The 57,671-nt window shown below is 69.6% G+C and carries 42 protein-coding genes, 1 tRNA gene and 1 riboswitch (1 of these 44 running past the window's edge); of the genes, 27 read left to right on the top strand and 16 right to left on the bottom strand.

Annotation, left to right across the window (positions count from 1 at the left end):
• The 5 genes from AB7F93_RS09930 to AB7F93_RS09910 all read right to left on the bottom strand — a co-directional run.
• Positions 1-1,107, bottom strand: partial view of a hypothetical protein gene (locus tag AB7F93_RS09930; protein WP_428302749.1) — the 5' portion only. It extends 774 nt beyond the left edge of the window; only the first 1,107 of its 1,881 coding nucleotides appear in the window; it begins with the start codon at positions 1,105-1,107; its stop codon lies off the left edge, out of view.
• Between the two features lie 79 nt (positions 1,108-1,186).
• On the bottom strand, positions 1,187-2,194 hold the full coding sequence (locus AB7F93_RS09925; RefSeq protein ID WP_428302748.1) for a peptidylprolyl isomerase: 1,008 nt from the start codon (positions 2,192-2,194) through the stop codon (positions 1,187-1,189).
• A gap of 12 nt (positions 2,195-2,206) precedes the next feature.
• Positions 2,207-3,190 (bottom strand): cytochrome c3 family protein, encoded by a 984-nt coding sequence (locus tag AB7F93_RS09920; protein ID WP_428302747.1) that lies wholly within the window; start codon positions 3,188-3,190, stop codon positions 2,207-2,209.
• 79 nt (positions 3,191-3,269) lie between these two features.
• Positions 3,270-4,361, bottom strand: a complete 1,092-nt coding sequence (locus AB7F93_RS09915) for a 6-bladed beta-propeller (protein ID WP_428302746.1) — start codon at positions 4,359-4,361, stop codon at positions 3,270-3,272.
• A 13-nt stretch (positions 4,362-4,374) separates the two neighbouring features.
• Positions 4,375-4,686, bottom strand: a complete 312-nt coding sequence (locus AB7F93_RS09910; protein ID WP_428302745.1) for a c-type cytochrome — start codon at positions 4,684-4,686, stop codon at positions 4,375-4,377.
• Between the two features lie 18 nt (positions 4,687-4,704).
• Between AB7F93_RS09910 and AB7F93_RS09905 the strand changes: the two genes are divergently transcribed.
• Together AB7F93_RS09905 and AB7F93_RS09900 are read left to right on the top strand one after the other, a co-directional pair.
• A complete protein-coding gene (locus AB7F93_RS09905) occupies positions 4,705-5,553 on the top strand; it encodes a c-type cytochrome (protein WP_428302744.1) in 849 nt (282 codons plus the stop codon).
• Positions 5,550-6,506, top strand: a complete 957-nt coding sequence (locus tag AB7F93_RS09900; RefSeq protein ID WP_428302743.1) for a c-type cytochrome — start codon at positions 5,550-5,552, stop codon at positions 6,504-6,506. Before AB7F93_RS09905 ends, AB7F93_RS09900 begins: the two co-directional genes overlap by 4 nt.
• A gap of 24 nt (positions 6,507-6,530) precedes the next feature.
• Here AB7F93_RS09900 and AB7F93_RS09895 read toward each other — a convergent pair whose 3' ends face one another.
• Positions 6,531-7,109 carry a TMEM165/GDT1 family protein gene (locus AB7F93_RS09895; RefSeq protein ID WP_428302742.1) on the bottom strand — a complete coding sequence of 193 codons (579 nt, stop codon included), beginning with the start codon at positions 7,107-7,109 and terminating at the stop codon, positions 6,531-6,533.
• Between the two features lie 2 nt (positions 7,110-7,111).
• A riboswitch (yybP-ykoY riboswitch) is annotated at positions 7,112-7,286 on the bottom strand.
• A gap of 584 nt (positions 7,287-7,870) precedes the next feature.
• Complete coding sequence (locus AB7F93_RS09890) at positions 7,871-8,866, bottom strand: hypothetical protein (protein WP_428302741.1); 996 nt, start codon at positions 8,864-8,866, stop codon at positions 7,871-7,873.
• A 107-nt stretch (positions 8,867-8,973) separates the two neighbouring features.
• Here AB7F93_RS09890 and AB7F93_RS09885 point away from each other — a divergent pair, with 107 nt between their 5' ends.
• The 18 genes from AB7F93_RS09885 to AB7F93_RS09800 all read left to right on the top strand — a co-directional run bounded on the left by AB7F93_RS09885 (position 8,974) and on the right by AB7F93_RS09800 (position 36,823).
• Positions 8,974-9,498, top strand: a complete 525-nt coding sequence (locus tag AB7F93_RS09885) for a winged helix-turn-helix domain-containing protein (RefSeq protein ID WP_428302740.1) — start codon at positions 8,974-8,976, stop codon at positions 9,496-9,498.
• Entirely contained in the window at positions 9,398-10,039 is a 642-nt protein-coding gene (locus AB7F93_RS09880; protein ID WP_428302739.1) for an IS630 family transposase, read from the top strand. Before AB7F93_RS09885 ends, AB7F93_RS09880 begins: the two co-directional genes overlap by 101 nt.
• A gap of 163 nt (positions 10,040-10,202) precedes the next feature.
• Positions 10,203-10,709: a hypothetical protein gene (locus AB7F93_RS09875; protein WP_428302738.1), complete on the top strand. Its 507-nt coding sequence runs from the start codon at positions 10,203-10,205 to the stop codon at positions 10,707-10,709.
• A 34-nt stretch (positions 10,710-10,743) separates the two neighbouring features.
• The gene (locus AB7F93_RS09870) at positions 10,744-11,241 is read left to right on the top strand and encodes a hypothetical protein (protein ID WP_428302737.1); all 498 of its coding nucleotides are present in this window, start codon (positions 10,744-10,746) and stop codon (positions 11,239-11,241) included.
• A complete protein-coding gene (locus AB7F93_RS09865; protein WP_428302736.1) occupies positions 11,238-11,903 on the top strand; it encodes a hypothetical protein in 666 nt (221 codons plus the stop codon). Before AB7F93_RS09870 ends, AB7F93_RS09865 begins: the two co-directional genes overlap by 4 nt.
• Before the next feature lie 49 nt (positions 11,904-11,952).
• Complete coding sequence (locus AB7F93_RS09860) at positions 11,953-13,416, top strand: MotA/TolQ/ExbB proton channel family protein (protein ID WP_428302735.1); 1,464 nt, start codon at positions 11,953-11,955, stop codon at positions 13,414-13,416.
• Positions 13,413-14,756 carry a tetratricopeptide repeat protein gene (locus AB7F93_RS09855; protein ID WP_428302734.1) on the top strand — a complete coding sequence of 448 codons (1,344 nt, stop codon included), beginning with the start codon at positions 13,413-13,415 and terminating at the stop codon, positions 14,754-14,756. Before AB7F93_RS09860 ends, AB7F93_RS09855 begins: the two co-directional genes overlap by 4 nt.
• Before the next feature lie 12 nt (positions 14,757-14,768).
• Positions 14,769-17,939: a hypothetical protein gene (locus AB7F93_RS09850; protein WP_428302733.1), complete on the top strand. Its 3,171-nt coding sequence runs from the start codon at positions 14,769-14,771 to the stop codon at positions 17,937-17,939.
• Positions 17,940-18,065: 126 nt separating this feature from the next.
• Positions 18,066-21,479, top strand: coding sequence for a hypothetical protein (locus AB7F93_RS09845; RefSeq protein ID WP_428302732.1), 3,414 nt, complete (start codon positions 18,066-18,068; stop codon positions 21,477-21,479).
• A 25-nt stretch (positions 21,480-21,504) separates the two neighbouring features.
• Complete coding sequence (locus AB7F93_RS09840) at positions 21,505-23,502, top strand: AAA family ATPase (protein ID WP_428302731.1); 1,998 nt, start codon at positions 21,505-21,507, stop codon at positions 23,500-23,502.
• Positions 23,499-24,866: a protein kinase domain-containing protein gene (locus tag AB7F93_RS09835; RefSeq protein WP_428302730.1), complete on the top strand. Its 1,368-nt coding sequence runs from the start codon at positions 23,499-23,501 to the stop codon at positions 24,864-24,866. Before AB7F93_RS09840 ends, AB7F93_RS09835 begins: the two co-directional genes overlap by 4 nt.
• The gene (locus AB7F93_RS09830) at positions 24,863-27,355 is read left to right on the top strand and encodes a hypothetical protein (protein ID WP_428302729.1); all 2,493 of its coding nucleotides are present in this window, start codon (positions 24,863-24,865) and stop codon (positions 27,353-27,355) included. Before AB7F93_RS09835 ends, AB7F93_RS09830 begins: the two co-directional genes overlap by 4 nt.
• Positions 27,356-27,403: 48 nt before the next feature.
• Entirely contained in the window at positions 27,404-27,619 is a 216-nt protein-coding gene (locus AB7F93_RS09825) for a hypothetical protein (protein ID WP_428302728.1), read from the top strand.
• Positions 27,620-27,655: 36 nt separating this feature from the next.
• Entirely contained in the window at positions 27,656-28,132 is a 477-nt protein-coding gene (locus AB7F93_RS09820) for a hypothetical protein (protein ID WP_428302727.1), read from the top strand.
• 21 nt (positions 28,133-28,153) lie between these two features.
• The gene (locus AB7F93_RS09815) at positions 28,154-30,748 is read left to right on the top strand and encodes an Hsp70 family protein (RefSeq protein WP_428302726.1); all 2,595 of its coding nucleotides are present in this window, start codon (positions 28,154-28,156) and stop codon (positions 30,746-30,748) included.
• Positions 30,745-34,446 carry an ankyrin repeat domain-containing protein gene (locus tag AB7F93_RS09810; protein WP_428302725.1) on the top strand — a complete coding sequence of 1,234 codons (3,702 nt, stop codon included), beginning with the start codon at positions 30,745-30,747 and terminating at the stop codon, positions 34,444-34,446. Before AB7F93_RS09815 ends, AB7F93_RS09810 begins: the two co-directional genes overlap by 4 nt.
• Before the next feature lie 23 nt (positions 34,447-34,469).
• Positions 34,470-35,717, top strand: a complete 1,248-nt coding sequence (locus AB7F93_RS09805) for a hypothetical protein (protein ID WP_428302724.1) — start codon at positions 34,470-34,472, stop codon at positions 35,715-35,717.
• Positions 35,714-36,823, top strand: coding sequence for a hypothetical protein (locus AB7F93_RS09800; RefSeq protein ID WP_428302723.1), 1,110 nt, complete (start codon positions 35,714-35,716; stop codon positions 36,821-36,823). Before AB7F93_RS09805 ends, AB7F93_RS09800 begins: the two co-directional genes overlap by 4 nt.
• A gap of 8 nt (positions 36,824-36,831) precedes the next feature.
• Here AB7F93_RS09800 and AB7F93_RS09795 read toward each other — a convergent pair whose 3' ends face one another.
• From AB7F93_RS09795 to AB7F93_RS09765, 7 genes are all read right to left on the bottom strand, one after another.
• Positions 36,832-39,243 (bottom strand): CHAT domain-containing protein, encoded by a 2,412-nt coding sequence (locus AB7F93_RS09795; protein WP_428302722.1) that lies wholly within the window; start codon positions 39,241-39,243, stop codon positions 36,832-36,834.
• A gap of 573 nt (positions 39,244-39,816) precedes the next feature.
• Positions 39,817-40,242: a hypothetical protein gene (locus AB7F93_RS09790; protein WP_428302721.1), complete on the bottom strand. Its 426-nt coding sequence runs from the start codon at positions 40,240-40,242 to the stop codon at positions 39,817-39,819.
• Positions 40,217-41,272 (bottom strand): nuclease-related domain-containing protein, encoded by a 1,056-nt coding sequence (locus AB7F93_RS09785; RefSeq protein ID WP_428302720.1) that lies wholly within the window; start codon positions 41,270-41,272, stop codon positions 40,217-40,219. The genes AB7F93_RS09790 and AB7F93_RS09785 overlap by 26 nt, the downstream gene beginning before the upstream one ends.
• Positions 41,273-41,369: 97 nt before the next feature.
• On the bottom strand, positions 41,370-42,326 hold the full coding sequence (locus AB7F93_RS09780) for a tyrosine-type recombinase/integrase (protein WP_428302719.1): 957 nt from the start codon (positions 42,324-42,326) through the stop codon (positions 41,370-41,372).
• Positions 42,327-42,382: 56 nt separating this feature from the next.
• Positions 42,383-43,180 (bottom strand): hypothetical protein, encoded by a 798-nt coding sequence (locus tag AB7F93_RS09775; RefSeq protein WP_428302718.1) that lies wholly within the window; start codon positions 43,178-43,180, stop codon positions 42,383-42,385.
• 2 nt (positions 43,181-43,182) lie between these two features.
• A complete protein-coding gene (locus AB7F93_RS09770; protein WP_428302717.1) occupies positions 43,183-44,277 on the bottom strand; it encodes a hypothetical protein in 1,095 nt (364 codons plus the stop codon).
• A 33-nt stretch (positions 44,278-44,310) separates the two neighbouring features.
• On the bottom strand, positions 44,311-44,499 hold the full coding sequence (locus tag AB7F93_RS09765; protein ID WP_428302716.1) for a hypothetical protein: 189 nt from the start codon (positions 44,497-44,499) through the stop codon (positions 44,311-44,313).
• Between the two features lie 229 nt (positions 44,500-44,728).
• Between AB7F93_RS09765 and AB7F93_RS09760 the strand changes: the two genes are divergently transcribed.
• From AB7F93_RS09760 to AB7F93_RS09730, 7 genes are all read left to right on the top strand, one after another.
• Positions 44,729-44,941 carry a hypothetical protein gene (locus AB7F93_RS09760; RefSeq protein ID WP_428302715.1) on the top strand — a complete coding sequence of 71 codons (213 nt, stop codon included), beginning with the start codon at positions 44,729-44,731 and terminating at the stop codon, positions 44,939-44,941.
• A gap of 11 nt (positions 44,942-44,952) precedes the next feature.
• On the top strand, positions 44,953-47,724 hold the full coding sequence (locus AB7F93_RS09755; protein ID WP_428302714.1) for a type I restriction-modification enzyme R subunit C-terminal domain-containing protein: 2,772 nt from the start codon (positions 44,953-44,955) through the stop codon (positions 47,722-47,724).
• Positions 47,721-49,172, top strand: a complete 1,452-nt coding sequence (locus tag AB7F93_RS09750) for a hypothetical protein (RefSeq protein ID WP_428302713.1) — start codon at positions 47,721-47,723, stop codon at positions 49,170-49,172. Before AB7F93_RS09755 ends, AB7F93_RS09750 begins: the two co-directional genes overlap by 4 nt.
• Positions 49,169-50,683: an ATP-binding protein gene (locus AB7F93_RS09745; protein ID WP_428302712.1), complete on the top strand. Its 1,515-nt coding sequence runs from the start codon at positions 49,169-49,171 to the stop codon at positions 50,681-50,683. Before AB7F93_RS09750 ends, AB7F93_RS09745 begins: the two co-directional genes overlap by 4 nt.
• A 299-nt stretch (positions 50,684-50,982) precedes the next feature.
• The gene (locus tag AB7F93_RS09740; RefSeq protein WP_428302711.1) at positions 50,983-52,458 is read left to right on the top strand and encodes an N-6 DNA methylase; all 1,476 of its coding nucleotides are present in this window, start codon (positions 50,983-50,985) and stop codon (positions 52,456-52,458) included.
• A gap of 964 nt (positions 52,459-53,422) precedes the next feature.
• Positions 53,423-54,628 (top strand): phage integrase N-terminal domain-containing protein, encoded by a 1,206-nt coding sequence (locus AB7F93_RS09735; RefSeq protein ID WP_428302710.1) that lies wholly within the window; start codon positions 53,423-53,425, stop codon positions 54,626-54,628.
• Positions 54,629-54,881: 253 nt separating this feature from the next.
• A complete protein-coding gene (locus AB7F93_RS09730; RefSeq protein ID WP_428302709.1) occupies positions 54,882-56,075 on the top strand; it encodes a tyrosine-type recombinase/integrase in 1,194 nt (397 codons plus the stop codon).
• 38 nt (positions 56,076-56,113) lie between these two features.
• Here the strand turns inward: AB7F93_RS09730 and AB7F93_RS09725 are convergent.
• Both AB7F93_RS09725 and AB7F93_RS09720 read right to left on the bottom strand, forming a co-directional pair.
• Positions 56,114-56,190: transfer RNA gene (locus tag AB7F93_RS09725), tRNA-Arg, on the bottom strand.
• A gap of 40 nt (positions 56,191-56,230) precedes the next feature.
• A complete protein-coding gene (locus AB7F93_RS09720; protein ID WP_428302708.1) occupies positions 56,231-57,478 on the bottom strand; it encodes a heme biosynthesis HemY N-terminal domain-containing protein in 1,248 nt (415 codons plus the stop codon).
• Positions 57,479-57,671 lie beyond the last annotated feature (193 nt).

Below are 57,671 nucleotides of genomic sequence, written 5' to 3'. Positions count from 1 at the left end.
GCCCAGGTTGCCGGTGACGGCGCCGCTGCGCGGCGCAGAGTCGCTGTCGACCAGCGTGCCCGAACCGGCCGCGAAGACGCGCCAGGTGCGCGACAGTTCCTGCGTCAGGCCGAGCGACGCGTTCATCGAGCGCGCGCGCTGCGCGCCTTCTCCGCTGTCCACACCGGCATCGACCCAGCGTGCACTGCCCGTCACGTACAGCGGCGCGTCGGGCCGGTACAGCGGCTCGCCTTCGCGCGGGCGCCAGGTCGCGAAACTCGCGACCTGGCGGATGTCGGTGCCGAACTCGGGCAGCGTGCCGCTGCGTTGCTGCACGTCGTTCCAGCTCGCGAGCGTGTCGACGTGCAGCGTGCCGGCCGGCTGGAAGCTGTGGCGCAGGCTGAGCTGGCTGATGCGGCTGCGCTCGCCGGTGTCGCTGCGTTCATTGAGCGTCAGCGCCGCGCCGGCGTCGACGCTGTGCTCGCCGCGCTGCCACAGCGCGCTGGCGCGCAGCGCGGAGACACTGTCGTCGCTGCCATCCTCGGTGCTGAGCCGGCTGCGTTCGGCGACGAACTGGTAGCTCGAGTTGCCGTTCTCGGGCCGGTACGACTGCGTCAGGCTGAGCCGTTGCGAGCGGTAGTCGGTGCCCAGCGTATCGCCCTGCACGCGGCTGTCGCTGACGTCCGCCTGCAACTCGAAGGGGAAGCGGCTTTGCGGGAAGACCGCGAGACCGAAGCGGCCGGTGGTCGAGCCGCTGGTCGTGGTGACGCCCTCGCTGCCGGCACCGTCGCTGCGGTCGCGTGCGAGCAGCACGCCGACACCGGCGCGCACCTGCACGAACCACGGCTGCCACAGGTAGCTGGCGAACTCGACATCGCCGACCAGCGCGCCGTGGCGCGTGCGCAGGCCGTCCTCCAGGCGCAACCAGCGGCCGTCCAGCGCGACGCTGCCGCCGACATGCCAGGGCACGAACTCGAAGCGGAAGCCCCCGCCGTGGCGCAGCGGCTCGGCGGCCGCGACGGTGTCACCGGTCGGCGGGTCGGGTTCGACCGGGCCGGGCAGGAAGGCCGCCGCCTGCACGGCCCCGGCCCGCCACAGCAGCAGCGCGGCGGCCACCGGAGCCAGCACACGCGCGCGTCGGCGCCAGGGTTTCGGCGGGCCATGCACGCTGCAGGCTCCGGTGCACCGTGCGAGCCGCCACAGCGGCTCAGCCGGAGCGCGCCTTCTCGGCCGTGGTGCGCAGCGGCGCATAGTGGCTCTCGTCGATGCGGATCGTGGTGCCGCGGCGCAGTTCGGCGATCAGCGCCTTCCAGCGCGCCTCGCCCTCATCGCGCTGCTGCAGGTCGGCAGCACGGGCACGCACGTCCTCGAAGCGGCGCTGCAGCGCGGCCTTGCGCCCGTCCAGGCGCAGGATCGCGACGCCCTCGAGCAACTGCGCCGGCGCGGCCAGCTCGCCGGGTTTCAGCGCATCGACGATGCCGTGCACCGCCTCGGGCAGCATGCCGCGGTGCGTGTAGTCCATCTCGCCGCCGCGCGCAGCGGACTTGTCGCCCGAGTGCAGCTTCGCCAACGCGGCGAAGTCGGCGCCGGCGACGAGCTTCGCATGCAGCGACTTCGCCTCCGCCCATGCGCCGTTCCAGGCCGACTGCGGCGAACTCGGGTCGACGCGCAGCAGGATCACGCCGAGCTTCACCTGCTCGGGCTCGACGAACAGCTCCTTGTGCGTCTCGTAGTAGCCACGCGCCGCGGCCTCGCTCGGCGTGGCGACGCGCTTGACCGATTGCTGCAGCACATCGAGCAGGCTCTCGCTCTCGAGTTGCGGCACGACGGCGGCGAGCATCTTCTCGCGGTTCGCCGTCCAGTTCGCGCGGCCCTGGTACTGCCGGTCGTAGCCGGCCACCGTCGCAGCGATCTTCTCGCGGTCGGGCTGCAGGCCGCGGCGCTTCGCCTCGGCCAGCAGCAGCACGCGGTTGACCAGCTCGTCGCCGACCTCGCGCTGGAACAGCGCCAGCTCGGCTTCGGGCGGCTTCGCGTGGTAGTACTTCTTGCGCATCGCCACCGCCAGGGCGCGCTGGTAGTCGGCGGCGCTGAGCACCGTGTCGCCGACGGTGGCGAAGGGCCTGGCAGGCGGCGCCGGGTCGGCAGCCGGCGCCGCCAGCGCCGTGAAGGCCAGCGCTGCGGCGAACAGTCGGACAGCCACCGGCAGCGCCGTCATTGCCCGCTCCTGCTACTTCACGTGGCACGCGGTACAAACCGCGCTGGACGCGTTGGAGATGCGCAGGAAGGTCTCACCCGCGACGCGCCCCGTGCTCGTGGGTCCGGCCTGGCCGGTGGAGACGTGCGGATCGTGGCAGCTCGCGCATTCGACCATCGGCCCGAGGCCGCCAGCGGCGCGCACGTAGAGCGGCAAATCGGTGCGCTGCTTGCCGGCCCCGCCGGTGTCGACCCAGAAGACCTGGTTGCTGTTGATCGTCTGCGTCAGCGGCTGCACGAAGTCGCCGTCGTTGCAGGTGCCCGAGACGGCTGCGCCTGCGCCCGTCAGCCCGCCCCCGCAGTACTGGATGCCGATCGGGTGGTCGTTGGACAGATCGGTGCCGATCAGCGCGGCGCCGCTGGAGAGGCGCCCGGCGGCGTTGACGGTAGTCCCCGTCCAGGTGAAGGCCAGGCCGTCATTGCCGCCGCCATCGGTCAGCACGCCGCCCGAGCCCGGCGCATTGATGATGTTGTCCATCGCCTGCGTGCCGTCATGACACGAGAGGCAGGCCATCGAGATCGAACCGACCGCCGCCACGGTGCCGTCCAGCGAGGGTGTCTGCAGCGTGTCGTAGGTGGTGTAGGCGCCGCCGCCGGGGGGCGCGCCGGCCGTGCCGAGGCGCTTGTTCCACAAGGGCGCCGGCGCATTGACGTCACCGCCGTGCGGGGTATGGCAGAACACGCAGATCTCCGCGGTGTCGCTGGTCTGGTTGCGCCCCGCCGGGCCGGGCCCGGAGCCGAGGTTGTGCTTGGTGTCGGCGATGCCCGCCGACGCGCCGCCGCTGAAGCCGAGGACCAGTGCCGCGATCACCGCTGCGGACGCTGCCCCCCATCTCGGCCGACGCCATTGCCATGGCAATTTCATGTCGCCCCTCTCGATGGTTGGTTGAACAGAGGTCAAGCCCGACACTCCCCAATGCCCCGCATGACGATCCTGCTTCTGCAGCTTCTGTGCCATTCGTCACGGCCTTGATTTGCCGTGCTGGCGTGCCGATCGGCTCCAGCTTTCGGGAAGCGTCGTTCCCGGGATCGGGAACTCAAGGTGCGTCGGCGCGGCGCCCGAGATGGCCCGCCTGGGCGGCCAGCGCCGCGGGACGGAACACGTCGATGCGGCGGTACCACTGGTCGACGACGTACACGCGGCCATCCTCGTCGACCGCGATGCCCGAGGGCAGCATGTACTTGGCCGGACCGTCGCGCTCCGAACGGTCGCCGACGAACAGCAGCAGCTCGCCCTCGGGGTTGAAGACCTGGAAGTTGCCGAACGCAGTGTCGACCACGTAGACGTTGCCCTCCCGGTCGACCGCGATCTCCTTGGGCCGTGCGAACTGCCCGTACTGCTTGCCGACGCTGCCGAAGCTGTGCAGGTAGCGGCCCTCGTGGTCGAACACGACGACGCGGAAGTTGCCGCCGTCGACGACGTACAGCCGCCCGTCCTTGCCGATCGCCAGGTCGCGCGGCAGGTTGAACTCGCCCGGGCCGCTGCCGCGCTTGCCGATGTCCATCAGGTGCACGCCGCTCACCGCGTCGAACACGCGCACCTGGTGCCGCTCGGAACTCACGCCGCCGATGTCGACCGCATAGAGGCGCTGCCCGGTCGGATCGACGGTGACGCTCGAGAGGCGCGAGAACCACTGTTCTCCCCCGATGCGGCGCAGGAACTTGCGATCCGGTCCGTAGACGAACACCGCCTTCGAGCCGATGTCGGCCACGTAGAGCCGCCCGGCTGCGTCGACGTCCAGCCCGATCGGCTTGATCAGCTGACCCGCGCCTTCCTCGTCGCCGATGCGGTGCTGCTGGCCGCCCGGCACGTCGAACACGCGCACGAAGCGCGAGACGGTGTCGGAGACGAAGATGCGGCCCTGGAACACCGCCACCGCGTACGGCTTGGAGAGCAGTTCACCGGACACCTGCTCACCGGTGACGAGACGGCGCAACTCGCTCGCGGCCTCCGCCGGCAGTACGTCGGCACTGCCGCGGATGCTGCGCTCGAAGACGAAGCGCGGTTCGTCCGGCGCGCTCGGGAAGTAGAGGGTCTTCGGCGCCTGCGGCGTCGGCGGCGCCTGCGCGCAGGCGGCCAGCAACGCTGCCAGCAGCGCCGCCAGGACGCGGAGCGCGCGCGCGGCCATGGCCGACGTCAGCTCACTTGGCGGCCGATACCAGGTAGTCGATCGCGGCCTTGATGTCCTCGTCCTTCAGGTCGGCCGCGCCGGCCTTCGGCGGCATCACCCCCTTGCCCTTGATCACGCTCGCGAAGAGCGCGTCGCGGCCGGTGGCGATGCGCGGCGCCCAGGCCGCCTTGTCGCCGAGCTTCGGCGCGTTGGCCACGCCGCTGGCATGGCAGGCCACGCAGGTCTTGTCATAGACGGCCTTGCCGTCCGCGGCGCCGGCGGCCGGTGCGGCGGCAATGCCGAATATGAGAACGAGACTTCCCGCAATGGCGAATGCCTTCATGTCGATCTCCTCGTAGCGATGCTGCTGATCGGCGCCGTGCCGACCACTTCGACCGGGTTCGGCTGCAAACGATGTGCCACGTCGGATTCGCGTGGCAGAGAACTTGCAGAACAACGCATCGAGATGAGAGCGCTGTTTCTTGCACTGCTGTGTTGGCTCGCCGGCATCGCGCAGGCGGCCGACGAACGCGCGGCGCTGCTGTACCACAACTACTGTTCGGTCTGCCACGGCGACCGCGGCGATGGCCGCAGCCGCGCGACCGGTTCGCTCTCGACCGTGCCGCGCGACTTCACTTCCGTCGCGGCCAAGCAGGAGCTGACGCGCGAGCGCATCGTGCTGGCCATCACCCATGGCCGGCCGGGCACGGCGATGGTGGCCTGGAAGTCGCAGCTCGGCGAAGCCGATGTCGCGCGCCTCGCGGACTACCTGCTCGAACGCTTCGTGCACGCACCGGCTCCCGATCCGCACCGCCCCGTCGCGCCGGGCGCAGGAGTTTCCGGCTCGCGCGCCCACGGCGGCCGCGAGGCCGACGCCGCTTCCACTCCCGTGCCGGTCGACATGACGGCCGGCCTCCCCAACGGCCTGAAGGGAGACGCGCAGCGCGGGGGTGTTTTTTATCGGGCCAACTGCGCCACTTGCCACGGCGCGCGCGGCGACGGCAACGGTCCACGTGCCTACTTCATCCGCCCGCGGCCGCGCGACTTCACCGCAGCGGCCAGCCGCGCTCGCTTCAACCGCGTCGCGCTCTATGCCGCGGTCTCGGAGGGTCGCCTGGGCACCGAGATGCCCGCTTGGCGCCAGGTTGCGACGCCGCAGCAGATCGCCGACGTCAGCGAGTACGTGTTCCAGGCGTTCGTCGAGCGATGAAGCTGCTGCTCGCGCTGGCAGCTGCGCTGCTGCTGGCCGCCTGCGACCGGACACCGGCGCTGGACGAACACGAGCTCGGCCGGCGTGTCTACAACGCACGCTGCTACTTCTGCCACGGCTACTCGGGCGACGCGAAGACGCTGGCCGCGAGTTATCTGCTGCCACCGCCGCGCGACTTCACTGCCGCCCGCACATTGCGCGCTGCGCAGATCGTCGCCGCGCTGCGCGAAGGCCGGCCGGGCACCGCGATGAAGTCGTTCCGCAGCCTGCTCGACGAGCGCGAGATGCGTGCCGTGGCGGCCTTCGTCGAGCGCGAGTTCGTGCGCGAGGCGCGGCCGAACACGGCCTATCACACGGCCGCGAACGGCTGGCCAGACCACCAGCGCCATGCCGCGGCCTTCCCGTTCGCGCAGGGCCGCATCGCGCTGGACGCTGCGCCGGACTCGCTGGACGACGCGCAGCGCCGCGGCCGCAGCCTCTACCTCGCGGCGTGCATCTCCTGCCACGACCGCGGGCGCGTCGAGGACGCTGGCCCGGCGTGGAGCGCCCGGCCGCTGTCCTACCCGCGCATGGGCTTCGCCCCCGGTCAGGCGCCGGCGGTCGATGCGGTGTCCAGCGCCAGCGTCTATGCCAAGCACGATGTCGCGCCGCGCCTGGAAGGCCTGAGCGCAGCCGAACGCCGCGGCGAGGCGCTGTTCCAGGCCAACTGCGCCTTCTGCCACGGCGCCGACGGCACCGGCAAGAACTGGATCGGCCAGTTCATGGAGCCGAAGGCGCGGGACCTGACCGGGTTCGATGCGCAATCGATGCCACGCGAGCGCCTGCTGGACACAATCCGCGACGGCCTGCCCGGCACCTCGATGCCGGCGTGGAAGTCGGTGCTGTCGCGCGACGAGGTCGACGCGTTGGCAGCGTATGTCGTGCGGGCATTCTTTCGGCCCGAAAGCCGCTGATCGGTCGCTCGCAGCCGGCCCGTGTCAGAACCCGAATCCCGCGCCAGCACCGAGCAGCGTCGCCACGCCGAGCGCCGCGAAGATCGCCGAGGCCACCGCGTGCACCAGCCTCATGGGAATCCTGGTCGCCAGCTTGTCACCCGCATACACGGCCGGCACGTCGGCGATGAGCATGCCGAGCGTCGTGCCGATGACGACCAAGACGGGTGTCGAGTAGTGTGCGGCCATGGCCACGGTGGCCAGTTGTGTCTTGTCGCCCATCTCGGCGAGAAAGAAGGTGACCAGGGTTGCCCCGAAGACGCCGAAGCGCTGGGCGACCTTGGTCTCTTCCTCCTCGATCTCGTCGGGGATCATGGTCCAGATGGCCATGCCGATGAATGACAGGCCCAGTACCCAACGCAGGGCGCCCGGGCTGATGGTGGTCGTGATCCATGCTCCGAGCGCCCCTGCAAGGCCGTGGTTCACGACGGTGGCAGCAAGGATGCCGGCGACGATAGGCAAGGGCTTCTTGAAGCGTGCCGCGAGGATGAACGCGAGCAACTGGGTCTTGTCGCCGATTTCGGCGAGGGCGACCACGCCGGTTGAAACGAGAAGGGATTCCATCGAAGTTCCACGGCCGGACACCAGACGATTGACCACGACGCTTCCCCGGCCGATTCGGAGGCGACGTGGTCAAAGGTCTTGCCAAGCTTGGAACTGCTTACGCCATGACCTGCGGGTCAAGCGTGTTGACGTAAGCCTCTTCGGGGCGAAGAGCGACTACTCCCCAATGACCAGAGGATGATAGCCGAGGCATGCCCCCATCCTTGGCTGGCACGCCGTGCGCCGTCAGCCTACATCGGCTGTACTCTGAAACCGGTCAATGGCATGGCGATTTTCTGGCCGACTGGATGACAGCAACTGGCCGTCCTTGACCGCCGAGCGGGCGACGACCAACGGCGGCCATGCGATCCATAGCGGTCGGCGCCGGCTCGAACGACCGCTCAACGACGTACCGCTGCCTTTGGTCGCCAACACCTGGTCGGCGCTGGACGACCCAATCCTGCCTGTCGGATTTCTCCAAAGCTGCCCGACGCTCGGATCGACCTCTTGTGGGCTTCCCCTCCCCGAAGCAGCCGTTCGTGGCCACCGGGACCCGGCCACTTCCGGTCGCTCGAGCATCAAGAAACTCGCGCCGCCAACGGCCGTTCTCAAGGTACAGCGGACGTCGCTCGGCGACCGATCGCGGTGAGGCGTTCTCCGAAGCGGTCGTTCATTGTCCGATGCCAACCGACATCAATGGCCGTCCGCATGTCTGGTGGTCAAGGTCACGGCGATCGCATTCGTCGTGCCTGCGTTCGTGACCATGCGGAAGTACAGCGCGATCAGAACGCGTCGGCCAGTACCTGCAGTTCTTGTGGCGGCCGCGTGCGCGACACCAGGCGGACGTCGAGTCCGGCTTCGCGGACCAGGTTCAGGCCGCGCCCCATGGCAGCGTGAATCCAGGCGGGCTGATTGCCGAAAGCTCCTCCGCCCAAGCTCGTCAGAAAGACGGTAGCGCTGCCATGACTGGCACGGTTGATGACCGCGGCGAGCATCGTGGCTTCGTAGGCGGCTTCCAGCACCGGACGGGCGAATCTCATCCACTGGTGCGGCGGATAGCGCTGGTAGGCCACCGGCAGCGCAGAGCAGAACGCCTGCGAGACGCGACGGCCGGGTTCGGGAAGGTCCGTCACGTCGACCTGCCAGTGCAGGCCGATGCGCAGCTTCGCACGCAACTCGTCGACGGCCTGCTCATCGAGCGAGCCGAGTCGCTGGTCGATTTCGTCCAGGCCCGCCGCGGTGCACATCGCGTAGCCGTTGCGCATGGTCCACAGCCGACCGTCGTCGTTGCCCAGTGAGCCGCCGAGATCGGCCAGGCAATCGATCTGCCCATCGGCTCGCTGGCCGCGTGCATGGCCCATGGGCACCAGGTAGTTGCGATAGATCGTGGCTGCCCCTGCTGCCATGGCACAGACCGGCCCTTGAGTCCTGTCACCCTCGTAGCGCGTAATCCCGTGCTCCGGCGTCACGTCAGGGCCGACCATCTCGAGCAGGTTGAACTGGGAAGCCACCTGGAAGAGGGCGCCAGCGTGATGGGCCTCGCTGTGCAGGGAGCGCGCGTCGGCCACGACGCAGTTGACGCGGGTCCGTCCTCGGCCCGCTGCGTGACCAGCAGCGCGCTTGCGAAGCTGGGCCAAAGTGGGCGTCTCGAGCGTGCCGACGGACCATCGGATGTGGTCGCTGCGGTGATGCAGGAAACCGTCCCGCAGCACCAGCTGGCGCTGCGTCTCGTCGTAGCCGGCTTCCCTGAAGCCTGTGATCTTCTCGAACCAGTCCACGTCGGTTGAGGGCGGTGGGTCAGTCGGGCCAGGACAGTCTGCCTGATACCAAGTTGCGTTCAATAGATTAGATATAGTATCGGTCCACGGACTTCAAGGAGCCGTGGATGAAGAGTCTGATCGTGGGCGACAAGCCCACCGTGGAGCGGTTAGCCGAGAGGCTGAAGAAGGCCGATAGCCACTCGGAGTACCAGCGCATCCAATGCGTGCTGATCCGGGCCACGCTGGGCAGCTCGGCGGCGGAGATCGCGCAGTTGCTCGGCTGGTCCACGGCCACGGTGCACGTGATGCACTCGCGCTGGGCCAAGGAGGGTGAGGCCATCTTCGAGGTGGGCGGCCGCGGCGGCAGACGGCACCAGCACCTCACGCAGGAGCAGGAGAAGGTGCTGCTGGCGCCGTTCGTCGAGCGCGCAGAGGCTGGCGGCATGCTCACCGTGGCCGACATCCAGCAGGCCTACCGGGAGCGAACCGGCAAGGCAGTAGCTCGCTCGACGGTGTATCGGCTGCTGGAGAGGCACGGCTGGCGCAAGGTTGTGCCGCGTCCCAGACACCCGAAGGCGGACGTCGCGGCGCAGGCCGCCTTTAAAAAAACTTCGCCGCGCGGTACGCCAAGAGGTCTCGCGCCAGGCTGAGCAGGGCCGCCGGGTGCGGCTGATGTTCCAGGACGAAGGTCGCTTCGGGTTGCTGGGTACGCCGCGGCGCTGCTGGGCACCAAGGGGAATGCGCCCGGTGGTCGGTGCGCGGCTGCAGCGCAAGTACCTCTATGCCTTCAGCGCCGTCAGCCCGCACGACGGCGTGATGGACAGCCTCGTACTGCCCTGGGTCGACGCCCAGATGATGTCGATGTTCCTCGACGAGGTCGCCCAGCGTCACGCCGACGAGTTCGTCTTCATGGTTATGGACCAGGCGGGCTGGCACATTGCCGGTGAACTCACCGTGCCACCCAACATGCGGCTGATGTTCCTGCCGCCCTACAGCCCGGAGCTCAACCCTGCCGAGCACCTGTGGGAGGCCATGCGTGAGGACTGCTTCGCAAACCATGTCTTCGCCGACCTCGACTCGGTCGAGCGCGCCCTGACCGCTGGCATCGTCACCCTCGAAGCTGACCCAATGCGAACCCAGTCAATGACCGGATTCAATTGGATTACTTCTATATCTTTGAACGCAACTTAGTATGATTCCTGCTCCACGCCGAGTCGGCGTCCGCAGCGACCTCCCGGCACGGGCCGCCCGAACCTTGTTTTTGCCGGCTTTCCGGATATCTCGCCGGGGTCGGCCGCGGCACGATGGCTCCATCGCCAGCCCGCGGCACCGCCGCCCTACCAAGGAGCAAATCATGGATCCGATCAAGCGCCTGCAGATCCCGTTGTCGACCATCCAAGCCGGCGTCATGCCGGCCGGGGCCACGGGCGTCGAGACTGCCGCGGGCCGCCAGGCCGATGCGCCGGCCGATTGGCTCACGTTCTATACGAGGCTGCTCGAGCTGGAAGGCTACAAGCCCAGCGCGGATGCCGACGGCAACCTGCGCATCGAGCACGAGCGTTGGCTGATCTGCCTGTGTCGCGACGCCCGCGACCCCGAGTACTTCCGCCTTCTGCTGCCGAACTTCTGGCCGGTGGAGAACGATGCCGAACGTGCCCGGGCCGAACGGGCTGCCGATCGAGTCAACCGCCAGATCAAGGTGGCCAAGGTGTACAGCGGATCGGGCCGCTCGATGTGGGTGGCGGTGGAGCTGTTCATCGCCGAGCCGGGCTATGCCGCCCCGATCCTGATGCGCTGCATCCGCCTGCTGCCGGAGGCCGCCATGCTGTTCCGCGCCGTGATGACCACGCTCGACAACTGAGCGCGGCGCCCGGCGACGACACCGAGAGGCTCCCATGCACCGCCGCGCCAGCCCCGGGTCGCAGGACCACTTCGACCTCTTCCCCTACATCGCCATCCTGATGAGCCTTCTGGGCGCACTGCTGACGGCGACCCTGGGCATGGCGTCCCTGAGCCTCGGGCCGGGGGTCGCCGAGACCTGGGACATGGCCGCGCGCGACGGCACCGCGAGCAAGGCGCCGGTGCTCGTCGAATGGGACGGCAGCGCGCTGACCGTGCACGAGGGCGCGCAGCGTCGGCGCGTGCCCTGGCTCGACGACCAGGCCGCGGCGGCGGGCGGCATGCGTCCGCGCAGCGCCGCCATGCAGCGGCTGCTGGCCGAATTCGGGCAGCGCAGCGCGACAGGCTACGTGCTGTTCGCGGTGCGGCCGAGCGGATTCGCGACGCTGCCGCGCCTCACCGACGACTTTCGTGCCGCGCACATCGACATCGGCTACGAGCCGGTCGGGCAGGAGCGCGGCGTGCAACTGCTCTCCGCCGGGGAACATCCATGAAGAACGTTCGCCGTCGCACCGCACCCGGCCAGTCGATGGTGCCGTTGGCCGACATGCTGACCAACACGCTGGGCATCGTCATCTTCGTCATGATCTTCACGGTGCTCGCCGCAGGGGGGGCGACGGTGCTCAAGCGCCTGCCGATGGAACATCGCACCGCTGCGCGCCCGCTGCACTTCGCCTGCACGGCCGGCCGCCTGTACCACGTCGACACGACGCTCATCGACAAGCTGCTCGAGGGTGTGGCGCCGGCGAGGTCGATCACCGAGTTCGAGGCCTGGAGCAGGCCTCTGGACGGCCGCACGGCCAGCGGGCGCGACGTGTCGGCCACCTTGCGCGCGGGGCTCGAGCAGCTGAAGTCCGGCCGCCTGAACCTCAGCCGCGCGCGGGCGGTCGTCGAGTTCAGGCTCCTCGAGGGGGCGGGCGAACCGGCCGCCGCGGCCGCCACGCCGGGGTCGAGATTCTCCACGGCGCTCGCGGCCCACGACTCGAGCAAGACCTTCATCCACTTCTTCGTCATGCCCGACGGCATCGAGGCCTTCCAGCAGGCGCGCGGTGTCGCGGTGCAGCGCGGCTACCAGACAGGCTGGATCCCGCACACGAACCCCGCCGGCATCGGCTTCACCTTGCTCGGCAGCGGTCGCCTGCCGACCGCCCAGTGAGCCGGGTGCCGTCGAACCCGCCGATCACGCTCACCCACCGGAGAACCCCATGGAACTGAAGACCGCCACCACCGCCCCGGGCCGATCTGCAGCGCCAGCCGCCGCAGACGCCTTGCCTGCCCTTCGCGGCGTCGCCGGGTGGCCCGCCTGGCGCATCGAGACGGCTTGCGGCGTGGCCGGCGCCGTCCTCGCCGGCGCCGCCGCAGGGCTGCTGTACAGGCTCGCCGAGCCCGGCCAGGCACTGCATCGGATGTTCGATCCGAGCCGCGCCGAGACGCTGGTTCCCTGGGCGATCCTCGCGTCGTTCTTCTACGGCACGCTGTATCTCGTGCATCGGGCGCAGCGCCTGGTGGCGCTGCGCAAGGTGGCGCACCGGGGCGCCGCCGTGGCCCTGGTCGACGCGCTCGGCCGGCGCGGCGCGGCCGCACTGTGCGCGCACCTGGAAGCTTCACCGTGCACCGGCAATCCGCTGTGGCGCCGCGCGCTGGCGGTGCTGCGCCAGTGGCAGCTGCAGCCCGGCCTGGCCGAAGCCGAGCTCGCGCTCGACCACCAGGTGCAGGCCGACCAGGACACGCTGCACCGCGCGCATGCTGCGCTGGGCACGATCGTCTGGGCCCTGCCGGTCCTGGGGCTGATCGGCACCGTGCTCGGCATCGCCAACGCGGTGGACGGCTTTTCCGGGTTCCTGTCCGGCGACATCGACGACATCCGCTCGATCAAGAAGAGCCTGGTTGCCGTCACCGGCGGGCTGTCGTTCGCCTTCCTGCTCACCCTGGTCGGCCTCGTGACCTCCCTGCTCCTGATGTTCCACAACGCTGCCGTGCAGTCACGCGAGGAACGCTTTCTGGACGAACTGCAGGACTGGCTGTGCGACCTGCTGCTGCCTGCGCTGCAGCGCGCGCAGCCTGCCGCGGCGGCACCGCAGGCCGACGCATCCCACGCCCTGGCGGCGCTGGGCGAGCAGTGGCGCGCCGAGCTGGCGCGAGGCAGCGATCTGATGATCGAAGCCTTTGCGCGCGAGCTTGCCGCCGAGCGGGGCGCAGTGGCCAAGGCCACGACCGAGACGGTCTCCGGGCTGCTGGAATCGACCCGCGCCGCCGGCGCGGGGCTGCAGCAGGCCGCCCAGCTCACGCGCGAGCTGGTGGATGCCGTCCGCGCGGGCGTGGCGCTGGACCGAGAGGCGTTGGATGCGATCCGCGCCACGCAGCTCGGGCCGGCGCTGCTTCAGGTGGCCGAGCAGGTACGCGTGCAGCGCGAGCAGGCGCTGCAGGCCGAGCAGACATTCGCCGCGTTGACGCAGGCCACCCGCGTGCTGGCCGATTGCCATGCGGGCGTGCAGAGCGGCATCCGTGCTCTCGACGGCATGCAGCTTCCCGGCGCGCTGGGCGATCTCGGCGCTGCGCTGGGGCGCCTGCGTCCGGTGCTCGAGCAGTTCCAGCGGCCGTTCCTGCTGACGGCGGTGCCGGTGTCGGGCCAGCTGCAGGCGGCGGCCGTGGCGGGAGCAGGATCATGAGCCGCCGTTGCCGCGTGCCCGTCCTGCTTGCTGCCCTCGCCGCCGTGCTGTCGGCGAGCGCCGCGGCGGATCCGGGCCCCGATGCGGCCCTGGACGAGGCCGTGCTGCAGCGCGACTGGCCCGCCGTCGCGGCGCGTGCCACCGGTGACGGTCCGGCGGCGCGCATGTTGCGCGGCCATGCCTACCTGGCGCTGAACCGCAACGACGAATCCGTGTGCCTGTTCGCCGGCCTGGATCCGGATGCCGGGGGTGAATGGGCGCGCTGGACCCGAGCCTTCCTGTCCCGCCATCCCGGCGCGCCCATGGCGCACTACCTGCGCGGCGACGCACTGGCGCGCCAGGGTGAGATGGAACAGGCGATCGCGCAGTTCGGCTGGGGTCTGGTGCCGGGCCGCGGCGATGCGCTGCTGCTCAACGCCCGGGGCGTGGCGCAGGCGGTCGCGAAGAACTGGTCGGCTGCCACGGTCGATCTCGACGCCGCGCACGGCCTGGCCGACGCGTTGGCCAACCAGGGCGTCGTCGCGCTGCTGCAAGGCCAGGCCGCGACGCGCGCCGTCGAGCGCTTCGACCGTGCCTTGGCCGAAGCCCCGCGCTTCACGCTCGCCCGCAGCGGCCGTGCCATCGCGCAACTGGCCCTCGGGCAGATCGGCGCGGCCCAGTCCGACGCTGCAGCCGCGATCGGTGCCGGGGCCTGTCTGCCGGAATTGATCGGGCGAGCGGTGGAACGCGCAGTGGCCGAGTTCGATGCGCGGCAGCGGCGGCCGACATCCGACGAGGACGAAGCCCCGGGCGTGTCGATGGTGGCCAGCCTGGAGGCGATCAAGAAGGGTCGCATGGGCGGGGTCGACCGGCTTGCGCGCATCGTGGGCGACAACCCCGCGCTGGCCCCCATGGTCGCGCGCGAGTTGCAGCGCATCGCCGTGGCCGATCCGGATCTGGGCCGGCGCGTGCGCAACCGCCTGGAACTCGGGCGCGACGTGCTCGGGCCGACGGGGCCGGTCCGCGCCGTGGTCGACCTCTTCAAGGGTGTTTCCGTCAGTGCCGGGCTGCAGGGCAGCCCGTCGACCAAGCCGCCCCCCGGCCGCACGGCCACGAGCGCGCACGCGGGCGTCTCGGTGTCGTTCGCCGATTTCTCCAAGGACGTCCAGGGCTGGGTCGGCCGCGCTCACGCCGGCTATCAGCTGCTGGCGCCCAAGCCCACGCGTCCCGGCGTGTGGCCCGAAGGTCGGATCGGCGGTGCCAGTTCGAATGCCGCCGCTGCCCGCTGGGACCTGGGCGACGGCCCGGCCGTGGCGGAGTTCGGCCTGCTCTACCGCGCGCAGGCGCTGCCGGCGCGCTGACGCGAGCGGCCCATGCGCGCCCTGCTGATCCTGCTCGCCGCAGCGCTGCTCGGCCTCGCGCCGCCCCGACCGGCGCGGGCCGGCGAGTTGTCCGCCTTCTCGCTGCGCCAGGCCGAAGCCGCGGTCCGCGCCGGCGACCCGGGAGGCAGCGCCGCCCGCCTCGACGGCTTGACGCGGCTGGTCGCCGCCGTGGTCGACGAAGCTGGCGGCGATGTCGTCCTGCTTGGCGAGCGCGAAGCTCGACCTTCGGGTTTGCGCCTGGACGATCTGGTCGTTGCGCTGCGTGCGCGCCTGCTGCACCACCGCTGGCCGCTGGTCAGCATCGACCGTGCGCCGGACACCGCGAGCACGGGCCGCCAGGTGGTCCGCTTCGACGGCGGCCCGCTCGCGCAGACCGGCTTCGGACGTGCGCTGTTCGACGCGGACGTCGCGCTCAAGAAGCTCGCGCTCGAACTCGTCTCGGCGCAGATCTGGGGGGTGCCGTCGTACTTCGCGCTGTGCCGCCGCGCGGCCGCCGAGGGCGAGCTCGAGGACCGGGTCGCCTCGCGCTTCTGGTTTCGCCCTCTGGACGCCAGCCAGGTGGTGGTGCGCGAAGGCGTGGCGGTGATCCAGGACTTCCGGCTCGGCGTGCAGGCGGAGGTATTAAGCGTCAACGGCCAGCCGCCCACGGCCGCGACGCGCGACGTGCTGGCCGAACGCTTCGCGGCCGCGTTGAGCGCACGCCTGGACGACGTCCAGGCCTACTTCCCCGAGGCGGCTCGGCTGGCGAGGTTGTTCGAGCTGGTGGCCCTGGCGCGCGGCCTGGAACTGCAGGCGCGGCCACCGCCCCTCGACTACTGGCTGAGCGGGCACCGGCTGGCGGCGGTCGACACCCCCGCCACCTACCCGCTGCTCGAGCGCAGCGAAACGGTCGCCACGCCGAAGGGCGAGCGCCGCCTCGACATCGATGGTGGCGTCGAGCTTCGCGCCGGCGCGATTCGCCTGCGCGGGGGCGATGTCACGGCGCTGCGCGAGATCGTGCTGCGCAGCCGGCCAGCGCAGGCCGTGCTGAGCTGGAAACTGCCGGTGGCGCTGTCGCGCCTGCCGGGCATGCCGATCGCGTTGCACGCTGCGGCGGACCCCGCGCCGGCGGCACCGCGCGAGTCCGGCGATGCGGGTACCACGGTGCAGCGCCGGTTCGGGCCCCTCGTTGCCAGCGCGGCCGGGCTGCCTGCGCCGCCGCCGCAGACCGATGCCGCACTGCGCCTGCCGCCATGGCGCCCGGTCGAGCCCGCGCTGGTGCCGGCGGTGCGGCTGCCGGCGTGGAAGCCGGCCACCAGCGTCGGCGGTGTCACGCTCGAAGGTGTGGCCCGGATCGCCGATGAGGCGGCGTCGCCGTCGTTCTCCGGTGGCCGTTTCGGGCTGCTGGTCGAGGGCGAGCTTGCGCAGCTGGAGCCGCAGGCGTTCCGCCGCTTCGTCACCGCGCTGTGGGCGGTGTACTTCTCCGACGGTGCGCCGGGGCTGTCGATCGACCCGATCGCGCCGGGCCTGCCGTACCACCGCGTGCGCTACATCGGACAGGTGGTCAACACCGACCTTGGCCGCGTGATGCGCGAAGCCGACCATCGGATGAAGCGTGCCGCGGTGGGCACCGAAGCCCTGGACGTGCCGGGTTTCATGGACGTGGACCAACTCTCGGCGCGGCACGGCCTGCAGGCCCTCGGGCTCAGCCGCCGCTTCTGGTTCAAGCCGCGCGACATGCGCCTGCGCCGCGCCGGCGAAAGCCTGATGTTCGACAGCGCGCGCATGGTGCTCGACACCGAGATCACCGACGCCCCGGGCCGGTCCAGCGCAGCCGATCGTGCCTTCGCGGACTTCTTCACGCGGCACTACGCGGTCATCGCGCGCCGCCACCCGGTCTACGGCGAACTGCTCGAGTACGCCAAGCTCGTCAGCCTGGCAAGCTGGGTCAAGGAGCGCCGCCTGCCGCTGCTGTGGTTCCTGCTCGCCCACAAGCATGAGGTGCTGACCGAGGATTCGCCGGCCACCGTGCGCGCCTTGGTCAAGGGCTCGCGGCATCGCAACGACATGCGCATCGAGGGTGGGGTCGAGATGCGGTCGCGAGCCGTGCAGGTGCCGGATCGGCAATTGGCGCGCGCGCTGGAACGCACGACGGCCGCACCCGTCGCGGGCGCATCGAAGGCCGCCGGCGTCGATGCGCCGAACGTATCGGTGTTGCCCGCGCAGGCACAGGGGCTGGGCCCGCTGGGCCTGCGCTTTCAGACCGACCTCGCGCTGCACGACCCCGCCGGCCGGCCTGGACTGGAACTGGTGCGCTACTTCGATGCGTCCCGAAGCGGCGGCGAGTTCGGCCCCGGCTGGCACGTGCTGGTGCCTTACGCGGTACACGCCGACGGCACCGAGACGCTGGTGTTTCGCGGGGCCCGGCTGCCGCGGCGCATGCAGGTCGAGGGCCGGCTCAGCGGGCGCCGCGAAAGTCTCGTCTTCGACACCCGGCGCCACGCCATCGCCGGATGGGTGCCCGAGAGCCAGGAAACCAGCGAATTTGTCGGCCTGTTTCCGCTCAGCGACGGCACGTTTCGGCTGCTCGACAAGCTCGGTGCCGAGTTCGTGTTCGACCGCGGCGGCCGCTTGACGCGCATGGAACTGGCCGAGCGGCATGTGAGCGACATCGGCTACCTGAGCGAGATGGTGGCGGTTGGCCCCGGCAGTGTTCACCGCGTGGAACCGGCCGGCCCGGCGCGGCGCGTCTGGCGAGGCATCGAACTGCCCGAACGGTTGCGCTTGCGCGGGCTGCGCACGGCGGCCGGGACCGAGGCCGTCGAGCCGCTGATGCGTTTGCGCGAGCACGGCGCGACACTCGGCTGGGAGCCCGAAGGCGATGCGCCGATCCGCTTCCTCGCGCTGCTCGCCGACGGCTCGCTGCGCGGTTCGGCAATTGACGGATCGCAATGGCTGTTCGACGCTGGCGGAACGCTGCAGGGCGTGCGTCCGGCACCGGAGCAAGGCCTGGTGCAGCGCATAGCGTTCGGCACCCAGCAGCTGCGGCTGGACTACGAACTCGACGCCGCGCTGAGGCTGCGTGTGGCGCGCGCACGGTTCGATGCCGAAGGTGTCTCGCGCACGCTGAGCTACCACTACGATGGGCCGGGCCGGCTGGCCCAGGCCTTGCCGGCTCCGTGATCGGCATGCCCGTGCGTGCAGTCGCTCTTGACAATGCTCCGGCCGGTGCTTACCGTGTGCCGACATCGGGGCTCGTGTGCCGCCCAGCGGTGGCGGGTTCCCGATGAGTCCTGGGAGGGAACGGCGATGAACGACCCTGGCAGTTCGGACCGCATCGCCGGGGCGCAATCTCCGGCCGGGCCCGCTGCCGTCGTCGGTCGCCCGCAGGCCGCGCAGTGCCTGCCTGCCGCCTTCGTGCCGGCCTGGCCACACCCCGCGTGGTGGCAGCGGCCGGTCTGGTTCGCCACCCGCGCCGGGCGACTGAGGCTGGCCCTGGCCGGTGCGCGGCGCGCGGGTGACGCTGCCTGCAAGGCATTGGCCACGGGCTACGAACGCCTGCAGCAGCGGCCGATGGCCGACCCGGCGACCCAGCGCTGGTTCATCGACCAGCTGCTGTGCGGGCTCACCTGGATCGAGCTGCGGCGCCAGCGCTGTCCGCAGGCCGCGCAGTGGCTGGCCAGGTTCGACCCGACGGCTGACGCCGGGCCGGCGACGTTCGCGCTGCGCTGGGAACTGATGACCGCGCTGCATGATGCCGGTCAAGCGCAGGCCTTGCTGGAACAGGCGGCGCAGTTCGTCGCCGATCCGCTGGCCGTCGGCAGTGTCGACGCGGTGCAGCGGACGCTGGACTGGGTCCATCGCAGCCTGTCGAGCCGGGGCACGCTCGCGCTGCTCGACGCCATGCTGCCGGCGCTGTCCGGCACGCCCTGGGCCATGGCCTGCCGTGCGGTCTGCGAATGCCCCCCCTGTCTTGACTCGGCGGCACAGGCGCAGCAATGGACTGAACGGGCTCGACCCGGTGAGCTCGGCTTCAGCGACAGCCTGCAGGCCCAGGCGCTGGTGATCGCCGCGCGTGCCGCCGAATGGGCCGGCCGGCACGACAGCATGTTCGCGCTGGTCGCCACCGCGCGGCGTCTGGACCCGACCCATGAGGACGTGCACTACTGGCAGCTGCGCGCGGCCCTGCATTGGCCGGGCCGCGCTGAAGCGCCGCGGGGCACGACGCCCGACACCCCGCCCTGGCGCCGCCTGCAGGCCATGCTCGCGGTGGATCGCGACGCCAACCTGCCGAGTGCACGCGCCCTGCTCGGATTGCTCGATGACGACCTGGTTCGCACGCTGGAGGCGCCGGAAGGCGAGACCTGCCTGCGGCTGCTGCAGCGGGTACTGCGCGTCGACCCGGCCTGGGACGATGCCGTGCTCGAGCCGACCGCCGAACTGTGCCGCCGGGTCAGCCGGTGCTTCGGCGGGCAGGCCTGGTCCGAATGCACCCTGGCCTTCGCCGAACTGCGCCTGCGCGCCGACTACCAGGCCGCCTGGGCCCGCTTGCACGGCTGGCGCGGCCATCCCTCGGCCGAACTCGCCCAGCTCAGCCGCGTGGCGCGCGTGCTCGCCGGCGACAGCCCGGCGTGCGAGGACTTGCTGGCGCTGGCGCGTGAGGCGGATGCGATCGAGCCGGCCTGGGTCGACGCCCTGCCGGCGCTGCGCACGGCGCGCGAGATCCTGGCCCTGGCACACCGTGCCATCGCCCATGACAGCGGCACGGCCGAAGGTCTGCGCGCGCTGCTGTTGCCGGCGGCCACACCGGCCTGGGCGCGCTGGGTCGCCCTGCGCACCGCACTGCTCGCGCTCGGTCCGCAAGGCCTGCCGGTGTCACTCGTCGACACGCCCGACGCGGCCGTCGCCTGGGAGTTCGAGTTCTGGGCCGCCGAGGTCGCGCCGGAGGACCTGGGCACGCATGCCGCCGTCGCCGCTGGCCGACGACGCCTCGATGCACTCGAGGCGTCGGCACCGGAGCAGCAGGCATGGATCGAACGCCTCGCCGCCTTGCGGGCTGCCCGTGCCGACCCGCTGAGCGCGCCGGGAGACGACCGTGCCGCTGCCGAACCGGCCACACCGGCGCTGGCCAGGCTGTTCGACATCGGCGGCAGCGCCGCGGCGACATTCGCGGCCGAGATCGCGATCGAGCAGCGCTACCGGGTCGCACGCCGCGCACTGCGCCTGCAGCACCTGCGCGAGGCCGCCGATTGTTTCGATGCGCTCGAACATGAACTGTCCTCGGCGCGCGGACTCACCCGCGCGCTCTGGCTGCCGCTGGTCGTGTACTGGCGCGGCGTGGCGGCGGCCAGACTGGGTGACCCGGACGCGCAGACGCGGCTGGAGTCGCTGCAAGGCGGCTGCATGGCGGCGCGGGCCCGCGCGCAACTGGCGATGCTCGCCATCCGGCAAGGTGATCTCGATCGTGCCGCGTCATGCCTGCGCGATGTGCCGGACGGCCATGCCGCGGCGCGCTATGCGCGTGCCCTGCTGCACGAGCGGCGCGGCGACCTCGAGGCCGCACTCCTCGTGTCGGGCGACGCGCACGAGCGGCAGGGCGCGTCGCCGTACGCCGCAGCCCAGCAGCGGCTGCACGCCGCACTGCTCGAACGCACCGGCCGGACCGAGGCGGCGCGGGCCGCGTACGAGGCGCGACTCGTCGCCGACCCGGCCGACGCCGTCTGCGCTGCGCGGCTGCTGCGCATCCGGTCGAGGCAGCGCTACCCGCACGGCAGGACTGGCGGGCCTGGCATGGCGGCACTGTTCGAATCGGCGGCACGCGTGGCGTGGGTCCACGGCTACGTCACGCTCGATCGGCTCACGGCACCCGAGCCACCGGGACCGGCTGCCCCGGCGAGCGAGGCCCATGCCTGCGCCTGGGCCTTGCTGCGCGCGCGTGCACTGGTCAGCCAGGGGCGGCCCGGCGAGGCGCTCTGCGAACTGCGTGCCGATGCGCCCGAGCACCGGCGTGCGCTGGCTATCCTGCGCACGCAGCAGTTGCTGGCCAGCCTGTGGCCTGCAGGCCCGGACGACACGGCCGTTCCCGCGCCGCCACCCGGCGGACCCGCCGACCTGCGGTGCTGTGCCGACGAATTGGCCGGGCTCGAGGCACAGCGCAGCCATGACCGCGAAGTCGCGCGATGGCAGCGCCTGGCCCGGGCCGCTGCGGATTGGCTCGCCTCGGATGCCGATCGCCTGGACGCGGACGCCTGGCAGGCGCTGGCGCCGTCGGCGCTGGCCTGGACGCCCGGCTTGTTCGCGGCCGACGAGTCGCAGCGGCGCCACGCTGCGTCGGCCGCGCTGCAAGCGATGATCGACGGGAACGGCGCCGACGATCTTCGCCACGACCTCGTCGCCGCAATCGGGCACCGCATCCTCGGCCACGTCGACACCTTCCTCGAATGCTGCGAGCGGCTGTTTCCGTCGCTCGCGCAGCTGCCGGTCGATGGCGCGCAGCTGTGGCTGGCCGCCGCCGCGCTGAGCTGCCAGCGCGACGGTTGGCGCCTCGTGCTTGACAGTCAGGTGCCCGCCAGCCTGGCCGACCTGTCGCACCCCGGGGTGCGCATGGCATTGGCCTGCGCCTATGCCCAGGCCGCCGTCGACCAGTACGAAGACGGCAAGAGTGACGACGCGCGCAAGCACCTCGGGCGCGCGCGCCAAGCCCTCGAAGCGCTGACCGACTGAGCGCGACACCCACCGGATGCCCGCCATGCTGCTCACCGACGGAGGCCTTGCCAGCGCGCGATTCGAGCCGATGCTTGCCGCAGCGCTGGGCAACGGACGCGGCGAGGAAGGCTGCCACGTGCTGGTGCAGGCCATCACGCGCGGCAGCACCCGGGTGGACCATCGCGACTGGCTGTTCTGCCTGGCCAGGACACCCGGCACCTGGATGCGCAAGCGCCTGGTCGATGCGGCGGGCCAGAGCGCCGACGATTTCATCGCCGGCATCCAGGCCGGGCTGCCGCCCGGGCCCGCCGCCACCGAGGCGCCGCCGCTGCGCCTGACGCGCGCCTGCGCGACAGCCGAGGTGCTGGCGATGCTGCAACGCGCCGAAGCGCTGACGGCCCAGGCGCAGCGCGCCGAGGTCGTGGACGCGGTGCTGTCCTTGGCCTGGCTCGATTCGGCGCCAGCGCGCCTGCTCGAGCTGATCGAAGCCTGGACCTCGGCACAGGATCTCGCGGCGTTTCGCCGCCTGCTGGAGCAGCAGGTGCGACTCGGCGGCGCTGCGCCCGAGCTGTTCGACGCCAGGGGCCAGCTGCAGCGGCGCCTGTTCAGCGCCTCGGGCCGGCGCTTCTGCGACCGCCTGGTCGAAGATGCCGCCAGCCTGGGCATCGCCAGGATCGGCACGCGTCACCTGCTGTACAGCCTGCTCGGCGACGAGCGCGGGCTGCTCGCACGCACGCTCACGGCGTTCGGCGTGGACGTCGCCCACGACCTGCACGCCGCCTTGTGCCGCGAGCTGGCGCGGCCCGGGCGCAAGCGCGTCGAGCGCTTCGAACTCGGCCGCGACAGCCTGTACGACGCGGTGAGCGGGCTGCTTGCGCAGGCCCAGCAGCTCGCCGCGGCGCGCGGCAGCCCCGGCATCGGCGAACAGGATCTCGCCACCGCCTTCGTGCTCAAGCAGGAGGCCGAGCTGGCCCGGCTGCTCGCGGGGCAGCGTGGCGTGAGCCTGACGGCGCTGCGCGAACAGATGCAGGGCGCCGAGGCTCAGGACGAGGAGGAGGACGAAGGCAGCCCGCTGACGCGAGTGCCGCCGAAGGAAATCGAGCAGCAGATCAACCGCCGCATCCTCGGCGAGGGCCACGCCGTGGCGCGTGTCATGCCGTGGATCGAACGGCTGCGTTTCGGCATCCCGCGCGACGGCCGGCCGGCCGCGGTGTTCCTCTTCCTCGGCCCCACCGGCACCGGGAAGACCCAGCTGGCGAAGGAGCTGGCGCGCTGGGTGTTCGGCGACGAGGAGCAGCTCGTGTTCCTCGAGATGGGGCAGTTCAAGACCAAGGAGTCGATGAACATGTTCATCGGCGCGGCGCCGGGTTATGTCGGCTACGGCGAGGGCAAGCTCACCAACGGCCTGCGCGACCGGCCGCACAGCGTGGTGCTCTTCGACGAGATCGAGAAGGCCGACACCCAGGTCTTCGATGCCCTGCTGCGCTTCGCCGACGAGGGCGTGATCTCCGACCCCGCCGGCCCGGTGCGCGACGGTCGCCAGTGCATCATCGTGATGACCACCAACGCCGGCCAGACCTGGCTGCGCGGCCATCTGCGCGAGCGCCCGGCCGCGCTCGACGATCCCGATGCGCTGGCGGGGCAGCTGTTCGGCGCGGCGATGGACGAGCTCGCCGAGCGCGGCTTCAGGCCGGAGTTCCTCGGCCGCGTCGACGAGCGCATCACCTTCCTGCCGCTGACGCCACGCGCCTGCCGGCAGATCGTCGACCAGGTGCTCGAGCGCGAGCTCGACAAGTTCCGCCGGCTCAAGGAGGTGCACATCGACGTGCACGACGACGCGCGCGAGCGCATCGCCAGGCGCGCCCATGCACGCAGCCTGGAAGAGGGCGCCCGCGGCGTGCCGCGGGCGATCAACGACGAGATCGTCGGCCCCGCGATCCGCCTGCTCGTCGAGCGGCACCCCGACGCAGGCACGGTGGAAGGCGCACGGCTCGTCGCCACCGCGTTCGGCGCCGACGGCGTGAAGGTCGAACTGCTGTGACGACGGCCGGCGTCGACCCGCGCCTGAGTGCCGGCACCCTGGTCGACGGCCGCTTCGAGGTGCGCGAGCTGCTCGGCTCGGGTGGCTTCGGCGACGTCTATCGTGCCACCCAGCTGCTGTTCGGCCGCTCGGTGCGCGAGGTGGCCCTGAAGGTGTTCAAGCAGCGCCATGTCTCGCCGGACAACGCGGCGCAGGTGTTCGCCGACGCGATCACCCTGCTCGGCCTGATCGAGGACGAGCCCCCGCCCGAGGTGGCGCGGCGCATGGTCCAGGTCTACGACCTGGGCCTCACGCGCAGCCCCCCGGAAGGCCGCGGCTACATCGCGATGCGCCTGGTGCCCGGGCGGCGGTCCCTGGCCGACGAACTGCGCCGTTTCGCCGGCAAGGGCATGCCGGTCGAGACCAGCCTGTGGTACCTGCGCCGCGTGCTGGTGCCGCTGGCCTGGCTGCATCGGCAGGACGCACCGCTGGTTCATGGCGACATCAAGCCAGAGAACCTGCTCATCGCACCCGACGGGGACCTGGTGCTCACGGACTTCGGGCTGGCCGCACGCATGCCGCTCGGTGCCGCCGGCGGCACGCCGGCCTATCAGGCCCCCGAAGTGCTCCTGCAAGGCGTGGGGACGCCGAGTTCGGACGTCTATTCGCTCGGTGTGCTCTGGTACGAGATGCTGGCCGGCCGACTGCCTTTCGACGCCGTCGGGCTGGAGGCGCTGGCCGCGGGCGACGACGCCGGCCACCGCGCCGCGCAGCACGAGGCGCGCAAGCGTGGCTTGCAGGTGGCCGCGCCGACGGCGCCCCCCGGCGACGCCGACTCGATCGCCTCGCCCGCGGAATTCAACCCCGACCTGCGCGAGCATCCGCAGGTCGAAGCGCTGCTGGCCCGCTGCCTGGCCTACCGATCATCCCGGCGTTTCGCGAACGCCGGCCTGCTGCTCGCCGAACTCGACCGCTATGCGGCCACCGGCCGCGTGTCGGCCCAGGCGCTGGACGTCGAAGATCCGCCGCCGCCGCAGGCCGAACCGTGCACAAAGTCTGCGGCGGCGCGCGTCGGCGATGCGCTGGCCTTGCTGGCCCATGGCGACGCCACGCGCGCGCTGGCCCTGATGGTCGAACTGCTGGCCGGCGAGCCCGGCCATGCGCCGGCCCTGGTCGTGCAGGCCAGGGCCCTGCTCGCGCTGGGCCGCCACGACGAGGCGCGCCGGTTCATCGGCCTGGCGGTCGGTCGGCAACCGGGCGACGCCGCGCTGGTCGACGCCTATGCGGACGTGAGCGAGGCCTGCGGCCAGAACGGCATGGCCGCCGCATTGCGGCGCCAGGCGCAGCAACTGCGTGTGACGGCAGCGCGGGGCGGCAGACGATGAACGGCCTGCCGACGCCCGCGGACATCGGCGCACGCGCCGCCAAGCTCGACGCCTTGCTCGTCTCGCTGCAGGGCGAGCTCGACGCCGCGGCCAATCCGCACCGGCGCGCGCTGGCCCGGCTGGGGGTGAACCTCGAAGGCTGGACCGCCAGGCCCTACGACGACGCGGCCTTCGATATCTGGTCCGGCCTGCTGGCACGCGATGGCGAGGACGTCGACAGCCGCCATCACCTGGCCATCATGCACCACGCGCGGGCCATCGAACTCGAGCAGGGCACGCAGCCGCAGCAGTCGGACGCCGACTGGAACGCCGCGCTGCAGCACTGGGCAGCGTTGTGGCGCAGCGACGCGTTCTGGGATCGCATCGCCGCGATCGTCTGCCCGCCGCAGGCCGGTGGACGGGTCAGGCGCGAACCGGTCGACGCGTTGCGCAAGCGCCTGCCGACGCTGCTGCTGCGCCTGCATCTGGACGTCGCCTTCGATCCGGGCACGGCGCACCACCGTGCGCGCCACCACATCGGCCTGGTGCTGGGTTCGGCGCTGCCGGAGGCGGACAAGTGCGAAGCTCGCCGCGCCGCCTACGAGAAGCTGGCCGCGGGCATTCCGGACACCGCGTGGGACGAAGCCACGCGCGACGAGGAGACCATCGGCGTGGCCGTGGCCATCGTCCAGGCCTGCCTGAACATCGACCCCGACAACGAAGCGGCCCTGATGGACGCGTTGCGCTTCCAGCATCGCATGCTGCGCGTGCAGATCAACCAGCTCAACGCGCTCGACGACCGCCAGGGTGCCGAGCGGCAGGCCATCCTGCGCGGCATGCAGCAGGCGGTCGCGTCCTGGCTGCCGTACTTCGTGCCGCTGTGCGAACGCGCCGCGTCGATCGCCGAACCCGCGGCGCGGCGCGACCTGGGCCAGTGGTTCCGCATCGCGGGCGACGTCTGCGTCGCGCTCGAAGAGCCCGCAGCGGCGATCGGTCATTTCGAACGGGGCGCCGTCGCCGCACCCGAGGCCGACGAGGAGGGCCTGCGCTGCCGGCGCGAACTGCCGCGCTGCCATGCCCAGATCGCCCTGCTCGAGGCCAGGCGGCGCAGCGACACTGCCCTGGCCGGCGCGCACCGGGTGCGCGAGCGCGACGATCTCACGGTGCCCGCGCTGCAAGTGCTCGCCAACGCCTATCTCCTGCTCGGCGAACACGAGGCCGCCGCCGCCTGTGCCGCCGGCCTGGCGCTCGAACCCGGCGACGAGTTCGACTTCGCCATCGAGCAGGACGAAGCCGCGCGCACGCAACTCCAGGAGCTGGCGCAGTTCGTGACGCGGCAGCGCGACCAGCAGCGCGCGCATGAGCTCTACGTGCAGGCGCAGGCGCTGTTCGGCGAATCCAGGCATGCCGAGGCGACCACGCTGCTCGACGAGTGCGTCACCCTCGGCCCCGACACCAACGCCTTCCACTACCTGCGCGCGCGCTGCCACGTGGCGCTGCTCGAGCTCGACGAGGCCGAGGTCGATCTGCGCGAATACCGGCGCACGATGGCCGACACCGACGAAGACCGCGACTGCGAAAGACTCGTCGACGGCGAGCTTCGCGAGGCGCAGGAACAGCTCGCCCGCCTCGGGCGCGAGAGCCTGCGGCTGCGGCGCCAGGCCTTGCCGCATGCAAATCGGCACGAGTACGAGCCGGCCGTCGCGCTGCTGCGGCGCGCGATCGCGGCAAGCGCGCCGCAGGGGCAGGGCGAGCTCCAAACGGAACTCTCGGCGGTGCTGGCCGGCTGGGCCGTGGCGCAGGCCAACACCACGCTCGGCGACGAATCGCTCGGCCCCGCCGGACGCCGGGATCGCCTGATCGAATGCCGCGACCGCCTGGCGCAGGCGCGCGAGCTGGACGCCGGCAACGATCATGCGGCGCAGAACCTGGCTGCGGTGGACCAGGCCATCGAAGCGCTGCGTCCGGACATCGAGCTGGCGGACATGCTCGGCGCGGCGGCCTTCGAGCGGGTTTGCGGGATGCGCAAACACGTCGGCGCGGGCGAGCTGTCCGACGCGCGTGCGTTGTATCGGCAGGCGCTCGCGTGCTGCCGGCCCGAAGGCCAATCGGCCCTGCAGCATGAATGGGCCGAAGCGCTGACCGGCTCGGCCGTCGCGGCGGTGAATGCCGCGCACGAGAAGACGCCGTCCGGGGACGCGGGACGCCTGGCGGCATACCGGCGCGCGCTGGCCGAGCTGCAGGAAGCGAACGAGGCTGAACCGGCCTCGGCGCGGGTCCGGCAGAACCTCGATACCTTGCTGGAGCTGCTCACGAATGCGTTGCGGTCGGAGGCCGCGGCGGCGTACAACAAACATCGATTTGCAGCGGCGGAGGAGCACCTGCGCGAAGCGCTGGCGAACTGTCCGCAGACCTTGCGCAAGGCGACGGCCGCGGAACTGTCGATCGTGCTGGCCAACCGCGCCGTGGCCGAGGTGAACGAGATGGTCTCCTTGCTGTCGCTGCGCTAGGGCCGCCGATCGATCCGCGACACACATCCACGAACGAGGTGAAGAACCATGGCCTTGCTTGTCGATCCGAATCGCCCCTGGCGTCCCGACTGGAGCCTCCGGGGAGACGTGACTGCGCTCAAGTGGGAGCAGACGCTGCGCACGAACCAGCAAAGGCTGCTGGAAGCCATCGAACTCGATCCCGGCAACCAGCATGCCCGCGACAGCCTGCGTTCGCTGCGCGAAGTTGCGGCGTCGCTCGGCATCTCGCTGCCGGTCGGTTGATCGGCACGCCGCAGCACCGGAACAGGAGGGTTCACCATGCCGTTGAAGTGGAAGCGGGGCACCAATCCCTATGTGGACAACGCCTTCGGCGTGCTGCAGGTCGGCGCGATGAGCCCGGCTGCGCGGGTGGCGGCGCTCGCCGGCCAGCAGCGCAGCCGCGTGCGTGCGCGCGGCGCCGCCGAAGCGGATACCGGCGCCGCCGCGCTGCACGCCATCGGCGACGCCGAGGCCTGCCTCAACACGCCTGCGCGCCGGGCCGAGGAACAACTGCTCGCCCACCCGCCGGCGCAAGGCGACGGCGCCAGGCGCCAGCGCCTCGGCCAGGAACTGCGCAAGGCGGCGCGCCTGGTGGACGCCGGTGAGCCGCTCGCGCTGCGCGCGCCGCGGGCGATCTTCTGGTTCCTGCCGTTGCCGGGTCAGGATGCCGTCGAGGCGCCACCCTGGGACAGCCTGGGCCTGTGCGCCGCGGGCGACCCGGACGACCGCGCGCTGGACATCGTGTTCGACGACTGAAGCCGCGCAGGAGAGACGACGATGATCATCGGTATCGACCTGGGCACCACCCACAGCGCGATCGCGGTACAGGGTCAGGCGACCCTGACCCCGGGTTTCGACGGGACTTACCTGCCCTGCGACGTGACGGCCATACCCACGCCCTACGGCGAGCGCACGGTGCCCTCGGTACTGTGGGTCGACCCGGACGACGCGACCAAGGTGCTGGTCGGCATCGACGCGGTGCAGAAGGCCGAAGACGGCGTGAGCCCGATCATGTTCTCCAAGCGTTCGATCGGCTCCGACGAGTTGCTGGCCATCCACGGGCACCGGCTCACGGCCACGCAGGTGGCCACCCATATCCTGGCGCACCTCAAGCAGATCGCCGAACAGGCGCTCGGTGAACCGGTGTACCGCGCCGTGATCACCCATCCGGCCTATTTCACGCCGGCGCAGGTGGAACAGACGCGGCAGGCCGCGGTCGACGCCGGTTTCGACATGTCGCTGCCCGAGCAGATGCTGATGGAGCCGGCTGCGGCGGCGCTGGCCTATCTGCATGGCGATGCACGCGACCCGCTCACCGTGCTCACCTACGATCTCGGCGGCGGCACCTTCGACGTGACCATCCTCGAACGCCGGCAGGGGGTCACGTCGCTGAAGGCCTTCGAGGGCGACCATCTGCTCGGCGGCTACAACTTCGATCGCCGCCTCGTGGAGTGGATCGTGCGCAAGGCCGAAGCCGGCGGCCGCAAGGTCGCACACGACCCCGACAACCCGCAGGACCGCGGGCTCTGGGCGCGGCTGATGCTGCTGGCCGAGAACGTCAAGCTGCGCCTGAGCGAACAGCACACCGCGCAGGTGCCGGTGCCGGTGCGGGTGCAGAACCTGCTGGTCGACACGCAGGGCCGGCCCTTCCAGCTCAACGAGCGCATCACCCGGGCCGAGTTCACGGCGCTGATCGCCGACCACCTGGAGACCACCGTCGAATGCTGCCGCCGCGCGATCGCGAAGGCCGGCATCACCGCGGCCGACCTGGACCTGATCCTGATGGTCGGCGGCTCGACCTACGGCCCCTGGGTCGGCGAAGCGCTGCAAGCGGCGTTCGACGGGGTCCCGGTCGAATCCTTCGAGCAGGACCTGAGCGTCGCGGCCGGCGCCGCCATTCGCGCCGGCGCCCTGCCGCGCACGCCGCCGGCGGGCAAGGGCATCCGCGTGATGCTCGACGTGCCGACGAAGTGGTCGCTCGAGTCGATCGACATCGTGGGCAGCGTGGCCGCCGACGACGGCCAGCGCCTGGACGAGGCCTTGCGCGGCAGGCTGCGCGTCCTGCTGACGACACCCGATCGCGGCACCATGCCCGCACAGATGCTGGCCGGCGACGGCGGCTTCCGCTTCGCCGAGGTCGAACTCGACCTGGACGAACCGACCGAGTTCAGGCTCGTGATCGCCGACGACCAGGGCCTGGAGCGCTTCTCCACCCGTTTCCAGGTCGCGTACGGCGAGGACGTCGGCGGCGGCGCGCAGATCTATCGCAGCCTGCCGCGCCAGCTGTCGGTGAAGACCGCCGAGGGGCTCGTGCCGCTGGCGCAGGAAGGGGCGCAGCTGCCGGCGCAGGTCGACATCACCCTGCGGCGCCTGCATGCCGATGCCTCGCTGTCGGTGCCGATCTACATGGAGGAGATCGACGTGGGCGCGGTGCGCGTGAACGACCTGCCCACCGACAGCGGCGAAGGCGGGACGGTGACGCTGGACCTCACCGTCACCGAGGAAGGGCAGATCAAGGGCAGCGCGAAGGTGGCCACGCGCGGCGGCGAGGTCATCGCCACGCAGCGCGTGCGCATCACCTTTCCGCCGATGGTCATCCCGTCGCTCAACGAGCTGCGCGAGAAGTACGACGAGCTGGAGGCCCAGCGCGCGCAGGACGCGGCGACGGCGCAGGACCGCGTGCGCCGCCTCGCGCTGACCGGCGCGGTGCGCAACCTCGGCGCGCAGATCGCGACGCTGTTCGAGGAACTGCAGCCGGACCGGCAGGAGATCCACGCCAGGCTGCGCGAGTTCGAGCGCTCGGTGCACCCGCCGGCCGACGACATGTCGCCCACCCGCGCGGTCTTCGTGGAGCGCGCCGAATCGTGCCGCGCCTCGATCGCCAAGCTCGACAACCACCCGTCGGCGCGCCACTTCAGCGGCCAGCTCGACCAGATCCTGCGCGACGGCGAGGCCGCCTACGCGGACCGCAACCGCAGACGCTGGGCGCAGGTCAACCACAACCTCGAGGCGCTGATCCAGCGCTTGCCCAAGGAATCCGGCGGCCCCGCGCCGGAGCTGCCCGTCACGCCGCTGCTCAAGGACATGTTCCGCCACGACGTCGACCGCCAGCGCGAACTGCTCGACGGCGAGCGCGACCGCCATGCGCAGCATCCCGACTACGACGGCGTGTTCGCGTCGCGCTACGACGCGCTGGACGGGGCACTCTTGCGCATGGAGAAGGACATCGACGAGGTCTCCGACGACCTGCCGCCGCCGCAGGGTCTGGCGCGGCTGCAGCTGGCCACGCGCGGCCTCGACCAGATGCCCCGGCGCATCCGCGACGTGGTGAGCGACGTCGGGTCGGCGGTCAAGGGCCGGGGGGGACCATGAACGCGTCGGCGGTGGACATCGGCATCGATCTCGGCACGACCTTCAGCGTGCTCGCCGTCGACGGACCGGTCGATCTCGCGCCGGGCTACCCCTCGGGCATCTGGCTCGAGCCCTGCCGGGTCACCATCATCCCCACGCCGTACGGCGAGCCGACCTTCGCGTCGGTGATGGCCATCGATCCCGCGGCACCCGATGCGCCCGCCTTCGCCGCCGATGCGCTGCAGGCCATCGACGACGGCCTGACGTCGGTGAGCTTCTCCAAGCGCAAGATCGGCACCCGCGAGGCGATCGCGCTCGGTGAAGGCAGCACCAGCGCGAAGGCGATCGCCACCGACTTCCTGCGTTACCTGAAGCGCTGCGCCGAACAGGCGCTGGGACGGCCGGTGCGCCGCGCAGTCGTCACGCACCCGGCCTACTTCGACCGTGCGGCGGTGGAAGAGACGCGCGAAGCGGCCAGCGCGGCCGGTTTCGACATGGGCCTGGCCGAGCAGACCCTGATGGAGCCGGTGGCGGCGGCGCTGACCTACACACGCGCCGATGCGCGCGACCCGCTCACCGTGCTGACCTACGACCTCGGCGGCGGCACCTTCGACGCCACCTGCCTGGAGCGGCGCAGCGGCGTGATCTCGATGCGCTCGTTCGACGGCGACCCCTTGCTCGGCGGCTACAACTTCGACCGCCGCATCGTCCAGTGGCTGCTCGAGCGGCTGAAGCTGCGGGGCCGGCGCATCGAGCTCAGCGACGCCGATGCCGCGGGGCGCGCGCGCCTGGCCAGGCTGCTGCGCCTGGCCGAACGCACGAAGATCCAGCTGGCCGGCGCCCCGGTCGACGACTATCCGGTGCTGTGCCGAGGCCGCGGCATGCTGGTCGACGTCAACGGGCGCGACGTGCCGATCGACGAGCGCATCACACGCACGCAGTTCGTCGAGATGATCGGCGATGAGCTGGAGCGCAGCGTCGATCGAACCCGGGGGGCGCTGGAGCGCGCCGGCCTGCAGGCCGACGACATCGACGAGATCCTGCTCGTCGGCGGGTCGAGCCGGGGTCCCTGGGTCGCTGCGGCGATCGGGCGCGCCTTCCCCGGCGTGTCGTGCCGCCTGTTCCAACCCGACCTGTGCGTCGGCGCCGGGGCCGCGATCTACGCCTCGATGGTGCTGCCGGCGGTACCCCGCGGCGAGGTCTACGAGCTGCGCGTGGAGGCGCCGGCGAGCAGCCCGCTCGAACGCATCCGCTGCAGCGGGCAGGTGCGGCGCATCGACGGCGGCGTCAACGAAGCCGGCCTCACGTTGCGGCTCGCGGCGACTGGCGGCGGCATGCAGCGCCAGCAACAGCCGGGCGCGGCCGGCGACTTCGCGTTCGACGACGTCGATCTGCTCGACGATGACAACCGGTTCGAACTGACCCTGCTCGACGCCGCCGGGCAGGTCCAGGCCCGGCATGAGCTTGCGGTGCGCTACCAGCCCGAAGGCGGTGAGGCGCTGAGCGTCGTGTCGGTGCAGCCGCGCACGCTGGCCATCGAGACGCTCGATGGCCTGGTGAGCCTGGCCGAAGCCGGCACGGCGTTGCCGGCGCGCTGCGAGCGCCGTTTCCTGCGCCAGAACGACAACCCGAGCATCGAACTCAGGCTCTTCCAGGACCATGCCGTGGTCGGCGAGATCCGCATCCGCGATCTTCCGCCCGAACTGGGGCGCGGCGCGCTCGTGCACCTGCTGGTAGAGGTGAGCGCCGCCGGCCAGGTGCACGGCCTGGCGACGGTCAGCCCCGGCGATGGCCGGTCGGGCGTCAGCACGCCGGTGCAGGTGCGCATCGCGGCGCCCGAGATCGCCCCCACAGCGGCGCTGCAGCAGCGCCATCGCGAGCTGCGCGACCAATGGTCGGTGCTCGCGGCGCAGGACGCCGAACGCGCCGGCGAGATCGAGGCCGTCGTGCAGCGCACGCTGCGCCAGCTCGACCGGCTGTGGGCGCAGCTGCCGCTGGAGCGGCAGGAACTGCACGCGGGGCTGTCGGCGCTGGATCGGCTGCTGAATCCGCCGCCTGACGACATGGTGCCCACCCGCGCGGAGTTCAGGCGCAAGCTGGGGCGCTGCAAGGACGCCGTCGACGCGCTGGGCGCCGGCGTGCCGGCAACCGACCGCGGCGGGGGCCCTGCGGACGGCACGCAGCGCCGGCGTCGAGAGCGGGTGAACCGCATGACGCAGGAACTGGCGCGCCTCGAGGCCGATGGCCTGGAGGCGCATCGCCGGCGCGACCGGCGCGCCTGGGCGCGCATCAGCGAGGCGGTGGACTCGCTGGCGCTGCAGGCCCGCCCGGCGCGCCGCAGCGCGGGCGACGACACGATGCCGACGGCGTCGGTCAAGGTGCTGGCCGCGCGGGAAGTGGCGCGCGAGGTCGAGCGCCTGAACCGCCGGGCGGCGGAGCTGCGCGCGCAGGAGAGGCTGGACACCTGGCAGGTCGAGATCGCGCGTGTGTTCCGGGCGCTCAACGATGCGCTGGCCGAGGTCCAGGCCGTGGACGACGGCCTGCCCGCCGAGCAGGGCCGGGCGCGCATCGGCCGCTGGATGGCGAGCGTGCTCGAGCCGATCCGTCGCGACATCGCCGGTCTGGGCGCGCAGGTCGCGCGCGTCGATGAAGACGCCCTGGCGGCGGGCCGCGTGGCGCTGCCCTCGCGCGCGGGCGCCGCCGAAGACGCATCGCCCATGCCGGCCTTGCTGACCGCCATGCAGTGGGGGCAGGAGGCCCTGTTCGAGGCCTTGCTCGCTCCGGGTGTGGATCTGGAGACACGCAACGAGCGTGGTCACCGGCCGCTGATGCTTGCCGCGCATGGCGGCCAGACCGAGTTCGTGCGCGAACTGCTGGTCCGCGGCGCGGCGGTGGATGCGGCGGATGCCGCAGGCTGGACGGCGCTCATGCACGCCGCGCAGGAAGGTCAGGTCGCCGCCGCCACGCTGCTGCTCGAGCGGGGTGCGGCCGTGGACGCGGCCACGCCGGAAGGATTCACGGCCCTGATGATCGCGGCGCACTTCGGCCGCGTGCCGATGCTCGAACTGCTGCTGGCTCGCGGCGCCGATCGCGAGGCGCGCAGCCACGGCGCAAGAACGCCCTTGATGCATGCGGCCGTGCCGGGCCAGGCGGACGCGGTGCGGGCGCTGCTGGCCGGCGGCGCCGACCCGATCGCGTGCGACGAGCGCGGCAGCACGGCCATGTTCGACGCTGCCGAGAACGGCCGGCTCGACGTGATCGAAGCGCTGCTGCAAGCCGGGGTCGACCCGAACCAGCTGCGTGACGCCGACCACGGCAATGTGCTGATGCTCGCGGCATGGCACGGCCTCGCCGCGGCGATCGAGCGCCTGGGGCCGCTGATCCGCGATCTCGAGCAGCGCGACAAGGACGGCGACACCGCCCTGGCGAATGCCGCCATACAGGGGCGCGTCGAGGTGCTCGAACGATTGATCGCCCTCGGCTGCGCGGTCGACACCGCGAACGATGCAGGCATCACGCCTTTGATGCATGCCGCGGCGCGGGGCCATGTCGATGCCGTGCGCCTGCTGCTGGCGCAGGGCGCTGCCGCCGGCGCGCGCGACCCGGACGGGCGCAACGCCTGGGCGATGGCACTCGCCGGTGGGCACGACGCGGTCGCGGCCCTGCTGGAGGCCGGGACGGCATCCGCCGGCACGTCCTTCGGAGCGGGCGGGGCGTGACGTGCCGGGAGACCCGATGGGCCGTGCTCGCCGATCGCCTGCAGCCGACCCGCACTGCGGATGACGAGCTGAGCGGGATGCCGATCACGCCGACCTTTGCACGTGAGGCGCTGGCCAGCGTCCCGGGGCGTCGCCTGCTGCGCTTCGATGCCGGTGAGTTGTGCCGCATCGCGCAGGTTCTGGAACGCAGCCGATGTGTTCCGCTGCCTGGCGCGCAGATCGGGAGGCTGCGCAGCATCCGCGAGGCCTGTGCCCGCTACGCCTGCCTGCCGGCGCCCGCGCGCCGGGCGGCGGTGGCGCTCGGCCTGATCGGGCGCACCGACTCGCAGGGGCACTTTCGCGATCACTGGAACCTCAGGCACTGGCGGCCGGTGGTCCATCAATGGTTCGACGCCTTTGCCGGTGAAGTTCCGCCGGTCGCGGTGGCGGAGCGGGCCAGGCACATGCTGATCGCGTTGTACGTCGTGGCACTCGACGGCGCCGCCGGCGGCGCCGCCGCGGATCGGTTGCGCGCCGACCTGGCGCAGGCGCTTGACCGTCTGGCCGAGCCGCATCGAAGCGCCGTACCGCTGGCGATGCCGCCCGGTCTGGACCCGATGCGCACAGGCTCCGACGCGCAATGGCAGACCGCAGCCGTCGCCCTGGCCGACGACCGGCGCGGCGCGCGGGTCAAGGCCCTGTACTTCATGCACGCGCTGCACGCGGCACTCGATTGCCGCCAGCCGGATCCCGGGCGACTGAGCCGCCCGGCGTACAAGCACCTGTACCGGGATCTGCTCGAATGGCTGCGCGCAGATGCAGACTCACGCTGCTGCGTACGCGCGACAGCGGCCCGGCTGGTCAGCGGGCTGCCCTGGCTGGGCCCGTTCAGCGCCGTGGCGCCGCCGCCGGCGACACCGTCGGTCGAGGCGCTGCCGCCGTGCTTCGGTGCCTACGAGCCGCGTTCGGCGACGATTCCCTGGGCCCTTGTGCGCGCGTTGCTCGCCGCCGCGGGCTGCCGCGACGCACTGCGCGACGAACAGGCCCTGGCCGAAGCCTGCGCCGAGCGCCTGATCGATGTGCTGCGCATCGACCTGGATGCCGGGAGCGGACACGAAGCCCGCTACGGCTGGCTCGAGTCCTGCGCACGCAGCCGTTACGGGGCCAGCGTGCACTGGAGCTTGTTCAACCGGCTCAAGCAGGGGGGGCTGGTGGACGAAGCGCGCGCGCTGCTCGGGCCGCTCGAGCCTGGCGACGAACAGGCCTGTTCGATCTGCGGGATCGGCACGTGAGCATGTCCGCACGCGACTTCCACCCGACACGATGGCTGCTGTGCTCGCCGTCGGCGTGCCAGGCGATCATCGAGGACCCGGGGTGCCGCGCCGCCGGCGGGCCGCTCATGAACCTGCGATTGGACAGCGCCCACGTGCGTTGCGTGCGTCCCGACGATGTCGAGACCCTGCTGGCCCAGCTCGGCACGGGCAGCCCGGGCGGGCAGGTGCGCCTGGTGGTCGACGACGCCGATGCGGTCGACATTCACGCGCTGCGCCGTCTGGCGGGCCTGGGGATCGAGTTGCGCGTGCACTACTGGCGCGAGCAGTCGCTCGAGGTGCTGGCGTCGCTCGACGCGCCGGACGATGCCATTGTCGACACCTGGCGCGCCGTGCTCCTGCGCGAGCCGGCGGCGGCGACGCTGCGCCCGGCCGCGGCGCTCGACTCGGCGTGGGTCGAACGCCTGCGGGTCGCGCTGCAGCAATGGTCGCGACTCGCGCGCGCCGAACATGGTGACGAGGCGTTCGACGCGCTGTACCCGCCGCGATTGTTCGACTGGAACGAATTCGAGTCCACCCGTTCGGCCGGCGATGCCACGCTGCGCTATGGCCACCGCCGGCTGCCGCTGCTGTCGTTCCAGGTCGTCGATGGTCAGCCACGCCTCGAAGGCCTGCTCATGCAGGCGCCGCTCGAGCACCTGGACAGCCAGGTGCTGCACCTGCACGGGCCGGCGGCCAACGAGCCGCACCTGGCGGCGGACCGTGTTCGCATGCGGGGCGCGGCGCCGCGGCGCCGGATCGAGATCGAAGGGAGCGCCCATGGTGCGGCGTGCACGCTGGTGCTGACGCTGCCGGAGCAGGCACGGCTCGAACTGCATGTCGAGTGTCGAATGGCCTGGGAGTTGGCCTTCGGGGTCGGCGCGCTCGAGATCGGCGTGCATGACGCTGCGGGCGCGCCGGCGACCCCGCTGTTGCGGATCGGGCCGCCCTTGCCCTGGCAGGCGGAGGATGCGTTGCACCGGTTCGAAGTGCACCTGCCCTGCCCGCAGGAGCTGTGGCACCGCCTCGCCGGCGTGGACGCCGTCCGCTTGTGGCTGCGGCGCATTCCCGCGTCCGCCCCCGACTGAAGGCCGCGTCAGGTCGACGCGGGCGGCGATGCCGCCAGCTCGCGCAGACGGCCCCAGTCGACGCCCAGCGTCGCGAGCAGCCGGCCGCTTTCGCCGCAGCCATCGTCGAGCATGGCGTGCACGAGGTGCCGCTCGCCGATCGCGGACTCTCCCTGCGCACGGGAGCGACGCTCGGCATCGTTCAGGATGCCGACCAGTCCGCTCGTCAGCTGCAGGGCCTCGGCCGGCCGTGCATCCGCGGGCTCGTCGCCTGCGCCGGCGATGGCGTGGTCGAAGCGTTCGGCCAACGAGGTCGCATCGACGCCGCTGAGGCCGATGCAGCGCGCCCATTGACTGCCGGGATCGGCCAGCATCGCGTACAGAAGATGTCCGCGGCTGAGCGCAAGGTGCTGCTTCGCACGCGCCCAGGCGACGGCGGCGGCGAGCGGGCGCAGGGCTCCGGCGTCGAAGCGATCGGTGCGCAAGGCCCCCTGGGGGTCGAACAGCGCATCCGACCCACCGACGGCCTTACGGTCGAGATTCGCGTTCAGCCATGCCGCCGCAGCGCCCGCACGGGCGAACAGGGCCCGCCGGAGGTCGCCGGGCTCGACCGGCGAATGTGCCGTCCGTGCCTCTGCCAGAGCCGCAGCGGCTTCGAGCACACGGTGCACGCTGCGCGAACATTCGCTCGGCGGCCTCGGCCCCCGTGCCGCTGCGGCGCCGTGAGGATCCTGCAGGACCGCCGCCAGAAGGTCGGCGCTGCCGATGCGCGTTCGGCCGCGGCCCGCGGCACGCCGGCCCGCCTCCACGAGCGTTTGCCACGTCTCCTCCTTGCACGCAGAGCGTGCCAGCGGCCCGATGGGCTGCGGACCTGGCGCCGGCGCCGCGGCACCGAGTACCAGCGAAGCGAGGTCGACACCGATCGCGCGCAGCAGCTCTCCGGCGGAGCCGCCACCCTGGTGCGCGAACGCCTGCAACAGGTCCAGCTCGGTGACGCCCGGCTCGCTGCGCCGTGAGCCGCGGGCCTGATCGGCCGCTGCACGCAAGGTGGCCGCCACGTTGTCGCTCAGGCGCGCTGCTTCGGCGTCGGCATCGCCGTGCCGGGCGAAGACATGGGCAAACGTGCGCGACAGCAGCGCCGTGGGGACGCCGATGCCGCGCAGACGGTCGCGCAGCTGGCTGCTTTCGCCGTCGATCAGCGCCGCCAACAAGTGTGCGGTGGCGACCACCGGGGCGCCCCGCGCGTGCTCGAACGCCCGTTCGAGCAGACGCAGGCAACCGGGGTCGAAGTCCGCACGGGCGAGCCCGATCGGTTGCAGCGCGGCGATGCTCGAGTCGGATCGCGCACGCAAGCTCAGCCCAGGGTCGCCGTACAGGACGAAACTTGCCCAGGCCGCGCCGCAGCCGGGCACGCCGCGCACCTGGCGGCGCGCCTGACGCACGGCCTCGCCGACGGGCCGTTGCGCCAGCAAGCCTTCGTAGAACTTCTCGGCAAACAGTCTTGCGCCTTCGTCGGGAAGGTCGAACGGCGAGCCGACGACGATTCGAGCGCCAGCCTCGAGGAAGGCGTTGGTCATGCCTTCGATGCAGCCGATCCGGTTGCTCGCGGCGCCCCGTGTCGCCGACGACGCGCAGGCGTTGAGGAACACCAGCGGCGCACCGCCCAGATGCTTGCGCACGCTGCTGGCGGTGAGCAGTTCGCCGGCGTGCAGGCGCAGCCCGTATTCGCCCGACGCGGCGTCGAACACCACGTGGCCGGCGAAGTGGATGATCTCGTAGCGCTGCGCGACGAGTCGCTTGAAAAGTCCGTCGAAGTTCGCCTCGGCGCCGATCAGGAAGTCGGAGCAGTCCACACCGCGAGCGCCCAGCACCGTGCGCAGTCGCTGCGCCTCGCGGGCACTGGCCGGCAAGGCCCACTCGGGCTCGTCGCTGTTCGGATCGGCGATCAGCAGGCAGCGGGATGTCTCATCGGTGCGGGCCGGCACGCGCGGCGCCGATGGCGTCTTCAGGCGTCGCCCCACCGGGCAGCGCAGCGCGAGGTAGTCGTCGTCGCCGCCGCCGAGCTTGAGCAGTTCCCAGAGGATGCCCGGATCCTGGTTCGAGCTCTCGCTCGTGATCAGCAGCGGGGTGTCCAGCGTGCGCAGTGCCTCGCGCAGCTGGCGGGTATCCGCGTCGACCCGTTCCGAGAACAATTCGTCAAGCAGTGCCTCGCAGATCGGGCCGAATGCGTCGGCCGACTCTGCCTGGGCCGGCCCGGCATTGGCCCGCCTGATCTCGCGCTCGATCAACCGGCACAGGTTGCGCAGCGGGGCCTTGGTGACCGGGATGTTCCAGATGCGCTGCGTCGGACCGGCGAAGGGCTCGCCCGGACGCACCAGACGAAGCTGCAATCCGTGCGGCAGATCGGAAACGTCAAGAACGGTGGGCTCGCTGGTGGACATGCGCTGACTACCAGGCGTTGGATTCGGCAAGGTCGATGTCGCTTCCGCGGCGCGCATCCGGCGACCGGCGGACGCTTGGAAGCTTACCGCGCAAGTATCCTCGCCCGGAACATACACGCCACGACGCGCCGGCACAGGCTTACTAACAGGCGTGCGTGCGACTCAACACCACACCTCGAGGCGTGCAGTTGCAGCGGTCTCGACGAGACCTACTTTGCCCTGTCGCATTGCAACTGCAACGTGTACTGCGGGTCGGAGTCCGGTGCGCGGGCCTTCATGCGGCCGCTGCGGTGCTATGTGGGCCAGTTCGCCGGACACCACTCGCGAACGACTGCTGTCGCGCGGCTCCAGGTTCGTCGCAACGTCTGCGACCAGCGGCTTTCAAGGTCGTCCGGTCATTCGACCAGAGGATCGCAGGAGACGGCTTTGGGTCGTCCACTGCCATCCGCGCCTCGACGGTCTCTGACTGCAGTTGGAGGCTAAGCGGCCGGACTGACCGACCAGCAAACTTGCGGGCTGGACCTTCCGGACCTTCCCCTGGGATCGTTTCGCCACGGGTGGTGGACGATAGCGCTACACGCCGTCGACATCCTGCGTGCCGCCCATGAGTCCGTCCAGCATCCGGTTCAACTCGCATCGTCTGACAGGATCGCCATTGAGCGCGATGTTCCACAGAAGTTCGCGCTCGGCGTCTGCGCGCGCGGGGTTCAGGCTCACGGCTGCCAGCTGCACGGGCCGGTTCCCCGCCGGCCTGCCACCGTACCGCTCCAGTTCCACGTCCATCAACCAGTTGAGGAACGCGGAATCCTGCGAAGGCTCGGCGTAGTAGCGTTTGCAGTCACGGACGTAGTCCTCGAGATCGGCCAGTGTCGAGATCACCGTCGGTTCGAAGCCCGTAATGCGCATCCACCGCCGGACGTCACTTTCGCTGAGCATCAGCCGATTGCCGTATCGGATCATGGCAAGCCCTTCGTTACCCGGTTCGCAGTTCGTCAACATGCGGGAGTGCAATGACGGAGGGTCGGGATCGCCCCGCCTCGTGAAAGTAGATGCAGTCATCCACCCCGATCGATGCGGTGGGCAGCAGGTTGCCTCGCAATCGTCCGAACGGCGCAAGCCCCGCAAGAGGCACCAGCCCCCAGAGCTTGCCACGCCACCAGTGCAGCTTGGCCATCCGACCCGCTGGCAGTGCATCGATTCGCCGGCCTCCGATCCGCAACCACAGGAGATCGCCGATAAGCTCCCGCCCACCGTGCAGCCTCACGACATCCCAGGTACGGAGCCGCCCGACTGCTTCAGCGATCCTGACCGTCGTGTCTGGCGTCATCATTTCGAACAAGCCTTCGGTCAGCTTGCCTGCTGTCGATGGCGCCGCACATCGTTCGATCAGCTTTGCCAGTAGGAACTCGGACCCCGAAACGCCACGTCCCAGCCGCGACCCCGAGGTCTGCAGTTCGTAGAGCGTGACCACATGCGGATGCGCCGACAGGCGTTCGTCCAGGTCGATGCGCGGATGTGTGAAGACCACCATCTGAGCAAAGCGCGCGTCCGGCAAGGCCAACCCGCAAGCAGCCAGGTGGCGTCGAAGTGCTTTCACCTTGTTCTGGTTGTGAACCACGAGACTTTCAAAGCCTTGCACCTCGCCGGTCCGCCGCTGGTAGACCCATTGTTCTCCTTCCAGGCGTAGGGTGCCGCTCCAGTGCTTCACTTCGACGATCGTGATTTGCCGCGGCGTCACTACGGTCAGATCAATCTCGTACCGCCCTGCTGCCGGATTTTCGGTGTCCCGCGCCACGCGCTTTCCGCCGAAGATGTGCCCGAACCGCGACGTTTCGTGCCGCCCCATCACGCGCCGCAGCGACAACTCGCCCCTCGCGCCGGCCAGCAGCTCCGGATGCGGGCGCACGAGCATCATCTCGCGCCAGTCATCGAGCCTACGCTCCCAGCTGTCGTCCGGCAGCCGCAGTTCAGGCACGCCGGGCAGTCGAAACTCCTCGTGCCTGTCGTCGGGGTGTGGGAAGTCGGTCAAGGCTCTGCTCCGGCAACTGGATCTGCCGGCCATGCTTGCCCACGGCGCTGCCACTTCAAGGGTCGCGCAAGCCACTCGCCGGTGGCCCGGAAATCACTCAGATGCCGATCCGCTCCACCTCGTCCAACTTGATTTGGTCACCGCGCCGGTCGTACAGGCTCGTCGTGCGCGACGACTCGTGGTTGGCCATCTGCTGCGCGATCTCCAGCTTGCCGCCGTTCAAGAGGTACTCGGTGATGCCGGTCGCGCGGAACGAGTGACACCCGATGGCCGTCGCGATGCCGGCGGCTTCCGCGCGCCGCCGGATCATTCGGAACACATCTGCCTGCGACATCGACCGCGACGTCAGCGTGTCGGTGGCGGCCCGCGCCGACCTGAAAAGCGGTCCGCCCGGATCGTCGGCGATGCCGGCGGCCTCCAGGTAGTCGTACAGCCACTCCTCCAGCCTGTGGTGGCACGGCATCTCGTGGCGCTTGCCGCCCTTCTCGTCCAGCCGCAACCACAGGCGTCGCCGCTGGGTGTAGACATCCTCGACACGCAGACGAGTGACCGCGCCGACGCGCGCGAAGGTGTAGACCATGGTCCCGATCAAGGCCCGGTCGCGCATGCCCACCAACGACACTGCGTCGATCGACTCGACGAGTTCGCGCACCTCGCTCGCCGACAGCACGGGCGTCTTGCCAGTCTTCACCGAGTACCGCGGCCCGCGCACCGCCGCCGCCGGGTTGATCGGCATCACCTGCCCCACCACCAGCCAGTCGAACAGCGAGCGCAGTGCCGCCAGGCGCTGCTTCACCGAGGGCGCGGCCAGGTCGAGTTGCTCGACGTACAGCGCGACATGAACGGGCTGCACCTGGCGGATGTCGTCGATGCCGAAGCGCGCGCACCAGTCGGCGAAGTGCTGCCCGGCCCGCGCGTAGGCTTTGCGCGTGTTCGGATTGCGGATGTGCGCGGTGAAAAACTCCAGCGTGCGCGCCTTGGCGCGGGCATCGGGCGCCAGCAGCGCCGGCACGGACGCGGCCGGCAGAAGTTCAAGCTGAGCAGAGACGAGCATGGGCGTCGAAGGCGCTGTGATTGATAACGTCCTTTATCAATCACAGCTCGGCCGCTTCAACCGCTGCCTGCGTTCACCTTGTCATCCGACCAAATCTGGTTGATCAGGTCGCAGACGATTTGAATGGTTCGCAAGACGTTGGCATGCAGCATCTGGCTTCCGTGCGCGTACTCGTTCCGCAATCTCGGCAGACCCTCGACGAACTGCTGCAGCCAGTCGAGCGCAAGCTCTTCGGCGGTTGGAATGGCCGGGGTGTCGGGCAGGTCCATTCGATCCAAGTCATTCCGTTCCATGAACTGAATGTGCTCAATGCTGAGGCGCTCCTCGGCCAGCCGCTGGGCCCACTGCGCTCTGCGTGTCAGGCCATCGTTGGTGATGATTCCGAGCCTCGCTGCCATCGACATGAGCTGAGACAGGCCTGCGGGCCGAGAGCTTCGCTTCTTCGAGCCCTGCGTTGATGGATCAACGAAGGCCCCCTCGCCATCGACGATTCCGCGTTGCCCCAAGGCGAGACGAAGCGCCATTTCCAGCGACGCCAATGCTTGATGCTCCGCGACGACATGAAAACGGTAGACGTGCCACGCATACAGGTACAGGTTTCGCGCCGTGTCGTAGTGGACCTGAACTTGCTCCGGCACCCGATCGACCAGCCGCAAATCGGCTATCGCCTCGTACCGATCGCTCTGCTCCAGCGGTCGGACCATTGGGCCGACGCGCACGGACACATAGCGCATTCGCACATCTGGCAGGGAAAGCTCGTGCAGGTTCCGGAGCCCATCCGCGGGTTCGGCATTGTCGGCGGATCCGGCGGAACTTGGTCCGAGACCGGAACGACTCTCGCGCTCGGCACTCACGTTCAATCTCCCTCCGGGTCCACCACGCTGACCTTCAACGGGGCTGCAGACGGATCGTGCTTGAAGTGGACCACCAACAGGTCATCATCCTTGTCGATTCCGCCCGGCTCTATCTCGATGGCGGACAAGATGTCGCCTTGGTTCAGTCGATGGGCGAAGATGTTCCGCTGGTTGGGCTTGTCCTCCAAGCCAGTGAAGTGCTGGAACTGCGCCAGCGTGATGCGACCGGCCAGCAGGTCCATCAGCGCACGCGCCGAAATCTTGATCGTCATCGCCGACCTCGTTGAGGTGATGTGTGTTCCCAGATACCAGCCACGCGCATCGTGCCTGTATAGCGCCTGTTGCTGGAGCGAGCGCGCCTGAGAGCCTTCGAAGCGAGGGAGCGGCAGGTGCGCGACCAAGTCCGCAACCCCACGCTGGTCGAGCAACATTCCAGGTCGTGCCAGCAAGTCGGCACGCCATAGCTTCTTCTCCCTCGTCCAATCCCACGTCGATGATTCACGACGTGGGGACAAGACGAGGACCGCATCGACCCCACCTTCCGCCTTGCGCAGAAAGTGCTCGATGATCTGCCGGCCGGTCAGGGCGCCTATGGAGCGCATGCTTGGATTCAGATCACGAAGCATTCGAGCACCGGCATCGGCAACCACGATGCAACGCAGTCCCTGGAAACCGGGGATGCTCAGCTGCCGCCTCTTCTCGGTCAGAGCCTCGAAGAGCGGGTTGTCTTCCACCGAGTAGGCTTCGGCCGGCATCGAACTGAAAAAGTTGCTCAGCGCATGCTGGCGTATCGCGTGCCACCTCACCACGAAGTGCGTGTTGCCCTGCGTTACTTCGAGGGGGGAACTCCGATCCGTTGTCTCGAGCCACTTCTTGAGGGCCAGATTGGTCGCCTCATCGGGGACGAAGTCGCGATCGATCCTTCGACGGCGGACGTAGCCCTCTGGGGTATAGCCGCTCTCCTCGGCGAAGGTGAAATGCAGATGTCTGCCGTAGCTCTTCCGCACCGTGTTCGCAAACTCGCATAACCGCGCCGAGATGCGGCGCATCTCATCCTCTTGCGACAAGCGCGCATCGGAGATGGCGGTCACTTCCACAGCGCACGGTGACGGCGCGAACAGGAACTCCGATTAGGCATCTGGTCGCCGCGCGCCGAACCACTCTGGCTCAATCTCGACCTCGCCGAGCTTTGACAGTGCCCACAGAACGCCGAGCTCCATTTCCGCTGGCAGCGCCTGATCGACCCGCTTGCTTTCGAGGCGAGCACGCAGGTCGCTGAGCTTGGCAAGATCCATCCGGTCAGACAGATCGTCCAGCATGCTTTGCAGCCGACGGCGAGTGAAGACAGGCATGGGCGTCCTGGCAATGGTCTGTGCCAAGCGTTCGTTCCATCTATTGTCGAGGGGCCGGGATAGGCAAGGCGTACTGGCTTTCTTGGTCGCGAATATGGCCGATACGCCTGCGGCGACGCGTAGTTCAGACAGTTCCGTGCAGATTATTTGTCTATCAATACGCGTTTCTCGCAGGCTACACTCCGGCGACCCGCCCATGACCCGCGCCCAGCTCAACCTCCGAGTCAGCGAGCAGCTCGAACGTGCCATCGACGAGAAGCGCATCGAGCTTCGCGCGTCGCTGGGGTCGATCCCTTCGCGTTCCGAGGTGCTTCGCCTGGCTTTGGCCGCGTACCTCGGCATGTCGCTCGATGACACCGAAGTCGACCGCCGATCGACGACCGGGCCCGCCAAGCGCAAGGCACGCTGAGTTCGCTCGCCATGGCCGTCACACCCGAAGCCCAAGCCCGAGCCGCGATCGATTCGCTGTTGGTGGCCGCAGGGTGGACGGTCCAGGTCATGGCGGACTTCAACCGCCATGCATCCGAAGGCGTCGCGGTGCGCGAGTTCCCCCTGCCGAGCGGTCCGTGCGACTACCTGTTGTTCGTCGGCGGCAAGGCCTGCGGCGTGATCGAGGCGAAGAAGGCAGGTGTCACGCTCAGCGGCGTGGCCGAGCAGGCCGCGCGCTACATGCAGGACCTGCCAGACCACCTGGCTCGATGGGCCGATCGCTTGGTGTTCGACTACGAGTCCACCGGCGACGAAACCTACTTCCGCGACACCCGCGATCCTAAGCCTCGCTCGCGCCGCGTCTTCGCCTTCCACCAGCCAGCGACGCTGCATGGTTGGCTGAAGGAGTCCGACACGCTGCGCGGTCGCCTTCGCCAGATGCCGCCGCTGGAGGCGGCAGGCCTGCGTGACTGCCAGATCGATGCCATCACCGGCCTGGAAACCTCTCTGGCCGACGACCGCCCGCGCTCGCTTGTCCAGATGGCCACGGGGGCCGGCAAGACCTTCACCGCCTGCAACTTCAGCTGGCGGCTGCTCAAGCATGCCAAGGCGAAGCGCATCCTGTTCCTGGTGGACCGCAACAACCTGGGCGACCAGACGTTTAGGGAGTACCAGAACTTCGACCCGCCCGGCGCCGCGCACAAGTTCGACAAGACCTACATCGTCCAGCACCTGCACGGCAATCGCATCGATCCGGACGCCAAGGTGGTGATCACCACCATCCAGCGGCTGTACGCCATGCTGCGCGGCGAGGAATTGGACGAGGCCGACGAGGAAGGTTCGGCGTTCGAGACCTGGAGCGATGCCGCCTCGGACGATGAGGGCGACTTGCGCCCCGTGGTCTACAACCCGGCAATCCCGATCGAGCACTTCGATGTCATCGTCACCGACGAATGCCACCGCTCCATCTACGGCCTGTGGCGCCAGGTGCTGGAGTACTTCGACGCCCACCTCATCGGCCTGACCGCCACACCGTCTGCGCATACGTTGGGCTTCTTTCAGCGCAACTTGGTGGCCGAGTATCCGTACGAGCAATCGGTGGTAGATGGCGTGAACGTCGGCTTCGAGGTCTACCGCATCCGCACGCAGGTGACGGAGCAGGGCGGCACGGTGGATGCGAGCTATCACGTGCCCGTACGCGACCGCCGCACTCGGGCGCTGCGCTACAAGCAGCTCGATGCCGACCTGCCCTACGTGCGGCAGGATCTCGACGCCTCGGTGACCGTACCGGACCAGATCCGCCTGGTGCTGCAGACGTACCGCGAGAAGCTCTTCACGGAACTGTTCCCCGGCCGCAGCGGCCAGTGGGTACCCAAGACGCTGATCTTCGCGAAGGACGACAACCACGCCGAAGAGATCGTCAAAGCCTGCTGGGAAGTCTTCGGCCAGGGCAACGACTTCGCCAAGAAGATCACCTACCAGACCAGCGAGAAGCCCAAGGAGCTGATCAAGGCCTTTCGCGTCGACCCGTTCCCGCGCATCGCCGTTACGGTGGACATGATCGCCACCGGCACCGACATCAAGCCGGTGGAGTGCCTGATCTTCATGCGCGACGTGAAGAGCGAAAGCTACTTCGAGCAGATGAAGGGCCGCGGCGTGCGCACCATCCACGATGCCAGCCTGCAGCAGGTGACGCCGGACGCGCAGACCAAGACCCGCTTCGTGCTGATCGACGCTGTGGGCGTCACCGAGGGCAAGAAGACCTTGTCGCAGCCCATGGAGCGCAAGCGCACCGTGCCCTTCGACAAGCTGATCGACCAGATCGCGCAGGGCCGGCGCGACGAGAACGCGCTGTCTTCATTGGCCGCACGCCTGGCGGCGCTGGACCGGCAGATCGATACCGAAGACCGCCAGCGCATCCAACATGCCGCCAAGGGACAGAGCCTGAAGGCGTTGGCCCGCGGCCTGCTGGACGCGATCACGCCCGAGGTCATCGACGCCGCAGTGATCCAGCGCCACGGCAGTGTGGAGACCGCCACCGCCGCGCAGGTGAAGACCGTCGAGGCCGACCTGCGCGACAACGCCTGCGCGCCTCTGGACGACCCCGATTTACGGAACCTGATCAAGGCCATCAAGAAGAAAACCGATATCGTCATCGACGAGGGCACGCTCGACCTGCTGCAGGTGGCCGAGTACGACAAGGGCCAAGCCGAGAAACGCACCACGTCGTTCAAGGCCTTCATCGAGACGCACAAGAATGAGTTGCTGGCCTTGCAGATCCTCTATAGCCAGCCGTACCCCAAGCGCCGCCTCACCTACACCAGCATTCGCGAACTGGCGGCCAAGCTGGCCGACCCGCCGCACCACCTGACCACGGCCGATGTGTGGCAGGCCTACAAGCGGCTGAACGCGGCGCTGGTGCGCGGCGCGCCCAGCGACAAGGTGCTGACCGACCTGATCAGCCTGGTGCGCTTCGCCACCGGCCAGGCCGACGCGCTGGAGCCGCACGCAGCGCGCGTGGAGCAGCGCTTCAACCTGTGGATCGGACGGCAGATCAAGGCGGGCAAGAATTTCAGCGATGAGCAGTTGGCGTGGCTGAAGGCGATCAAGGACTACCTGGCAACAAACGTGGAAATTGCGCCGACCGATTTGATGCGCGACCAGCCGTTCAGCGACTGGGGCGGAGTGGTGGCGGCGCGGCGATTGTTTGGAACGGAGTTGAACGGGATGCTGGACGAGTTGAGCGAGGCGTTGGTGGCATGACCCTGAACCTTGAAGTCAGCCCCGGGATGGAGACGGCTTGGTGCCGGACGACCGTCGGCGCGCTTGGTGCACTGCATTGCGGCCAGTCTCCGAAGTCTGCACATGTGAACGGCGATGGTTCAGGCGTGACCTACGTTAGCGGCCCGGAACACTGGGACGGCGTGGTCGTCCATCGCTCAAAGTGGACGACCGCGCCGGCGCGACTTGCTCCTGCTCGCTCTGTCTTCATCACGGTCAAGGGCAGCGGCGTTGGTACCTTGTTCCCGGGCATCGATGCCGCCATTGGCCGCGACATCTATGCATTTGAGCCTCACCCAGAGATCGACTTCCGCTTTGTCTATCGAGCGCTTCAGTTCTCGATCCAAGACGTCATCGGACGTGCACGGGGCGATATTCCTGGACTGAGCAAGTCGCACATCCTGGATCACCCCATTTCAGTTCCCGGGCCAAGGACCCAAGTAGCTGTCGCGTCAAAGATTGACGAATTGTTCAGCGAGATCGAGGACGGCGGGCGCGCACTAGACCGTGCACAGAGGCTGGCAGAGCGCTATCGACAATCCATTCTTAGGTCCGCGGTCACCGGCGAGCTCACTCGCGAATGGCGTGAGCGAAACCCAATTGCATCTGCCTCGGGTGCGCTTCAACGGTTCGACGATTCACGAGCACGTTTCGGGCGAAGGTCTCTACCGCTTCCAATGGCGAAGGTCGACGAGCTTCCGGAGCTTCCTTCGTCATGGACATGGACCTCGCTCGACTCTCTGGCCGATGTCGTCGGCGGCATCACGGTGGACCAAAAGCGATCTCCTGACGGCTGCGACGAAGTTCCCTATCTGCGTGTGGCAAACGTCCAGCGCGGCTACCTTGACCTTTCGGAGGTCAAGACTATCGTGGCTCCGCGTGAGCGAATCGAACAACTTCGATTGCAGCCCGGCGACATTCTCTTCAACGAAGGCGGTGACATTGATAAGCTGGGCCGCGGGTGGTTGTGGCAAGAAGAGTTGCCGATATGCATTCACCAGAACCACGTGTTCAGGGCGCGGCTTTACTCGCCAGGACCTTGGAACAAGTTGATCTCGTGGTTCTGCAATGTGCTCGGCAAGCGCCTATTCATGGACATGGGCAAGCAGACCACTAACCTTGCTTCACTAAGCCTTAGCAAACTAAAGAGCGTACCCGTTCCCCTAATGTCACATGAAGAGGCAGTTGAGGTAGTGAGTCGCGCCGAGGACGCGCTTTCTGTAGTCGACAAATATCTCACTGAGCTTGCCGCCCAAAGGCGGGCATCGGCCAACTTGCGACAAGCTGTTCTCAAGGCAGCTTTCTCTGGCCAACTCGCCCCCCATGATCCGAGCGACGAGCCCGCCAGTGCTCTGCTCGCCCGGATAGCCACCGAGTCCACCGGGATCCCCATCGGTGCACGTGGGCGCCGCCGAAAGGCAGCGGCATGAGCATCCTCGCCCTGCCCGACGAGACTGGCGTCAAGTTCGTGGCCCAGTGGCTGCCCGCCGATGAGACGCGGCAGTTGGAGTTCAAGCGCGTCAGCGGCAAGATGGTGGGCAAGGCGCTGGAGACCGTGTGCGCGTTCGCCAACGCCGACGGCGGCCTGCTGGTGCTGGGCCTGGCCGACCTGAAGGAACACAAGGGGCCGGCACGTGTCTTCGGCGTGGAGGAGAACGCCGAGGCCGTTGACGAGCTGGTACGCAAGCTGCGCACCGAGTTCCTGCCGCCGCTGGGCGGCGTGCAGCTGTTGCGCCTGCCCTGCGTTCTGCACAACGGGCCGGCCAAGGGCCAGCGCGGCCATCTGTTGGTGGTGCAGGTGCAGCGAAGTGCCCAGGTGCATTCGCTGGTGGCGGGCGGCACCTACACACGGCTGGACCGGGGCAATCGGGAACTGTCCGCCGAGGAGATCACCGAACTGAGCTACCGCCGGGGCACCCGCAGCGCCGCCGCCGAGCCGGTGCCGGTGGCACTTGAGCGGCTGAACACACAGGCCTGGCAGCGTTTCCTTCAGCGTCGCGGCCCGCTGTCGGGCAACCTGGCCGAACAACTGCTCAACATCGGCCTGGCCGTGGCCATCGATGGCCAGGTGCAGCCGCTGCGCGCGGCGGTGCTGCTGTTTGCAGACGAGCCGGGAAGCCTGCTGGCCGCACACGGCACGCGGGCCGATGTGCGGGTGTTCGTCTACGACGGCAAGGCACAAGTGCCGGGCGCCACGCCGAACCTGCGCAAGGAGCCGAAAACGGTCCGCGGGCCGTTGATCGACCAGATCGACCGCGCAGTGAAGCTGGTGATGGACGAACTGGCGCAGGGCGTGACGCTCTCAGGCAGCGGATTTCGCACTCGCCACGTGTACCCGGAACGGGTAGTCAAGGAGGCGATCGTCAACGCGGTGGTCCACCGCGACTACCGGCTCAACCGCGACATCTTCGTGCGTATTTTCGATGACCACATCGAGGTCGAAAGCCCGGGCTTGCTACCCAAGGGCATCACACCGGCCACGATAAGGCGGGCCGGATCGAAGACCCGCAACGACCTCATCGCTGCCAACCTGCGCGACTTTCCGCAGCCGCCCAACCTGGACGCCGGCGAAGGTGTGAAGATGATGTTTGCCGAGATGGCGCGCGCCAAGCTCTACCCACCGCAGTACCGCGAAAACGCCGATGCGGCCGTGGAAAGCCTGACCGTGGTACTGCTGAACCACGAACGCCCGACCGCCTGGGACGAGGTGAGCGACTGGCTGGACCGGCACGGCACGGTGGCCAATGCCGACGTGGTGCGCATCGCCGGCGTGGACACGCTGCGGGCCTCGAAGCTGCTGACGGCCTGGCGCGAGCAGGGGCTTCTGGTGGCCCTGCCGGGCCGGGCCAAACGCAACATGGCCTACGCCAAGCCGCAGGCCCTGGACGCAACGGCGCCCGTTTCGTTGTTTTCCGAAGCCTCGGATAACAACCAGGGCTAGCACGGAAAGCTGTTTTTTATCAACCACTTACAGAGTTCGTTGTTTTCCGCAGCCTCGGGCAGCGGCACCGGCCTGGCGCTTCGCCGCGCTCGGCAGGCTCGGGCGTGGGGCATGCTGCGTCTGGGCGGAAAGCCACCCAGCACAGGCAATCCCAACAGCCAGCCATCTGCTTGCCCGTTGCATGCAGGGTCCGCTGTTGTCTTCCACCCGCCTGGGATAACAACCGGCTCCACGGACATTAATCCTTTTAAATCAATGACTTGGGGCGCCGGTTGTTCTCCGGCGCCAGCCAACATCCCATGAGCAACGACTACACGGCCCTGGTGGGCAAGGTCTGGAACTACGCCCACGTCCTGCGCGACCAGGGAATCGGCTACGGCGACTACGTCGAGCAGATCACCTTTCTGCTGTTCCTGAAGATGGACCAGGAGCGCGCCGAACTGCTGGGCGAGCCCAGCACCATCCCGGCCGCGTGGCGCTGGGACAAGCTGGCCTCGCTGGCTGGCGACGACCTGGAGATCCAGTACCGCCATGCGCTGGAAGCGCTGGCCCGCGAGAAGGGCATGATCGGCACGATCTTCCGTGGCGCGCAGAACAAGCTGACTGACCCGGCCAAGTTGAAGCGCGTGGTGTCGCTGATCGACGCCGAGACCTGGATCGGCATCGGCGTGGACGTGAAGGGCGCCATCTACGAAGGCCTGCTGGAGCGCAATGCCGCCGAAGTGAAGAGCGGCGCGGGCCAATACTTCACCCCGCGCCCGCTGATCCAGGCCATGGTGCATGTGCTGGCACCGCGCATCGGCGAAACCGTGCACGACCCGGCCTGCGGCACCGGCGGCTTTCTGCTGTCGGCCTACGAGTACATGAAGGAGCACGGCGGCGCACAGGCGCGTGACCGCACGGCGCAGCGGAGGCTGCGCGAGCAGACCTTCAGCGGCAACGACATCGTCGACGAGGTGGTGCGCCTGTGCGCGATGAACCTCTACCTGCACGGCATCGGCAACGGCGAGAGCCCGATCCGAAGCACCGACGCGCTGGCCGCCGACCCCGGCGAGCGCTACGACGTGATCCTGACCAACCCGCCCTTCGGCAAGAAGAGCAGCTACAAGGTGATCGGCGAAGACGGCGAGGTCGACACCGAGCGCGAAGACTACGAGCGAGAGGACTTCAAGTTCACCACCGGCAACAAGCAGCTCAACTTCATGCAGCACATCATGACGGTGATGAGCAGCGACGGCCGAGCCGGGGTGGTGCTTCCCGACAATGTGCTGTTCGAGGCCGGCAGCGCGGGCGAAGGCATCCGGCGGCGCTTGCTGGAGCAGTTCGACTTCCACACCCTGCTGCGCTTGCCCACCGGCATCTTCTACAAGCCGGGCGTGAAGGCCAACGTGCTTTTCTTCGACAAGCGCCCCCCGCGCGCCGACGGCAAGCCGAACACCAAGGCGCTGTGGATCTACGACTTCCGCACCAACCTGCACTTCACGCTGAAGAAGAACCCGCTGGACACCAAGGACCTGCAGGACTTTGTGGCCTGCTATCAGGTCGGCCAGTTGGGCCAGCGGCGCGAGACCGAGCGCTTCAAGAAGTTCGAGGTCGATGAACTGCTGAAGCGCGACAAGCTGAATCTGGACATCTTCTGGCTGAAAGACGAGAGCCTCGACGACGTGGACAGCCTGCCGACGCCCGATGTCATCGCAGCCGAGATCGTCGAGAACTTGCAGGCGGCGTTGGAGGCCTTTCAGGCCGTGGCCGATGAGCTGGCGGTGAAGCCCTGATCTTCTGTCTCGTTGAGGTTTTCTGATCGCCTCAGCCGAGGTTCCGTGCCTCCGATGTCCGACCTGAGTGGCACTTTCCATTCGTAGATGCAGACCGTTCAGCCGCCCCTGCTACCGCACACGTCGGAGGACGACTCCGCCCCAGTCTGCGGGCCTCGTCCGCGCCCAACTAGAGGCATCTCATAGGAAGATCAAGGCCGAGGGAAACGCGGCATCGTCAGCGCCGCGCAGCGCCTTGTTGCACCTAATTGCAATGCTGCCCGGCGCAAGGGGTCGGAACCTGCCACATGAACCCGCGCCGCAGATTCGGAGTTGTTGACACCACACGCACGATTGCGTTCAACTCTCGCTCAGCCCTGCGCTGCCTGCAGCAGGACATCATGTCAACAGCAGGCCGGACGCTGCCACCGAGCGCTCAGACGCTGAAGCAGCCGTTAGCGGTCGTGACCCGCACTTCCATCGCGTAGCTTGACTACGCGGCCGTGCAAGACGCGGCCACATCCATCTCCCTGATCCGCATCCTCGAGATGCGCTGTGCTGCCAGGCTTGCCTGCGAGCAGCTGCAGCAACGCTCCGCAACGTGTTCGCGTTGCGGCCGCTGAATACCCTCGTCACGGCCACTGCCCTTGCGGGCGTTCGACCGGCACGCGCTGTACTTCGCAGCATGCCGGCTGAAGACCACCGTGACCCTGCACGCCCTCGGTGGAAGGGGGCGCGTCCAGCAGGAGCCGAGGGATCACCTTCGCTTGCCCACTGAATGACCAGCTGGACTGGTCGCCGCGCCACGAGCGCATCGATGACTCCGCGCGGAAACGCGCGTGGTCGTCCGGGCAGCTTCCGATTTTTTAAGACCTCCAGCGGCCCGCAGGGCCGCACCTTTGGACGAACCCATACGGCACCGAGGCAGGCCGGATGCGGAAACGACTCTTCGCCTCCGCGCCCCGTCGAGACGGAACACCTCGACGTGGCGCGCCCCAACGCCGTGTTCCAGGTCGGATTCCGATCTCGGCTGGCTCCCGAGGTCACCTACTTGGAGATCGATATGGGTTCGAAGACAGAACAACGCGGTCGGTACGTGCTGCGAGGCACTGCCAACGGATACGACCCCGACGCGGTACTGGCTTCACTGCGGATCGGCACGCGTGACTGGAAGCGCGTGCTCGACGCCATCGTGAAGAAGCACAACAGCCAGCACGCCAAGCTCTACAAGGTGGTGTCGTTCAAAACGATGAAGGACCGCGAGACCTTCTACTTCGGCTTCTTCAACGAGCTGCGCACGCACACGCAGTTCCGCGACGCCGACCCGCGCGTTCTGAGGCAGCGCCACGTCCAGGCGGTGGTGGCGCGCTGGCTGGAGCGCGACATGGCCACGGCGAGCATCCACAACTACCTGTCCTTCCTGCGAACCTACGCGGGCTGGATTGGGCGGGCGGGCATGGTGCGCGAGGTGGCGTTCTACGTCGGTACCGACTCGCCTCACGTTCACCGCAAGCAAGTCGCAGCGGAGGACCGCAGCTGGACAGCCCACGGCGTCGACATCGACGCCAAGATCGCCGAGGTCGCTGCATTCGATCCTTGGGTCGGCCTGCAGTTGGAGATCTGCCACCGGTTCGGCGCGCGGCCGAAGGAGGCGCGTCACTTTCGGCCGCACGAGGCGCTGATCCCCCGCGAGCTGGCATTCGAGCGTGACGCCGCGGCCTACCCTGAGTGCGAGGAGTTCGTGCGCTTCGCTCAAGGCACGAAGGGCGGTCGCCCGCGGGACGAGCCGCTGCAGACGCCTGAGCAGCGTGAGCTGCTGATGCGGCTCCAGCGCATCGTGGCGAAGGGCTGGTACGTGGGTCAGCCGGGTCGCACGGCGTACCAGAACGAGAACCGCTTCTACAACGTCCTGCGGCGCTTCGGCATCACGCGCAGTGCGCTCGGGGTCACGGCGCACGGCCTGCGGCATCAGTCGGCGAACGACGGCTACGAAGCCGACACAGGCGCTCCATCACCCGTGCGCGGGCAGCAGGAGCGCCCGGAGAACGATGCGGCTGCGCGCTACCGCACCGCCATCCGCCTCGGGCACTCTCGCCTGCGGTCCAGCACGTTCTACGTCGGCACGATGGGTAAGAACGGCCAGGCCGCCAACCCTAGGCCCGACGGCGATCCGGTGGAGCAATCCGCATGAGCCGCGGCCTGCCCGCCACGCAGGCCATGGCGTACCTGGGCCTGAAACGCCGCAGCTTCGAGAGCCACATCCGACCCCGGGTGACGCCCATCCGCGTGGGCACCAGCTTGATCTTCGATGTACACGACCTCGACCGCGCCTTCGATGAGCTGAAAGCAGCCTCGCAAGGCGAGGCGCCCAGTGCCACCGCCTCCGTGCCGGCGCAGAATGCGCTCAGGAACGGACGGCCCATTCCACAGAAAGGAGTTGAACCATGGGCCGATCAACACGGGGGATCCACCCCGACGAAGGCGGTACCTGGCAGGTCGACAAGATCTGGCGCGGCACTCGATTTCGCCAGCGCGGTTTCACAAGTGCTGGCGAAGCGCAGGCCTGGCTGATCAAGCAGCTCGAAGAGCTGCGCACCGTGACGCTTCACGGTGCGCGGCCCAAGCGCACGTTTGATCAGGCCGCGGCGCACTACGTGACGATCTTCCAGGACAAGGTATCCATCGAAACAGAGACCTCTTGGCTCAAGAGCGTGATGCCACACATCGGCCATCTCCAGTTGAACCAGGTGCACGACGGCACCTTGGCGCCCTACGTTGCGAAACGTCTGGCCCAGGGCCGCTCGCATAAGACCGTGAACAGCGGGCTGGGCATCGTCCGCCGGATCCTGAATCTGGCGGCAAAGTCCTGGCGCGACGAGAACGGCATGACCTGGCTGGAGCATGCGCCGGCGATCACGATGCTGCCGCTGGTAGGCCACCAGCGCGAACCGCAGCCCCTGAGCTGGGGCCAGCAGCGCAAGCTGCTGCCCCTGTTGCCGGACCACCTGGCGCGCATGGCGTTGTTCGACCTGAACACCGGTGTGCGCGATGACGTGGTCTGCAACCTGCGCTGGGACTGGGAGATCCAGGTGCCGGAGCTCGGCATCTCGGTCTTCGAGGTGCCGCGGGAGCACGTGAAGGGCCGGCGCCGGCCGCGCGTGGTGGTGTGCAACAGCGTGGCGCAGTCGATCATCGAATCGCAGCGCGGCAGGCACGAGGAGTTCGTCTTCGTGTGGCGCCGCGAGCGCGTGAAGAACCTCGACGACGCCCCGGTGATGCCCTACCGCCCGATCCAGACGATGCACAACACCGCGTGGCAGCGCGCACGACGCGAGGCCGGCATGCCCGACCTGCACGTGCACGACCTGCGACACACCGTGGGCATGCGCCTGCGCGAAGCGGGCGTGCCGGAGAGCACTGTGGCCGACATCCTCTGGCACAGCAACGCATCGATGACACGCCACTACAGCGTGGCGCAGATCGTCGAGCTGCACGCGGCGCTGGAGAAGATCAAGGAAGACTCAGGCCGCTGGAACAAGAGCCTGGCGACCTTGCGGCGCGAGCATGAAGAGGCGAAGCGGGTGGCGTTGGAGGGCGAAAGTCACCCAAAAGTCACCCAGCAAAGAAAAACGGGTTAGCCCTTGCGGGGCTAACCCGTTGATCTAGAACGATGTTCTGGCGCGGCTGGCAGGATTCGAACCCACGACCCCTTGGTTCGTAGCCAAGTACTCTATCCAACTGAGCTACAGCCGCGCGAGCCGCGCAGTATAGCAGGCTTTGGCAGCCCGCCCGCTCAGGCCAGGGTCGCGGCGGATTCGTAGGCGCGGGCGGCGCGCTCGGCGTCGCCCTCCTCGCCGGCAATGCGCGCCAGCGTGAGCCAGGCCTTGCGCCGCGCGGCCGGCTGCAGCGTGGCGTCCGCGGCAGCATCTTCGAGCAGGCGGCGTGCCTTGCCCCACAGCTGGCGGTCGGCCAGGGCGATGCCGACGGCGTAGCCCATGGCCGGCTCGCGGCCGTAGGCCTGCGCCGCCGCCTCCAGCTTGGGCAGCCACTCGACACCCAGGCCCTGCACCGACTCGGCCAGCGCCAGCGCCAGCACGGCGCGCTCGTCGGCGCCCAGCTCGGCGAGCCGATCCCAGAACGGCCGCAGCCAGCCGCGCGCCTCGTCGGTGGCGCCGAAGCCTGCGGCGAGGCTGGCCGCACGCGCGGCGACGAAGGCATCGCGCCGGTCGAGCCCGTCGAGCTGTGCCCAGACGCGGCGCAGCTGCTCGGCGTCGCGCGCGGTGTCGAGCGACTCGAAGGCCAGCGAGCGCAGCAGGCCCTGCGCGGCCTCCCTCGAGAAGCCCTGGTGCTTGGCGAGCAGCCGCGCCGTCTTCAGCGCCTCCTGCGGCTGGCGGCCCAGCCGCGTGGCCTGCAGTCGCAGGCGCAGCGCATGGGTGCGCCGCGCCACGCCGGTGGGCAGCGCGCCGAGCAGTTCTAGTGCCCGGTCGGCATCGCGGTCGTCGAGCGCCCATTCGGCCGCCAGCAGCCGCGCGCCCTCCTCGGCAGCGCGCGCCGACGGGCTGCGCCGCGCCAGCTCGAGGGCGCGCTCGATGGAACGATCGCGGCCGGCGCGGTCCTGCAGGCGGTGGGCGCTGCCGGCGGCCAGCAGGTGACCGAGCACGGTGAACTCGTTGTCCTGCGCCAGCTCGGGGGTATCGGCCTGGATGGTCAGCGCGCGTTGCGCGGCCTTCTGCGCGCGGCTGTAGCGGCCGCCGAAATACTGCGCCAGCGCCTCGCGCAGCGAGGCCTGGGCGGTGCGGTCTCGCCGCGACACGCGCCATTCGCGGGCCCGCCGCGGCAGGCCGATCAGCGCGTTGATCGCGTTGAAGACGGTCACCAGCACGAAGCACAGCGCCGCCAGCAGGATCAGGAAGAAGTTGAGCGACAGGTCGAGCCGCTGGCCGGCCCAGTAGATGCTCACCAGGCCGTCGTTGCCGCCGAGCGTGGTGGCCGCCACGACGGCGACCACGAACAGCAGCACGAACCAGATGACCGCGCGCATCGCCGGTTCGGTCCCGCTCAGCGGCCCGCCGCGGCGGTGGCCAGCGCCGCGAGGGTGTCGTCGGGGCGCGGCAGCGTGGTCTGGCGCGCCTGCATGGCCACCTGGCGCAGCAGCTCGCTGGCGGACGTCGCACGCCGCGAGCTGCGGTCGAAGTAGCGGTCGAGCGACTGCTGCGCCGTCTGCAGGTCGGCCT

It is taken from the genome of Immundisolibacter sp., assembly GCF_050250495.1.
GTDB lineage: Bacteria > Pseudomonadota > Gammaproteobacteria > Immundisolibacterales > Immundisolibacteraceae > Immundisolibacter.
The sequence above is the reverse complement of the archived record's forward strand: the minus strand, read 5'-3'. Positions and strand labels throughout refer to the sequence as shown.

Excerpts from the sequence above, each read along its gene's own strand:
- AB7F93_RS09925 (WP_428302748.1), bottom strand. The coding sequence starts at position 2,194 with ATGACGGCGCTGCCGGTGGCTGTCCGACTGTTCGCCGCAGCGCTGGCC.
- AB7F93_RS09920 (WP_428302747.1), bottom strand. The coding sequence starts at position 3,190 with ATGGCACAGAAGCTGCAGAAGCAGGATCGTCATGCGGGGCATTGGGGA.
- AB7F93_RS09915 (WP_428302746.1), bottom strand. The coding sequence starts at position 4,361 with ATGGCCGCGCGCGCGCTCCGCGTCCTGGCGGCGCTGCTGGCAGCGTTG.
- AB7F93_RS09910 (WP_428302745.1), bottom strand. The coding sequence starts at position 4,686 with ATGAAGGCATTCGCCATTGCGGGAAGTCTCGTTCTCATATTCGGCATT.
- AB7F93_RS09905 (WP_428302744.1), top strand. The coding sequence starts at position 4,705 with ATGCTGCTGATCGGCGCCGTGCCGACCACTTCGACCGGGTTCGGCTGC.
- AB7F93_RS09900 (WP_428302743.1), top strand. The coding sequence starts at position 5,550 with ATGAAGCTGCTGCTCGCGCTGGCAGCTGCGCTGCTGCTGGCCGCCTGC.
- AB7F93_RS09895 (WP_428302742.1), bottom strand. The coding sequence starts at position 7,109 with ATGGAATCCCTTCTCGTTTCAACCGGCGTGGTCGCCCTCGCCGAAATC.
- AB7F93_RS09885 (WP_428302740.1), top strand. The coding sequence starts at position 8,974 with ATGAAGAGTCTGATCGTGGGCGACAAGCCCACCGTGGAGCGGTTAGCC.
- AB7F93_RS09875 (WP_428302738.1), top strand. The coding sequence starts at position 10,203 with ATGGATCCGATCAAGCGCCTGCAGATCCCGTTGTCGACCATCCAAGCC.
- AB7F93_RS09870 (WP_428302737.1), top strand. The coding sequence starts at position 10,744 with ATGCACCGCCGCGCCAGCCCCGGGTCGCAGGACCACTTCGACCTCTTC.
- AB7F93_RS09865 (WP_428302736.1), top strand. The coding sequence starts at position 11,238 with ATGAAGAACGTTCGCCGTCGCACCGCACCCGGCCAGTCGATGGTGCCG.
- AB7F93_RS09860 (WP_428302735.1), top strand. The coding sequence starts at position 11,953 with ATGGAACTGAAGACCGCCACCACCGCCCCGGGCCGATCTGCAGCGCCA.
- AB7F93_RS09855 (WP_428302734.1), top strand. The coding sequence starts at position 13,413 with ATGAGCCGCCGTTGCCGCGTGCCCGTCCTGCTTGCTGCCCTCGCCGCC.
- AB7F93_RS09850 (WP_428302733.1), top strand. The coding sequence starts at position 14,769 with ATGCGCGCCCTGCTGATCCTGCTCGCCGCAGCGCTGCTCGGCCTCGCG.
- AB7F93_RS09845 (WP_428302732.1), top strand. The coding sequence starts at position 18,066 with ATGAACGACCCTGGCAGTTCGGACCGCATCGCCGGGGCGCAATCTCCG.
- AB7F93_RS09840 (WP_428302731.1), top strand. The coding sequence starts at position 21,505 with ATGCTGCTCACCGACGGAGGCCTTGCCAGCGCGCGATTCGAGCCGATG.
- AB7F93_RS09830 (WP_428302729.1), top strand. The coding sequence starts at position 24,863 with ATGAACGGCCTGCCGACGCCCGCGGACATCGGCGCACGCGCCGCCAAG.
- AB7F93_RS09825 (WP_428302728.1), top strand. The coding sequence starts at position 27,404 with ATGGCCTTGCTTGTCGATCCGAATCGCCCCTGGCGTCCCGACTGGAGC.
- AB7F93_RS09820 (WP_428302727.1), top strand. The coding sequence starts at position 27,656 with ATGCCGTTGAAGTGGAAGCGGGGCACCAATCCCTATGTGGACAACGCC.
- AB7F93_RS09815 (WP_428302726.1), top strand. The coding sequence starts at position 28,154 with ATGATCATCGGTATCGACCTGGGCACCACCCACAGCGCGATCGCGGTA.
- AB7F93_RS09810 (WP_428302725.1), top strand. The coding sequence starts at position 30,745 with ATGAACGCGTCGGCGGTGGACATCGGCATCGATCTCGGCACGACCTTC.
- AB7F93_RS09795 (WP_428302722.1), bottom strand. The coding sequence starts at position 39,243 with ATGTCCACCAGCGAGCCCACCGTTCTTGACGTTTCCGATCTGCCGCAC.
- AB7F93_RS09790 (WP_428302721.1), bottom strand. The coding sequence starts at position 40,242 with ATGTTGACGAACTGCGAACCGGGTAACGAAGGGCTTGCCATGATCCGA.
- AB7F93_RS09780 (WP_428302719.1), bottom strand. The coding sequence starts at position 42,326 with ATGCTCGTCTCTGCTCAGCTTGAACTTCTGCCGGCCGCGTCCGTGCCG.
- AB7F93_RS09765 (WP_428302716.1), bottom strand. The coding sequence starts at position 44,499 with ATGCTGGACGATCTGTCTGACCGGATGGATCTTGCCAAGCTCAGCGAC.
- AB7F93_RS09760 (WP_428302715.1), top strand. The coding sequence starts at position 44,729 with ATGACCCGCGCCCAGCTCAACCTCCGAGTCAGCGAGCAGCTCGAACGT.
- AB7F93_RS09755 (WP_428302714.1), top strand. The coding sequence starts at position 44,953 with ATGGCCGTCACACCCGAAGCCCAAGCCCGAGCCGCGATCGATTCGCTG.
- AB7F93_RS09750 (WP_428302713.1), top strand. The coding sequence starts at position 47,721 with ATGACCCTGAACCTTGAAGTCAGCCCCGGGATGGAGACGGCTTGGTGC.
- AB7F93_RS09745 (WP_428302712.1), top strand. The coding sequence starts at position 49,169 with ATGAGCATCCTCGCCCTGCCCGACGAGACTGGCGTCAAGTTCGTGGCC.
- AB7F93_RS09740 (WP_428302711.1), top strand. The coding sequence starts at position 50,983 with ATGAGCAACGACTACACGGCCCTGGTGGGCAAGGTCTGGAACTACGCC.
- AB7F93_RS09730 (WP_428302709.1), top strand. The coding sequence starts at position 54,882 with ATGGGCCGATCAACACGGGGGATCCACCCCGACGAAGGCGGTACCTGG.
- AB7F93_RS09720 (WP_428302708.1), bottom strand. The coding sequence starts at position 57,478 with ATGCGCGCGGTCATCTGGTTCGTGCTGCTGTTCGTGGTCGCCGTCGTG.